At 54.4% G+C, this 57,671-nt stretch carries 51 protein-coding genes (1 of these 51 running past the window's edge); 26 read left to right on the top strand and 25 right to left on the bottom strand.

Going from position 1 to position 57,671, the window contains the following annotated elements; all coding sequences use genetic code 11:
- The first annotated feature begins 55 nt into the window (after positions 1–55).
- Positions 56–1,069: a zinc-binding dehydrogenase gene (locus F5984_RS16810; RefSeq protein ID WP_152125369.1), complete on the top strand. Its 1,014-nt coding sequence runs from the start codon at positions 56–58 to the stop codon at positions 1,067–1,069.
- 244 nt (positions 1,070–1,313) lie between these two features.
- On the opposite strand, the gene uvrB is transcribed toward F5984_RS16810, so the two are convergent.
- The 3 genes from uvrB to F5984_RS16795 all read right to left on the bottom strand — a co-directional run bounded on the left by uvrB (position 1,314) and on the right by F5984_RS16795 (position 6,697).
- Entirely contained in the window at positions 1,314–3,335 is a 2,022-nt protein-coding gene (uvrB, locus tag F5984_RS16805; RefSeq protein WP_152125368.1) for an excinuclease ABC subunit UvrB, read from the bottom strand.
- A 260-nt stretch (positions 3,336–3,595) separates the two neighbouring features.
- Positions 3,596–4,528 (bottom strand): hypothetical protein, encoded by a 933-nt coding sequence (locus F5984_RS16800; protein WP_152125367.1) that lies wholly within the window; start codon positions 4,526–4,528, stop codon positions 3,596–3,598.
- A gap of 171 nt (positions 4,529–4,699) precedes the next feature.
- Complete coding sequence (locus F5984_RS16795) at positions 4,700–6,697, bottom strand: tetratricopeptide repeat protein (RefSeq protein ID WP_152125366.1); 1,998 nt, start codon at positions 6,695–6,697, stop codon at positions 4,700–4,702.
- Between the two features lie 93 nt (positions 6,698–6,790).
- Between F5984_RS16795 and F5984_RS16790 the strand changes: the two genes are divergently transcribed.
- A complete protein-coding gene (locus tag F5984_RS16790) occupies positions 6,791–9,184 on the top strand; it encodes a C1 family peptidase (RefSeq protein ID WP_185155538.1) in 2,394 nt (797 codons plus the stop codon).
- A 3-nt stretch (positions 9,185–9,187) separates the two neighbouring features.
- Here the strand turns inward: F5984_RS16790 and F5984_RS16785 are convergent, their stop codons facing one another.
- Both F5984_RS16785 and F5984_RS16780 read right to left on the bottom strand, forming a co-directional pair.
- Positions 9,188–9,370 carry a hypothetical protein gene (locus F5984_RS16785; protein ID WP_152125364.1) on the bottom strand — a complete coding sequence of 61 codons (183 nt, stop codon included), beginning with the start codon at positions 9,368–9,370 and terminating at the stop codon, positions 9,188–9,190.
- 57 nt (positions 9,371–9,427) lie between these two features.
- On the bottom strand, positions 9,428–10,315 hold the full coding sequence (locus F5984_RS16780; protein ID WP_152125363.1) for a TolB family protein: 888 nt from the start codon (positions 10,313–10,315) through the stop codon (positions 9,428–9,430).
- Positions 10,316–10,727: 412 nt separating this feature from the next.
- Between F5984_RS16780 and F5984_RS16775 the strand changes: the two genes are divergently transcribed.
- Both F5984_RS16775 and F5984_RS16770 read left to right on the top strand, forming a co-directional pair.
- Entirely contained in the window at positions 10,728–12,839 is a 2,112-nt protein-coding gene (locus F5984_RS16775; RefSeq protein ID WP_152125362.1) for a beta strand repeat-containing protein, read from the top strand.
- Entirely contained in the window at positions 12,827–15,460 is a 2,634-nt protein-coding gene (locus F5984_RS16770) for a beta strand repeat-containing protein (protein ID WP_152125361.1), read from the top strand. The genes F5984_RS16775 and F5984_RS16770 overlap by 13 nt, the downstream gene beginning before the upstream one ends.
- A 32-nt stretch (positions 15,461–15,492) precedes the next feature.
- Here F5984_RS16770 and F5984_RS16765 read toward each other — a convergent pair whose 3' ends face one another.
- From F5984_RS16765 to F5984_RS16740, 6 genes are read right to left on the bottom strand one after another with little or no spacing between them, the layout of a single operon-like run.
- On the bottom strand, positions 15,493–16,116 hold the full coding sequence (locus F5984_RS16765; RefSeq protein WP_152125360.1) for an HmuY family protein: 624 nt from the start codon (positions 16,114–16,116) through the stop codon (positions 15,493–15,495).
- Between the two features lie 36 nt (positions 16,117–16,152).
- The gene (locus F5984_RS16760) at positions 16,153–18,282 is read right to left on the bottom strand and encodes a TonB-dependent receptor plug domain-containing protein (RefSeq protein WP_152125359.1); all 2,130 of its coding nucleotides are present in this window, start codon (positions 18,280–18,282) and stop codon (positions 16,153–16,155) included.
- 2 nt (positions 18,283–18,284) lie between these two features.
- Positions 18,285–19,310: a hemin-degrading factor gene (locus tag F5984_RS16755; RefSeq protein WP_185155537.1), complete on the bottom strand. Its 1,026-nt coding sequence runs from the start codon at positions 19,308–19,310 to the stop codon at positions 18,285–18,287.
- A gap of 11 nt (positions 19,311–19,321) precedes the next feature.
- Positions 19,322–20,155 carry a heme ABC transporter ATP-binding protein gene (locus tag F5984_RS16750; RefSeq protein ID WP_152125358.1) on the bottom strand — a complete coding sequence of 278 codons (834 nt, stop codon included), beginning with the start codon at positions 20,153–20,155 and terminating at the stop codon, positions 19,322–19,324.
- Between the two features lie 3 nt (positions 20,156–20,158).
- A complete protein-coding gene (locus F5984_RS16745; protein WP_185155536.1) occupies positions 20,159–21,256 on the bottom strand; it encodes a FecCD family ABC transporter permease in 1,098 nt (365 codons plus the stop codon).
- Positions 21,257–21,268: 12 nt separating this feature from the next.
- A complete protein-coding gene (locus F5984_RS16740; protein ID WP_246169053.1) occupies positions 21,269–22,111 on the bottom strand; it encodes a heme/hemin ABC transporter substrate-binding protein in 843 nt (280 codons plus the stop codon).
- A gap of 190 nt (positions 22,112–22,301) precedes the next feature.
- Here F5984_RS16740 and F5984_RS16735 point away from each other — a divergent pair, with 190 nt between their 5' ends.
- Positions 22,302–23,276 (top strand): helix-turn-helix transcriptional regulator, encoded by a 975-nt coding sequence (locus tag F5984_RS16735; protein WP_152125356.1) that lies wholly within the window; start codon positions 22,302–22,304, stop codon positions 23,274–23,276.
- 19 nt (positions 23,277–23,295) lie between these two features.
- On the opposite strand, the gene F5984_RS16730 is transcribed toward F5984_RS16735, so the two are convergent.
- The 3 genes from F5984_RS16730 to F5984_RS16720 all read right to left on the bottom strand — a co-directional run bounded on the left by F5984_RS16730 (position 23,296) and on the right by F5984_RS16720 (position 28,017).
- Entirely contained in the window at positions 23,296–25,596 is a 2,301-nt protein-coding gene (locus F5984_RS16730) for a S9 family peptidase (RefSeq protein WP_152125355.1), read from the bottom strand.
- Between the two features lie 116 nt (positions 25,597–25,712).
- Positions 25,713–25,910 (bottom strand): DUF4177 domain-containing protein, encoded by a 198-nt coding sequence (locus tag F5984_RS16725; protein ID WP_019988449.1) that lies wholly within the window; start codon positions 25,908–25,910, stop codon positions 25,713–25,715.
- Positions 25,911–26,175: 265 nt separating this feature from the next.
- Positions 26,176–28,017: a glycoside hydrolase family 2 protein gene (locus F5984_RS16720; protein WP_152125354.1), complete on the bottom strand. Its 1,842-nt coding sequence runs from the start codon at positions 28,015–28,017 to the stop codon at positions 26,176–26,178.
- A 209-nt stretch (positions 28,018–28,226) separates the two neighbouring features.
- Between F5984_RS16720 and F5984_RS16715 the strand changes: the two genes are divergently transcribed.
- From F5984_RS16715 to F5984_RS16690, 6 genes are all read left to right on the top strand, one after another.
- Positions 28,227–29,012: an SDR family NAD(P)-dependent oxidoreductase gene (locus F5984_RS16715; protein WP_152125353.1), complete on the top strand. Its 786-nt coding sequence runs from the start codon at positions 28,227–28,229 to the stop codon at positions 29,010–29,012.
- 168 nt (positions 29,013–29,180) lie between these two features.
- On the top strand, positions 29,181–30,167 hold the full coding sequence (locus F5984_RS16710; protein ID WP_152125352.1) for a glycosyltransferase family 9 protein: 987 nt from the start codon (positions 29,181–29,183) through the stop codon (positions 30,165–30,167).
- 117 nt (positions 30,168–30,284) lie between these two features.
- Positions 30,285–31,475, top strand: coding sequence for a pyridoxal phosphate-dependent aminotransferase (locus F5984_RS16705; protein WP_185155535.1), 1,191 nt, complete (start codon positions 30,285–30,287; stop codon positions 31,473–31,475).
- Positions 31,476–31,529: 54 nt separating this feature from the next.
- Positions 31,530–33,116: a flavin monoamine oxidase family protein gene (locus F5984_RS16700; RefSeq protein WP_152125351.1), complete on the top strand. Its 1,587-nt coding sequence runs from the start codon at positions 31,530–31,532 to the stop codon at positions 33,114–33,116.
- Between the two features lie 57 nt (positions 33,117–33,173).
- Positions 33,174–34,178, top strand: coding sequence for a Hint domain-containing protein (locus tag F5984_RS16695; protein WP_152125350.1), 1,005 nt, complete (start codon positions 33,174–33,176; stop codon positions 34,176–34,178).
- A gap of 151 nt (positions 34,179–34,329) precedes the next feature.
- Positions 34,330–35,301, top strand: a complete 972-nt coding sequence (locus F5984_RS16690; RefSeq protein ID WP_152125349.1) for a CPBP family intramembrane glutamic endopeptidase — start codon at positions 34,330–34,332, stop codon at positions 35,299–35,301.
- Here F5984_RS16690 and F5984_RS16685 read toward each other — a convergent pair.
- Complete coding sequence (locus F5984_RS16685) at positions 35,298–35,696, bottom strand: response regulator (protein WP_152125348.1); 399 nt, start codon at positions 35,694–35,696, stop codon at positions 35,298–35,300. The two genes, F5984_RS16690 and F5984_RS16685, sit on opposite strands and share 4 nt — an antisense overlap.
- A gap of 588 nt (positions 35,697–36,284) precedes the next feature.
- On the opposite strand from F5984_RS16685, the gene F5984_RS16680 reads away from it, so the two are divergent.
- From F5984_RS16680 to F5984_RS16665, 4 genes are read left to right on the top strand one after another with little or no spacing between them, the layout of a single operon-like run.
- Positions 36,285–37,370 (top strand): AAA family ATPase, encoded by a 1,086-nt coding sequence (locus F5984_RS16680; RefSeq protein WP_152125347.1) that lies wholly within the window; start codon positions 36,285–36,287, stop codon positions 37,368–37,370.
- Positions 37,367–37,939: a hypothetical protein gene (locus F5984_RS16675; RefSeq protein WP_152125346.1), complete on the top strand. Its 573-nt coding sequence runs from the start codon at positions 37,367–37,369 to the stop codon at positions 37,937–37,939. The genes F5984_RS16680 and F5984_RS16675 overlap by 4 nt, the downstream gene beginning before the upstream one ends.
- Positions 37,940–37,973: 34 nt before the next feature.
- The gene (locus F5984_RS16670; protein ID WP_152125345.1) at positions 37,974–39,350 is read left to right on the top strand and encodes a cystathionine beta-synthase; all 1,377 of its coding nucleotides are present in this window, start codon (positions 37,974–37,976) and stop codon (positions 39,348–39,350) included.
- 39 nt (positions 39,351–39,389) lie between these two features.
- Positions 39,390–39,992: a Uma2 family endonuclease gene (locus tag F5984_RS16665; RefSeq protein WP_152125344.1), complete on the top strand. Its 603-nt coding sequence runs from the start codon at positions 39,390–39,392 to the stop codon at positions 39,990–39,992.
- Here F5984_RS16665 and rsgA read toward each other — a convergent pair.
- Positions 39,989–40,915 (bottom strand): ribosome small subunit-dependent GTPase A, encoded by a 927-nt coding sequence (gene rsgA / locus F5984_RS16660; RefSeq protein ID WP_185155534.1) that lies wholly within the window; start codon positions 40,913–40,915, stop codon positions 39,989–39,991. The genes F5984_RS16665 and rsgA overlap by 4 nt on opposite strands.
- A 72-nt stretch (positions 40,916–40,987) precedes the next feature.
- Positions 40,988–42,265 (bottom strand): 3-deoxy-D-manno-octulosonic acid transferase, encoded by a 1,278-nt coding sequence (locus F5984_RS16655; RefSeq protein WP_152125342.1) that lies wholly within the window; start codon positions 42,263–42,265, stop codon positions 40,988–40,990.
- A 164-nt stretch (positions 42,266–42,429) separates the two neighbouring features.
- Between F5984_RS16655 and ytxJ the strand changes: the two genes are divergently transcribed.
- Entirely contained in the window at positions 42,430–42,759 is a 330-nt protein-coding gene (gene ytxJ / locus F5984_RS16650) for a bacillithiol system redox-active protein YtxJ (RefSeq protein WP_019988464.1), read from the top strand.
- A gap of 102 nt (positions 42,760–42,861) precedes the next feature.
- Here the strand turns inward: ytxJ and folB are convergent, their stop codons facing one another.
- From folB to F5984_RS16635, 3 genes are all read right to left on the bottom strand, one after another.
- On the bottom strand, positions 42,862–43,212 hold the full coding sequence (folB, locus tag F5984_RS16645; protein WP_152125341.1) for a dihydroneopterin aldolase: 351 nt from the start codon (positions 43,210–43,212) through the stop codon (positions 42,862–42,864).
- Positions 43,213–43,230: 18 nt separating this feature from the next.
- Positions 43,231–44,127, bottom strand: coding sequence for a DivIVA domain-containing protein (locus tag F5984_RS16640; protein ID WP_152125340.1), 897 nt, complete (start codon positions 44,125–44,127; stop codon positions 43,231–43,233).
- Between the two features lie 151 nt (positions 44,128–44,278).
- Entirely contained in the window at positions 44,279–45,181 is a 903-nt protein-coding gene (locus tag F5984_RS16635) for a WD40 repeat domain-containing protein (RefSeq protein WP_152125339.1), read from the bottom strand.
- Between the two features lie 126 nt (positions 45,182–45,307).
- On the opposite strand from F5984_RS16635, the gene F5984_RS16630 reads away from it, so the two are divergent.
- Positions 45,308–45,958 carry a 4'-phosphopantetheinyl transferase family protein gene (locus tag F5984_RS16630; RefSeq protein WP_152125338.1) on the top strand — a complete coding sequence of 217 codons (651 nt, stop codon included), beginning with the start codon at positions 45,308–45,310 and terminating at the stop codon, positions 45,956–45,958.
- A gap of 148 nt (positions 45,959–46,106) precedes the next feature.
- Here F5984_RS16630 and F5984_RS16625 read toward each other — a convergent pair whose 3' ends face one another.
- Positions 46,107–46,982 (bottom strand): transglutaminase-like domain-containing protein, encoded by an 876-nt coding sequence (locus tag F5984_RS16625; RefSeq protein ID WP_152125337.1) that lies wholly within the window; start codon positions 46,980–46,982, stop codon positions 46,107–46,109.
- Between the two features lie 140 nt (positions 46,983–47,122).
- On the opposite strand from F5984_RS16625, the gene galE reads away from it, so the two are divergent.
- The 7 genes from galE (at position 47,123) to F5984_RS16590 (ending at position 53,121) form a co-directional block, all read left to right on the top strand.
- Positions 47,123–48,157, top strand: a complete 1,035-nt coding sequence (galE, locus tag F5984_RS16620) for a UDP-glucose 4-epimerase GalE (protein ID WP_185155533.1) — start codon at positions 47,123–47,125, stop codon at positions 48,155–48,157.
- Positions 48,158–48,239: 82 nt separating this feature from the next.
- Positions 48,240–49,304: a dTDP-glucose 4,6-dehydratase gene (rfbB, locus tag F5984_RS16615; RefSeq protein ID WP_152125336.1), complete on the top strand. Its 1,065-nt coding sequence runs from the start codon at positions 48,240–48,242 to the stop codon at positions 49,302–49,304.
- Positions 49,305–49,400: 96 nt separating this feature from the next.
- The gene (rfbA, locus tag F5984_RS16610; RefSeq protein ID WP_152125335.1) at positions 49,401–50,258 is read left to right on the top strand and encodes a glucose-1-phosphate thymidylyltransferase RfbA; all 858 of its coding nucleotides are present in this window, start codon (positions 49,401–49,403) and stop codon (positions 50,256–50,258) included.
- 322 nt (positions 50,259–50,580) lie between these two features.
- On the top strand, positions 50,581–50,940 hold the full coding sequence (locus tag F5984_RS16605) for a hypothetical protein (RefSeq protein ID WP_152125334.1): 360 nt from the start codon (positions 50,581–50,583) through the stop codon (positions 50,938–50,940).
- Positions 50,940–51,635 (top strand): hypothetical protein, encoded by a 696-nt coding sequence (locus tag F5984_RS16600; RefSeq protein ID WP_152125333.1) that lies wholly within the window; start codon positions 50,940–50,942, stop codon positions 51,633–51,635. Before F5984_RS16605 ends, F5984_RS16600 begins: the two co-directional genes overlap by 1 nt.
- A 3-nt stretch (positions 51,636–51,638) precedes the next feature.
- Entirely contained in the window at positions 51,639–52,448 is an 810-nt protein-coding gene (locus F5984_RS16595; RefSeq protein ID WP_152125332.1) for a sensor histidine kinase, read from the top strand.
- Between the two features lie 13 nt (positions 52,449–52,461).
- Entirely contained in the window at positions 52,462–53,121 is a 660-nt protein-coding gene (locus F5984_RS16590) for a response regulator transcription factor (RefSeq protein WP_152125331.1), read from the top strand.
- A gap of 86 nt (positions 53,122–53,207) precedes the next feature.
- On the opposite strand, the gene mce is transcribed toward F5984_RS16590, so the two are convergent.
- A complete protein-coding gene (gene mce, locus F5984_RS16585) occupies positions 53,208–53,612 on the bottom strand; it encodes a methylmalonyl-CoA epimerase (protein ID WP_152125330.1) in 405 nt (134 codons plus the stop codon).
- Between the two features lie 149 nt (positions 53,613–53,761).
- Between mce and F5984_RS16580 the strand changes: the two genes are divergently transcribed.
- Both F5984_RS16580 and F5984_RS16575 read left to right on the top strand, forming a co-directional pair.
- Positions 53,762–54,088 (top strand): HesB/IscA family protein, encoded by a 327-nt coding sequence (locus F5984_RS16580; RefSeq protein WP_019988478.1) that lies wholly within the window; start codon positions 53,762–53,764, stop codon positions 54,086–54,088.
- A gap of 309 nt (positions 54,089–54,397) precedes the next feature.
- A complete protein-coding gene (locus F5984_RS16575; protein WP_152125329.1) occupies positions 54,398–54,976 on the top strand; it encodes an acyl-CoA thioesterase in 579 nt (192 codons plus the stop codon).
- Positions 54,977–55,035: 59 nt separating this feature from the next.
- On the opposite strand, the gene F5984_RS16570 is transcribed toward F5984_RS16575, so the two are convergent.
- The 3 genes from F5984_RS16570 to priA all read right to left on the bottom strand — a co-directional run.
- Complete coding sequence (locus tag F5984_RS16570) at positions 55,036–55,512, bottom strand: YybH family protein (RefSeq protein WP_152125328.1); 477 nt, start codon at positions 55,510–55,512, stop codon at positions 55,036–55,038.
- A gap of 103 nt (positions 55,513–55,615) precedes the next feature.
- Complete coding sequence (locus F5984_RS16565; RefSeq protein ID WP_221412970.1) at positions 55,616–56,233, bottom strand: glycine zipper domain-containing protein; 618 nt, start codon at positions 56,231–56,233, stop codon at positions 55,616–55,618.
- Positions 56,234–56,685: 452 nt separating this feature from the next.
- On the bottom strand, positions 56,686–57,671 hold the final stretch of the coding sequence (gene priA, locus F5984_RS16560; protein WP_152125494.1) for a replication restart helicase PriA. It continues 1,528 nt past the right edge of the window; 986 of the gene's 2,514 nt are visible here — the last part of the coding sequence; its start codon lies beyond the right edge, outside the window — the gene reads right to left on this strand; its stop codon occupies positions 56,686–56,688.

The following is a 57,671-nucleotide window of genomic DNA, read 5'->3' as shown; positions in this document are numbered from 1 at the left end:
AGTTTTTGGTTAGAGAGTTAGCATTCTGTATTCCCCCAACAACAAACTATTCAGCATGAAAGCCATTCGACTGACCGAAGTTCATCAGCCCGCTGTACTAACCGACCTACCCACACCCGAAGCCGGGCCGGGTCAGGTGCTGATTAAGCTTAAAGCGGCTGCTCTTAATCACCGCGACGTGTTTGTGCAACAGGGCCTTTACCCCGGCATGAAACTCCCCGTAACGCCCGGCTCCGACGGGGCGGGTGTGGTTGAAGCCGTGGGCGACGGGGTTGATGCACAACTGGTTGGTCAGGCGGTGGTGATAAACCCCGGCCTCAACTGGGGCAACGACCCCCGTTTTTACAGCCGGGATTTTCGGATTCTGGGTATGCCCGACGACGGTACGTTTGCCGAATACATTGCTGTACCTGCGCAATATGTGTATCCCAAACCCACGCACCTGTCGTTTACCGAAGCGGCTGCGCTCCCCCTTGCTGCCCTTACGGCCTGGCGGGCGCTCATGACGCGGGCCGCCCTACAACCGGGCGAACGCGTTCTGGTAACGGGAATTGGGGGTGGGGCCGCCCTGTATGCTCTTCAGCTGGCGGTAGCCGCCGGTGCTGAAGTGTGGGTCACGTCGGGCTCCGATGAGAAACTGGCCCGGGCAGGAGTGCTGGGAGCTAAGGGTGGTGTTAACTACCACGACGCCAACTGGCACAAAAACCTGATGGAAGCTACCGGCGGAGGAAAAACAGGCTATTTCGATGTAACCATCGACAGTGCCTCAGGCCCCGATTTTGCCAAGCTGCTCGACACGGCTACGCCGGGCGGCCGAATTGCTGTGTTTGGCGGCACAACCGGCAACATCACCAACGTGCCGCCTTCGAAGCTTTTCTTTAAGCAACTGAACATTTTCGGGAGCACCATGGGCAGCGATGCCGAGTTTGCCGCCATGCTTGCGTTTGTCAATCAACACGGGTTGCAACCTACCGTAGATGAGGTGTTTGCCCTGGCCGATGCCGAGCAAGCCCTCCGAAAAATGGAGTCAGGTAAGCAGTTTGGCAAAATTATTCTGGCCGCCGAGTAAGGTTTTGCTCACTTTTTTCGTATGAGTTGTACACATAAATGCCAGTTATCCACAATCAACTTGTGGATAACTGGCATTTTCTATGGAAATACGAGAGATTAAGCACCAAAAATGAAAGCATGGGCACTTATATCTGCAAGTCGAGCCAAAACATATTGCCGTTAAACAGGCTGCTATACAAGACAGCCGCCCGGCTCCTTCACTGAGGAGCCGGGCGGCTGTCGTTTTGAACCCTTGAAGCAACTCAGGCTTTTTCCTTTTTCAACTTGTCGCGTAGCTGAAACAGCTCGTCGCGCAGGCGGGCCGCTTCCATAAAGTCGAGCTCTTTGGCGGCTTTCTCCATGCGGGTTTGCGTCTCCCGGATAAGCTGCTCCAGGTCGCTTTTGCCCATGTACTGCACCACGGGGTCGGCGGCAATCCGAATTTCGTCGGGTTCCACATAAAACTGCTTCGGCTTGGAGTCGGCCACTTTGGTTTGACCCAGAATCGACTCACGAGACTTCAATACCGTGGTTGGCGTAATGCCGTGTTTCTGGTTATACTCCATCTGAATGGCCCGGCGTCGGTTGGTCTCGTCGATAGCCTTCTGCATGGAACCCGTAATCGTATCCGCGTACATAAGCACCTTGCCGTTGGCATTACGAGCGGCCCGGCCAATAGTCTGAATCAACGACCGGATGTCGCGCAGGAACCCTTCTTTGTCAGCATCCATAATGGCCACCAGCGACACCTCCGGCAAGTCGAGGCCCTCGCGCAAGAGGTTTACCCCTACGAGTACATCGAACGCGCCGAGCCGGAGGTCGCGCAGAATTTCGACCCGGTCGAGGGTTTTGACTTCGGAGTGAATGTATCGGGTTTTGATACCCACGCGCTCCAGGTACTTGCTCAACTCCTCGGCCATGCGCTTGGTGAGCGTGGTTACGAGCACCCGTTCCTGCTTTTTGATGCGCGCGTCAATTTCTTCGAGCAGATCATCAATCTGGTTGAGGCTCGGGCGTACCTGAATTTCGGGATCGAGCAGGCCCGTGGGTCGAATGAGCTGCTCAACTACCACACCTTCGCTTTTGCGGAGTTCGTAGTCCGACGGCGTTGCCGACACGTAAATGGTTTGCCCGGCCAAATCTTCAAATTCCTGAAACGTAAGCGGCCGGTTGTCCATGGCACTCGGCAACCGGAAACCATAGTCGACCAGGGCGGTTTTGCGGGAGCGGTCGCCCCCCCACATAGCCCGAATCTGCGGGATGGTCACGTGGCTCTCATCCACCACGAGCAGAAAATCGTCGGGGAAATAATCGAGCAGGCAGAACGGGCGTTGGCCAGGTTTACGCCGGTCGAAATAACGCGAATAGTTTTCGATACCGGAGCAGTACCCCAACTCGCGCATCATTTCGAGGTCGAACTCGGTGCGCTCTTTGATGCGCTCGGCCTCCTGCTCGCGAAACTCGCTTTCAAAATACCGAATCTGTGCCACCAGATCGTCCTGAATTTCATGAATAGCCCCATTGAGCGTGTCGCGGCCGGTCACAAACAGGTTAGCCGGGAAGATGGTCACCAGCCGCTCTTCGGAGATCCTTTTACCCGATGCTGGGTCGATGCGCTGAATGGTCTCGATTTCGTCGCCGAAGAAGATAATGCGGTAGGCAAAATCGGCATAAGCCACAAATACATCGACGGTATCGCCTTTAACCCGGAAGTTACCCCGGCTAAATTCGCCCTCGGTACGGCTGTACAGAATCTCAACAAGCTTATGCAGAAACTGGTTTCGGCTCATGGTCTCACCTACCCCAATCCGCACCACGTTGTTCTTGAACTCTTCGGGGTTGCCCATACCGTAAATGCACGACACGGACGCCACTACCACCACATCGCGCCGACCGCTCATCAGGGCCGACGTAGCCGCCAGCCGCAGCTTATCAATCTCCTCGTTGATGGCCAGGTCTTTCTCGATGTACGTGTTGGTTGTCGCGATGTACGCTTCGGGCTGGTAGTAGTCGTAGTACGAGATAAAGTACTCAACGGCATTGTTGGGAAAAAACTGCTTGAACTCGCCATAGAGCTGGGCCGCCAGAGTTTTGTTGTGGCTCAAGACCAGCGTAGGTCGATTTAGCTGGGCAATGACGTTGGCTATGGAAAACGTTTTGCCCGATCCCGTCACCCCCAGCAATACCTGAGCGGGTTCGCCTTCCCGAATCCCTTTGAGCAGTTCGCCAATGGCTTTGGGCTGATCGCCGGTAGGTTGAAATTCAGAAGTTAGTTCAAAGTTCATCAGCGTTGGTTGTCATTCAACCCCGCTTTCCGTTGGCGGGGAGAATCTGGCTAATTTACGAAAAAACCCCTTTTTTGCCAAAGGGGTTTTCGAAATAGGCGCACCGTACCGAGTGGTTCCAACCTCAGCCGCCTTGACCGGTTTGCCCATTCAAACGCCCAGAGAAAGCTAGTTGCTGCCAACGCCTTCTGGGCTATGGTATTACTCAGATTAGAACCAACAGGCAAGCAGTATGCTGGCCCGCATCGGCACTATCTGTTCTACAGCTTCACTGTCTGGTCGGCCCATGAAGCAGAACCTGAATAAATAGATACGCTGGTATTCAAGTGCTTCAAAATCGTAATCGTGCAGATTATCGTGATGACATTGAACGTGGGAATGATAAAAATGACCGGAATAACGGAATAGCCGAGCAGCGCCATAGCGACTACCTTAGCCGTTAAGGCAGTCATTAAGATGGATAGAAAGACAAAATATACCGGACAAAGCAGATAGCCCAACTGTTTTTTTCGGATAAACAAAACAGCCGTAATGAATCCAGCCGGCAGCAGGAGTCCCAAGTCGAAACCCTGTACAATCAGGGTTGTATAGTGTTCAACCTGCACCGGAACAATGGTGCCGTTGAGCAAAGGCGGAAGTACAACGCTTAACCATAGCAAACCAATAGCCACTGAATTAAGGATCAGAAAGCCGCCTGTTGCTTTCAGGGGTGTCGATGGGCTAAAGGCCGTTGGCAACTGGTGAACCTCAAAGGAAAGGAGAGTGATCAGGAAAGCATAGAAGGAAAGTCCCAGCAAAATCACATACCCGATAAATAGGCTGTTGTACATGCCCATGGCGGTGTAAAAGAGGTAGGTAACCAGAAAGTAGCCTAACGTTCCTGCCAGCAGATAGCGTCCCCGAAGCGAGCCTTTTCGGGCCAGCAGGAGCGAGAAGAGCAAAAGTGGAACCGCCAGAAATAGGGTGATATAGTCCTGCGCAATGCCCTGCGGTGCTACTTCGGCCGACATGTCCTTGTATAGCCCTTTCCCGTAGATAGTAACTACATTCCCTCTGATTGATGTGTAGGGATAAGGGCCGCCCCCTTCATCCGAAAATATACCAGCGGATGTGGCAATTATTGCCATCAGAGCGACCAGAATAACCAGTGCGGTTAACGTTTTTTGGTAGGGCAGGTTATGATTGGGCAGCATAATTGGTGAAGCAGTGTCTCGGTAACGGTGATCGTTACCAGACAGACAAAGCTACCCGCAAGGCAGGCTTCAAGTGTTGACTTCAATCATTCGGGAAGATGATCTGCGGCCGCTTATTCTATGGTTGTCAGAGGGTATCTCAAACAGCTTATCGCTCACAAAGGCTGTTTTCTATGCGGGCAGTCGCACCACAAACTGCGTTCCCTCACCCTCCACACTCTCCACCTCCATGGTGCCACCGTGCCCTTTGGTCACAATATCATAGCTCAGGCTCAGGCCCAACCCCGTGCCCTCGCCCGTGGGCTTGGTGGTGAAAAAAGGCTGGAAGATTTTGGCCCGAATGGGTTCGGGGATGCCCATGCCGTTGTCGCGTACACAGACCACTACCCGATCCGTCTCTCGACGGGTGCTTACCCAGACGGTGGGCTGATAGTGCTCCCCAGCTTGTTCGCTCCGTTGCTCAACGGCATAGAACGCATTGTTGTAGAGGTTCAACAACACCCGGCCGATGTCCTGGGCAACCACTTGCACGGGTGGCAGGTCGGGGTCAAAATCGGTCACAATCTGACAGGTAAACCGGGGCCGGTCGGGGTCTCCGGCTTTGTCTTTCGCGCGCTGTCCGTGGTAGGCTAGTTTGATATATTCGTCGGCCAGGGCGTTAAGATTGGTGGGGGTTTTCTCGCCCGTACTGGCCCGGCTGTGCTCCAGCATACCCCGCACAATAGATCCCGCCCGCTTACCATGATGGGTAATTTTGCCCAGGTTTTGCCGGAGGTCGTCGGCTAAGGCCAGCACATCGTCGGTATGCCCGGCCTGCGCTTCTTCCTTCAGTTCATCGAGCAGTTCGGTACTTACCTCCGAGAAATTATTGACAAAGTTGAGCGGGTTCTGAATTTCGTGGGCAATACCGGCCGTGAGTTCGCCCAGACTGGCCAGTTTTTCTTTCTGGATAAGCTGGGCCTGGGTGGCTTTCAGGTCGACAAGGGCTGTTTCGGCTTTTTGCCGTTGCGCGCTGATCTCGTCACGTTGTTTCTGGAGCAACCCATTCGCTTTTTGTTTGTGTCGATTGTTCCGGTACAGAATCAGGGCAATCAGCACCAGCACCACAATGCCGCCCACCAGGGCATACATGGTGATACGGGTCCGGTAAGCCTCTTCGAGCCGTTGTGCATCTTCCTGACGCATCCGTTCGTTGAACTCTATGTTCTGGAAGTTCTTTACCTTTTCTTCGTTTACGAGGCTGTCTTTGGTGGCAGAAGCCAGCTTTAAATAGGCCAACGCCTGGCGGGGATCGGTTGGCTCGTACAGTTCGGACAGAAAGGCGTACGCATTGGTTACTTTCCGCAGAATAGCGCTGGATTTAGCAACCTCCAGCGATTTCCGGGCGTAATGCAGCGCCGAGTCGGGCCGGTTGGTTTTCTGAAATACCTCGGCTAATTCGTAATACATCTGACTGAGCAACCGGTTGTCGCCAAAGGCGATACACGCCGGAATACTCTGCCGGTAGTAGCTCAGTGCCTGCGGGTAGCGGCCCATTTGTTTGTACACATTGGCCAGGTTCGATAGCTCAATGTAGATGTCTTTACTGTTCCGTTTTACACCCAGTGCATACGCAAGCTGGTCGTATTTGAGGGCCGAGTCGAGTTTGGTCTGGTTGGCGTAATTATAGCCCATATTGAGCGTTGCCATCTGCCGCAGTTCGTCGTTGTCCAACCTGTCGGCAAAAACCCGGGCTTTGTTGAAGTATTCAATTGATCTGGCCCAATTCGCCTGTTCTACGTAGAGATTACCCAGGTTATTATTGGTTCGGGCTAACACGTCCAGGTCGTTTTCGGCTTCGGCCACGCTGATGGCCGCCAAATGAGCCTGTAGCGACCGGTCATAGTTTCCCGTGATCCGAAAAATAGTCCCCATCCGGTTCAAAATCCGCGCTTCGCCCCGGCCGTAACCGATGTTTTGAGCCAGGCGCAGCCCCTCCTGAATATACTGCATGGCCACAACCGGTTGCGAGTACATGAGCGTCCGGCCCAGCTGTTCCAACATCAAGACGCGGGTAGTGTCGGGCAGGGGTTCGCTCAGGCGTTTCTGGAGACTATCGGACAGGCTTTGCTGGGCCATAACTGGTATCAGCCCAATACATAAACAAACCAGCAGTAGATATAAGCGCATAGGCGGAATGGGTAGCACAACCAAATATAAACCATGAATATACTCAGGCTGACGAACGCGACTATATTTGTTTCATTATCAGCCATATCCCATATGAAACGGCTCCTCATCCTGGCTATATGCGGCCTGCTTGCCCATGCAGTTACAGCCCAGAAACTCCATGTCATCTATGTGCTGGAACAGGACAGCCTCCAGGTGGGTCTGGTAAACCTGCGTAACGAAGAGCTGGTGAACGACATAGTCGGGGCCATTCATCGGGGATTGCGCTCGAATCTCCCCCTACAAATCAGTCGACTGGCCCGGCAGACCTTCACCGCAAAGGACCTACAGGATACCCTGGCCCGGCTTAAAACCACTTCCCGCGACATTATTCTGCTTTACTTCAGCGGTTACGGCCTGAAACCCACAAACCCGGCCAGTCGGTTTGCGAACTGGAAACTGGGCGATATGCCCCGTCAGGGACTGCCTATCGAGACTGTTGAGGAATGGGTTGACGCCCGAAATGTACGTCTGGGGCTGATTATCGCCGATTACAGCACAACATTTATCAAAGACCAAACCATACTTAGATCTATGAATACCACGCTGGATTTGACACAGGAGGTTATTCATCAGTTATTTATCCGTCAGTGTGGGTTGGTTAAGCTGGGGAGCGCACTCCCCTCCCGCCCATCCTACGTCAAAACTGGCAACCTGCCCAACGAGCTGTTTCCGGACCCACCCGAAAGGATCTTCGGTTCGGCGTTTACGTACTCGCTCAACGAAGCTTTTCAACAGATATTGACCACTACCTCGCCTGACGAGCTACCCGGCTTATCGTTTGAGTCGTTGAAAAATAGTACCCAGCAATACATCAGGCAGCACATACGCAGCTATAGGCAAGAACCCGTTCTGGACAGTAAGCCATGTCGGGCCATGCCAGTTGCCGCCAAACCGGGACCCGCTCAACAGACTGGCCAAATCCAACGGGTTAATCTAACAGCCGCCCAACCACCCAAATCATCCATACCGGCACCGGCCCGTTACCAACGACTGCGGGTTGACGAAGACGCCTACGACGCACTTCCCCAAAAAATGCTGACGACTACGCGTAAAAACACATCAGGGGCCCGGGATTTGTCGATGTACGCTCCCCCCGTCATCAACCAGGGCTCCAAAAACACCTGCGTGGCCATTGCCATCGGCTATTACATGCGCACTATTCTGGAAGCCCGCCGACGCAACACCACCGACAAAACCCGCAAACTCGCCCTGAGCTATTCGCCGTTTTACCTCTACAATCAGGTCAAAGACCCGAACGATGAGAATTGTCTGTTCGGCGTTGATGCTGGCAGAACACTCGACTACCTAAAGAATGAGGGGCTACCGTTGTTCGCCAATAAGCCGGGTTCAGGGGCTACGCAATACAAAAACCCCTCACTCTGCCTCAACAGTGGGGCCGATACGCGGGACGCGAACCAGTCGGCCCGTATTCTGGATTACGTGAAACTATTCCGAACGACCGAAGCCGGAGCGGCCAAAGTACAGGCTACCAAGAGCGCGCTGGACGAGTTTTCGCCGGTAGTCGTTGGGGTTCAAACGACCCGCTCCCTGGAAAATCTGACGTTCAGCCGGACCTTCTTCAGTAAAATGGGTAAACGGGTGGTAGAGCTGGTGTCGCAGGAAGAGCGTGAGGGTACTACCTGGCGGCCGCAGGATGCCAACACCTTGTCTTTTGGCCATGCCATGTGTGTGGTAGGCTACGACGACAACGCGCAGGGCAAAGGCAAAGGGGCCTTTAAACTAGTGAATAGCTGGGGAACCTGGTGGGGCGACGACGGTTATTTCTGGATTTCGTACGAGAACTTTGGCAAGTTTGCCAAGTACGGGTATCAGGCCTATTTGCGGCCAGACAATACACTGGATAGAAGCAACTTAGAAGTCGATCTAACGTTTTTTCGGGGCATTTACGAGTACCGAACGCTACCCGTTCAGGCTCAGAGGCTCCCAAACGGCTACCCCATGTACAGGCTTACCAGCCCAATGCGGCCGCAGGACAAGTTTAAGTTCAGCGTTCAGGTGAACCGCCCCACTTATTTGTACATGATTACGGCCAGTTCGGCCGAAGATACAGTTAAACGATTGCTACCAGCCACCGGCAGAAAGCTCATTATCAGCCCCAACCTCAAAACGATTTACCCACAAAATGAATTTCTACAGCTCGAAGGCAAACCCGGCCAAGAGTACTCGCTGTTTCTGTTTGCATCGTCCGAACTACCCGCCGATGTCCTGGAAGAGTACCGAATGAATCTCCAACGATTAGCAAAAAGCCTATTTCCTGCCCGCTTCAATGAGGTTTCAAACGTGCGGTTTGTCTCCCCTCGCCGAATCGACTATAAGCAGAAGAAAATAGGCTTTTTTGTTGCTAACCAGTATATCAACCTCCTGGCTCGTACCGACGCCCGATGGGTTGTACCGCTTTTGGTGACGATAGATCACCGCCAGTAGCGGTTACTTCTTACGCCCCCAAACAAGGTACCCAATCAGCAGGCCTACAACCAGGCCAATCAGGACCGAAAAAAGGTCTATGTTACTCCCCAGACTTCCGCCATCGCGGCCGCCGGCCTGATCGGGACCAAACGCCAATACAGGCACTGAAACAGAGCAGAGTGTAGCGGTAATGATTTTTTTCATGGTCTTAAAGCGAAAAAGGTTTAGGAATACTAAAGGTAGAAAACTTAAGTAAAAATGCTACTCATCGACCACCAAAGCCAGCAGGCCCCCTTTTACGGCCATGCGCGACACCTTCCGGTGCGGCAGGCTATCGGGAAGTTGCACCTCGCGCCATTGTTTGGTTTTGGTATCGAACGCCCACAGATCGGTGCCCCGGCTTTCGAGCAGCGTGCCGTTGGGGGTCCAGGCATTGTAGTGTTCACAATCGGGGTCGCTCTCGGTCAGGTCGCGCACCTGTCGGCGGGTCGGGTCGTAGAGCCGGATAAGCCATTTGGAACCCACCTGCTGCACAAAGCTCAGGGCTTTCCGGCCCGGCACCAGGTGCAGCGAACGGCCAATCTGGGTAGCCAGGGTGGTATCGAGCCCGGTTCTTAGATTTTTGTACCGGAGCGAGTTTAGCTCGCCCGGCCGTGGGGTCGCGAGCACAAACACGGCTACCTCGGTCGGGCTCAACCAGGCCTGATACCCAATTTTACCCGTTTGCTGCGACGCCAGCATGAGGGTTGTTTTAGTCGGGTCAGCGAGAGCATACCGCACCAAATCCTGATCGCCGTTGGCTTTGCGCTGCACAATGCACGACAGGTACGCGCCCCCTGGCACTACCGTGGGCGAATACTCCAGATCGGGCGTGCGGGTAATCTGGGTACGGGTGTTTTTGAGCACATCGTACGCCCAAATGTCGGTTTGCCCATCGGGCATCATCGAGGTGTAGTACAACCGGGGCTGCGTCGGGTGGAAAAACGGCTGATTATCGTAACCGGGCTTCGCCGATATGTTGCGCGGGTTTGAGAGGGTAACCCGACCCGCCTGCTCAGTGAGGTCGAGCAGGTAGATTTCGGTGCCGGGCTGGGCCAAAGCGGCTATCGTGAGTAAGCAAAGAAGAGAGGAGAATATCAGTTTAGGCATAGGACGGTGGTACGTTTAACCAGTTCTAAACGGGAGTAGCTCGTGCCATTTTCCCGGTTGTTGCCAAGTTAAACGCTCCTCCGTAGAAACCCAAAAAGGCGTCTGCTATAGCCTTTCCCTGATCGGCACCCAACGGTTTAAGCATCTTTCCACTAACCAGCTGCGGCCCGGTCGTCTCCAACTGGCCCGTTCACACTGAGCCTATTATCCGCGGTTGGTACCCGTACCGGCAGGTATGCTGACGGTCTTCGCTGGTGGCAGTAAGCGTAACAGCGAGCTTACGCACCACCCAGGCTTACCGTCACGTAAAAAGTGGCCTTTGTCCATGCGTTTGTCCATTCCCTAAACTTGACAATTGGGCGCAGAAAGGAGTCATTGGCGGTTCGTATCCTACGCTGATAAACGCCTTCCCATGAAACACCTTTTACACGTTTCGTCCCTTCCGCACTCAAGCTCTTGCCAATCCCGCCGACCGGCGCAACTACGCCTGTGGTTAACGCTCCTGCTGCTTGTAGGTAGCCTATCGGCCAGTCTGGCCCAGACCGTCAACTGGACCGGTGCGACCAGTTCCAACTGGAATATCGCCAGCAACTGGAATCCAGCCACGGTACCCACGGCGACAAATGATGTGGTAATTTCCTCAACTGCCACTACCCAGCCCACCCTGAGTACTACAGCCGTAGCTAAATCGGTGGAGGTACGAAGTGGAGCTTCTCTTAGTATCAGTAGCGCAGGGAGTTTAACGGTCAATGGTAATAAAGTTGTGTTAAGTGGCCCTACTACCGCTTTCTACAACGGAGGGACCGTAGTAAACGAAGGGTCGTTGGTACTGGGCAGTACAGGGGCAGTAGGGTTGCATGGCCTTTGGAACGTATCGTCGTTCAGTAATGTGGCGGGGGGTAGCATCCGAATTGACCGGAGCACAATTACAGGCCTGAATAATCAAGGCAACTTTGTCAACTCGGCCAGTATCACCATCGGGGCGTCGGCCACGGTAGGTACGTATGGGCTCACAAACAACAATGGGTCGTTTAGTAATGTAACAGGAGGCAGCATCCAAATTGACCGAAGCAGTCTCTACAGCCTGTTAAATACCGGCCTCAACGGCAGCAATGCCAGTTTCATCAATTCGGCCAGTATCACTATTGGAGCATCGGCCACGGTGGGCGAAACGGCCCTTTATAATGAGGTAGCATTTACCAATACCGCAACCGGAAGCATCTCACTTGACCAGGGGAGTATTTACTGCTTCAGGAATAATTCGGGTTCCTTTATCAATTCGGGGAGCCTTGCCATTGGAACGTTGACAAGTGGGGGAATCATTGGATTGTGGAATCGAGTGCTATTCACTAACACAGTGGGGGCGCGCATTTTTATTGATCGAGCCACAGGCACCGGACTATTCAATGACCCAGGGAGTAGTATTTCTTTTGTCAATGCAGCAACCATCACCATTGGTACGGGGGTAACAGGCACTGCCATCAATAATCAGGCTACCTTTAATAACCAGGGTTGCCCGGCTCTGATCCAAAGCCTGGGTAACGGGGTGATCACCAACTCGGCTTCATTCTCCAACACAGGCACCATTATCGAGAACGCCAGCGGCAACAGCAACATCAGCTTCAACGGCGGGCTGGTTCAGAACCTCAACGGCGGTAGCTTCACAGTAGCCTCGGGCCCCGCTCCGGTGACAGGTGCGGGGCTGTACTGGCGGGGCTGCACAAGCACGAACTGGAACACGGCCGCCAACTGGTATCCGGCCACGGTACCCACCCCCACCGACAACGTGATTATCCTGCTCGGCGCGGCCAACATGCCCACCCTCAGCACCACAGCGGTGGCCAACTCGGTAGAGGTGCAAAGCGGGGCCTCCCTATCCATCGGTGGCGGAGGAAGCCTGACTATTAATGGGAATAAAACTGTGTCTGGTAACACCACGGGATTCTACAACGGAGGGACCGTAGTAAACGCAGGAGCGCTGATACTGGGCAATTCAGGGTCGGTGGGCCAGCGCGGACTTTGGAATGTATCCTCGTTCAGTAACATGACGGGCGGCAATATCACTATTGACCGGGCCTCGAACCGAGCCTTGCTAAATGACTTAAACGGGAGCTTTGTCAACTCGGCCAGCATCACCATCGGGGCGTCGAATACCGTTACGGCATCGGTTGGATTGGAAAACTCTTCGTCGTTCACTAACCAGACTGGGGGCAGCATCACCATTGACCGGGCCACTTTTGCGGGCTTGAATAATCTATCTGGCAGTAGCTTTATCAATTCGGGTATCCTCAACATTGGCGCAACAGCCAATGTAGGTTTAGTTGGGCTAGGAAATTCCGCGTTGTTCCGAAACGCGTCGGGGGGCAGCATCACCATTAGTCGGGCCAGTGGCGCGGTTCTGAACAATCAAACAGGTGGCATATTTGTCAATTTGGCCTCACTCACCATCGGGGCTGGGGGCTCGCCATCGACAATAGGTCTACGTTCGACAATCAAGGGTGTGCGGCATTTTTGCAGAGCTTAGGAGGTACCATCACCAACACCGCGCCCGGCTCGTTTTCCAACACGGGCACGATTATCGAAAACAGCGGGGGGAATAGTAGTATCAGCTTTAACGGCGGATTGATCCAGAACAACAACGGCGGCTCTTTTACCGTAACCCAGGGCTCACTCCCACTGAGTGTATCGGCCACCAGCGCTACATCTTGCTCAGCGCCCAACGGCTCCATTACCCTGACGGGTCTACAGCCCAATACTGCCTACACCCTTAGTTATACCCTCAACGGGACACCCACTACGCTCAACCCCACCAGCAACGGGACCGGGCAGGTGGTCGTCTCCGGCTTATCCGGGGGAAACTATGCCCTCATCCTGAGCGGAGCCTGTGTGGCGCAACCGCTGCCCCTTGTAACAACTATTATCGGTACGCCTTCAGCTCTCACCATCACCTCCCAACCCGCTACGGGATCGGCCGTGTGCGCGGGGGGTAGCTTATCGCTGAGCGTAGCTGTCTCGGGGGCAGCCACAACCTACCAGTGGTACAAGGGGGGTACTCTCGTAAGCGGTCAGACAACGGCCACCCTTTCGCTGACCAACGTGCAAACTACCGACGCAGGCAGCTACTCATTGGTAGTAACAGGGGGCTGCAACAGTGTCACCTCAACAGCTTTTAACCTGACAGTCAATACAGGCTGCCCCTTAGTGTGGACCGGCGCAACCAACACAAACTGGAATACCGCCACCAACTGGAGCCTGAACCGCGTACCTACTTCCACCGACAATGTGATTATCTCACCTGGCCCGTCTAACATGCCTACACTCAGCACCACAGCGGTAGCCAACTCGGTAGAGGTACAAGCGGGGGCTTCGTTCTCTATCAGCAGCGCGGGGCGTTTGACAATCAATGGCAGTAAAGCACCGGTAGGTGTTATTACTACAGCTTTCTACAACGGGGGCATAGTGGTCAATGGGGGCTCGTTGGTGCTGGGCAATACAGGAAACGTGGGGCAGCATGGCTTGTGGAACAACTCTGCGTCGTTTAGCAACGTAGCGGGGGGCAGTATCCAAATTGACCGGAGCAATGAGAGGGGCTTACTGAATGAAGGTCTCAACGGCAGCTTTGTCAACTCGGGTAGTATTACCATCGGGGCCAATGCCAGCGTCGGGCAGACAGGGCTATGGAATACGTCGTCGTTCAGTAATCTAACGGGGGGCAGTATTCAGGTTGACCGAAGCACTCTTTATGGCTTGGGGAATAACGGCAGCAACGCCAGCTTTGTCAACTCGGCCAGTATCATCATCGGAGCGTTAGCCACACCAGGGCAGTTCGGACTGGGCAATGGGGCCCCGTTTAGCAATGCAGCGGGGGGCAGCATCCGTATCGACCGGAGTAGTATCGCTGATCTGTTAAATCAAGGCAGCATCGCCAGCTTTGTCAACTCGGCCACTCTTACCCTGAGTACCAGTCTGAATACCGCTATCAGCAACCGGGTCGATGCCATCTTCAACAACCAGGGATGCGCGGCCCTGATCCAGAGCCTGGGTAATGCAGTGATCTCCAATTCGGCTTCATTCTCCAATACGGGTACCATCATCGAGAACGCCAGCGGTAACAGCAACATCAGCTTCAACGGCGGACTGGTGCAGAACCTCAACGGTGGTAGTTTCACCGTGACCTCGGGCAGTGCCCCCCTGAGCGTATCGGGCACCAGCCCCACCACGTGCAACCCCGCCAACGGGAGTTTTACGCTCGCTGGTCTGCAACCCAACACCACCTATACGCTGAGCTACTCCGCATCGGCTGGTGGCAACACCACCCGCACCATCACCGCCGATCCGACCGGGCGAGCAACGGTCTCTGAGCTGACTGGCGGCAACTACACCCTCTTGTTGGGTGGGGCTTGTGTAGCCCAGGCATTACCCCTGTCGGTGAGCCTCAACTCGGCGGGTTCGCCCGTAGCCTTTACCCAACAGCCGGGCAGTGGCACGGCCGTCTGCGCAGGCAGCAGCATCTCGGTGCCGGTGGGCGTAACCGGCCCGGTGACCGCTTACCAATGGTACAAAGACGGGCAGGTGCTGACGGGGATAGCCTCGGCAACTACGGCCACGCTCTCGCTGGGCAACGTACAGGCCGCGAATGGAGGCAACTACGTGGTGGTAGCCACAGGAATCTGCAACAGTCTCACCAGCACGGCCTACAGCCTGACGGTAAATGCCCCAAACCTGAGTATCACGGCCAGCCCTTCGCTCACAATCACCCCCGGGCAAACCGTGACACTCACCGCCACAGGCGCTGTCTCGTACACCTGGACGGGCGGCTCCACTGGTAACCGTTTCACGGTCTCGCCAGCCACCACCAGCACGTATTCGGTGACCGGTGTGAGTGCGGCAGGCTGCTCCAGCAGCACCTCGGTAACGATTGTAACGGGCGGTTGCTCCAGTATGGTCACGGTGCAGAACGGGCCGTGGAATGCACCTGCTACCTGGTCATGTGGCCGTATACCCCAAACAGGCGATGTACTGCGGTTGCGCCATGCCGTAACGCTCCCAGCGGGCTTCACAGGCTTTGGTAGTCAGCTTATCTACGAAGCGGGCGGGCAGTTGATAACCGGGTCGGGTAGTAAGCTTCGGTTAGGGACGTTCTAAACCACTGAACTTACCGTTCCTAACCCAATCAGCTAGTTCAGATTCTGCGAACCATCCGGCTGGTACACGTACCGGAAGGTGTAATAACGGCCTTCGCTCGTAGCGGTGGGCGTGGCGGGGGCGTCTTTGTAATAGCTCAGGATTTCGACCTTGGCATAGTTGCCATCGCCCGTCCGAATCAGAAGCACCCTGCCGGGAATAGGCGTAATAAGGGTATTGGCGTAATTGTACCAGCCTTTTCCCGACCCGGTCGGAATGGCTAGTTGGGCAGGGCTCTCGTCGGTGGCGAAGGTGGTACCTGCCGGAATGGTTTTCAGCTCATCGAACGTACCGGTATGGATAAAAGCGCCCCCTCTGCCCGACCGGATGCTCCCCCCGTTGATAATAAGGGTGGTAGCCCGAAAGCCAATATCCCATTTGTTCGTTGCCGAGTCGCTATTGGCTACGGTTACGCCATCTTTCAGACTGAACAGGGTAAACTTGTTTGTAGCGCCGACAGGTTGCCCGGTTTGCGGGTTAATCTGGGCCGGGTCGGCCGCGAGGTTCCGAATAGTAGTGGCCTTCACTGGCGCTACAGAGGTGGGTTCTTCCTGGTTACAACCGAATACAGAAAGTAGCGTCAATGTGGTCAGGAAGGCGATTTTTACAGGTTGCATAAACGTAGAATTGAATTTGTGAATGAATTGGCCCGCTCAGGAGCCTTTGGTGTTGGGTAGCAGTGTCCAGCGCAGCGACGCATACCACAAGCGCCCCGGCAGATTGGGAATGTATTGCGGGTCGGTATGCCCGGCCAGATTGTCGATACCCGCCTGAAGCGTAAAGGCTTTCAGCGTCTTACTGACCGCTACATTCCAGAGCATATAGCCATTGACATACTCATTGTCGGCATCCAGAATGACATTAGCGTTCCGGTCGGCAAAGCCGTAGCGACCGCGATAAATACCCCGTACACTGGCCGAAATGCCCCGACGCGGCTGTTCGTAAAACAGTTTGAGGTTGGCCATGTGCCGGGAGCGGTTGTACAGGCCACCGTACTCATTGGCTTTGACACGCGCTGTCAACAATGTTTCGGGTGGTCCGTCGATGCGGTCACGGCGAAAAATCTTGCCCTGCCGCAACTGTTCCACGACAGCCTTGTCTTTGGCTACCAGGTACTGATACCCCCCGCCAATGGTTAGTCGGCCCGTGCCTACGGGTAGCCGGTAGCTACCGTCCAGCTCTGCCCCCTGCGTAAACACGCGGTTCAGGTTGATGTAGCTGAATACACTCTGCCCGTTGGTTTTCAGGGCCACGGCCTGGGTTTCAATCAGGTCGCGGATGTCGTTGCGGAACAGGTTCAGACTGGCCGTAATAGGCAGGTTATACTGCCGACCCAAATCCGCTGCCACACCCAGATTGACCGCTACCGAGCTTTCGGCCCGGATGTTGCCAAAGGCGGCCGGGTCAGTCAGTACCTCGGCCAATTGCCCCTGTCGACGGAGTCGCTCCAGACTGGCGGCCAGTTCGTGCGTACCGAACACACTGTAGCCCACCACCGAATTGTCGAAGTTGAGGTAAAGTTGCCGGAAGTCCGGGGCTTTGAAACCAACACCCGCGCTACCCCGCAGGGCAAACGTCTGGTTCAGTTCGTAGCGGGCCGACACCTTCGGGCTGAACTGCGTGGCATACTGCGAATGCGCATCGTAACGCCCACCCAGAATAAGGTTCCAGCGGCTCGTCGGCAGCCACTCGTACTGAAAAAAGGCGTATTTGTTCGTGAACCGTTGCCGCTCGGTGTAGCGGGTTGCCTCCACGCTTTCGGCCATGAAGCCCGCGCCCAGGGTCAGCATGTGCTTCTGGTTCAGGTAATGATCCACCTGCACTTCCGGCCGGTCGAACGTCTGCCGAAAATAGCTTTGGTCATACGGTTGCCGGTTATCTATATACGTAAGGTTCGTTTGTGTCCGATACAGCGTGCTGTAATACCGGTACGTCACCTTCCAGGCTTCCGACAGCCGATAGGTCAGTACCGGGTTCATATTCCGGTCGGTGACGCGGCCCAAACCGGCAACCGCCCGGCCGGGACTTATCTCCAGAAGGTTATCCTGCCGCTCCGAAAAATACCGCCCCGAAACGCTCAGCTTTAGCTTGTCGGTAAAATCAGCTGTCAGGCGTCCGCTCAAGGTATGGTTCAGAAACGGCGACACGGTGCGGCCCGTCGTTTCGGGAGTGAGGTCATATCCCGCCGACCCATACCGATTACCAAATGCGTACAACCCAATCTTACCGAACCGCAGGCCCACATCGCCGGTCAGGTCGCTGGTGCGGTTGGCCCCGTAACGGGCCGAAACCGACGCCCGCGTGCGGGTGGGGGTTTCGGTAATGATATTGACCACCCCCGCCAGGGCTTCTGACCCGTACAGGCTCGATGATGGCCCCTTCACGATTTCAATTTGCTTGATGTTGCCCACCGCCAGTCGGTTCAGTTCGAGCGTGCCCGCAGTGCGCCCCACCAACGGCTCCCCATCGATCAGAATAAGCGTGTAGTCCGGCCCGAAGCCCTGCACCTGAAGCCCCTGCCCGTGGTCGGTGACAATAGCGAGGCCGGTTTGTTCCTGCAACACATCATTGAGCCGCAGGGCACCCATCTGCCGGATTTGCTCCCGCCCAATTACCGTCACGGGCATGGGTAGTGCGCCCATAGGCCGCTCTGTCCGGGTTGCCGTAACGACCACCTCATTCAGGGCGCGGCTTTTCAGGCTGTCGGCCCGGCCAACCGTGGCCCGGCCCGTGGAGTCGGGGCCTTGCCCCATCAGGGCTATGGCTATCACAAACAGCAGCATACTTATTCGGCGAGTTCGGCCACAACGTCGCGCCAGGCTTGTTGCTCCGGAATGCCCGGTTTACGTTTCCCAAAAATCAGGGCGATCTGATTGCCAGCCACGTCGAACAGTTCCAGACTCGTCACCACCCCGTCGACCGTCGGCTTTTTCACCACCCAGGCTGTGGCTACGTGGTCTTCGCGCAGGTGCAGATTAAACGTTGGGTCGAGTACGTTGAACCACGGCCCCATAGGCACCAGTTTGCGCACCTCACCCGTATGAATCTGAATACAGCCCCGGTTTCCCACGAAGACCATGAGGGGCAGGCCCGTTTGGGCTACCCGGCTGAAAACCTGCTTCACCTTGTCGAAAGGGGTCTGAATAGCAAAGCCTTCGGGGGCCAGATACATAGCCTGTAACCGGGTCACCTTGTATTTCCGAAGCAAGCCAAAAAAGTCGTGCGTATCCTGCAAGTCGCGCCAGGCCTGCTGAAATTTCGCGACGGCAATGTCGCTGTCGGGCGTTTCGGCGGCAGGCTCGGGTTTAGGGGCTATGGGCAGATGGGCAGACTGACTGGCGGCCCGGAACTGCTCTACGAGCGTGTGATAAGCGGCTTCGTTGCTTTGGTCGGTCAGGTAAATTTTATGAACAGCCTCGCCATCGCCCGCAAAGAATTGTAGGCTCCGGCGTCCGTTTTCATTGACCGCAAAGGCATGTTTCCAGTGCGTCATGAACAGCCGGAGGTCGATATCATCGCCCAGTACCAGACCAACATGGCCATTAAACGACACATTTTGGTACTCGCCTTTGCGCTCATGAACGACGCTGTCGTTACGGGTCAGGGCCATAACGTAGCCCAACGACGGCACCCCTTTCAGCAGTTCGCCGAAATCGCCATCGAGCCGGATAGCCGTTTCGCCCACGCCCGTGGCCACCAGTTCGGCTTCGCTCACGCCCAGTTGGCTTGCCGCGTCGCGGATACGGGTTTTAGGGTTTTCGGCCCGAAAAGTGGCGTACAGTGTCTTGAGACTTAGTAGTTCAGTGGTCATTGGAGGAATGTTTAAGCCGTTCTTGAAAATGCGTGTAGTTGTTGAGTTGGCACAATGAAAGGGCAAGCCATACCCGATTGGCAAATGATATCTACCGACAGCCCAAACGCGTCCCGAATAGCCGCCGGGCTCAAAACGTTTGTCGGCTTACCCGATACCAGCGCCCGGCCATCTTTCAGCAGGAGTACCCGATCGGCATATTGCATCACCAGATTAAGGTCGTGCAGAATGGCCACCACCCCGTAGCCCCGGTATGTCATGGCGCGGGCAATATCGAGCAGGGCGTGCTGATAATAGAGATCAAGACCGGTGGTGGGCTCGTCGAGGAGCAGGTATTTGGGTTGTTGAATCAGGCCGCGCGGCTGAGCAATTTCGTCGGCGGTCATCAGTTGCGCCAGCACCTTGGCCAGATGCACGCGTTGCTGCTCCCCACCCGACAGCGTTGGTACGGCCCGCTGGGCCATATGGGTGATGCCGGTCAGATCCAGAACGTAATCCACCACAGCCAGGTCGTCGGCACCGGGCCGCCCATCGAAGTGCGGGTAGCGGCCCATCATAACCAGTTCGTAAACGCTGAACGGAAAGGCCAGCGGATTTTGCTGCGCCAGCACCGCCCGCCTACGGGCCAGATGAGCGGCACTAAACTGAAAAACAGAGCGGTTGTCAAGAGACACATACCCTTTGGTCGGGTTTATTTCCCGGCTCAGGGTTTTCAGCAGGGTTGATTTACCGGCCCCATTCGCCCCGGCTATGGCGACCAACTCGCCGGGTTTGGCCACCAGCGACACGTCGTCCAGCAACTTCCTCCGGCCAATCTGATGGGTTATTTGATTCGCTTCCAGCATGGTTCAGGTAGTAATGGTTGATTTCTTTTGGAGGAGCATATACAGAAAAACAGGGGTGCCAATCAAAGCCGTCAGGATACCAATGGGCAATTCGGCGGGGGCCACGATGGTACGGGCCAGCAAATCGGCCCCGGTCAGGACAATGGCTCCCAACAGGGCCGAACCGGGCAATACCAGCCGATGATCGGCCCCGGCCACGAGCCGAATCAGGTGTGGAATTACCAGCCCTACAAACCCAATGGCTCCGGCTACGGCCACCGATACACCCACGCCCAAGGTAGCCAGTACAATCACAGCCTGTTTTAAGCGCCCAACGTGGATACCCAGGTGCTCGGCCCCACTTTCGCCCAGGGCAAAGGCATTCAGCGATTTAGACAACCGGGGCAGGAGCAGAAGCGGCAAGGCCACCAACGGCGCAATAACCCCGAGCATATCCCAGTTAGCTCCACCCAGACTTCCCAACCCCCAAAACGTTATCGTCCGAAGTTGTGCATCATCGGCTACGTACGTCAGCAGACCGGTTAGTGCCCCACACAAAGCGTTGACGGCTACCCCCGCCAGCAGCATGGTGCTCACCTGCACAGTACGGCCCTGCCGCGATAGTTGATACACCAGCCCCGTGGTAACAACAGCCCCCACGAAGGCCGCTATCGACAGCATGTACAGACCGGCCTGCCCGGTAAGCCCAGGCAGCAGTTTCACCTGAAAGACAATGGTCAGGACGGCAAACAGCGAGGCCCCCGACGAAATCCCGATCAGGCCCGGATCGGCCAGTGGATTCCGAAAAAGCCCCTGCATAGCCGCCCCCGACATGCCCAGCACGGCCCCTACCAGCACCCCCAGCAACACCCGTGGCAACCGGATTACCAGCAGAACAGCCTCCTGCTGTGGTTCAACGGACGCGCCAGCCCAGCCCAACTGTTTCAGCAGAATAGCCAGCACGTTCGGAATCGGGATAGAAACCGCCCCAACCCCCACCGACCAGACAACTACCAACCCCAGCAGCAGGCTTAGTGTGCCGGTTAGCCACCAACCGCGCGAACGGCTGCGGAAGGTCGTTGTGGTCATGGTGCGGGCAATGGGCGGTACGTTGGTGAGCATAGTGCGGATAGGTTATTTGTTAAGGGTCAGGTCTTGCGATAATTTCTGATTCAACTCCTGCACCGCCAGCCCAAGCCGGGGCCCGAACCCCGTGAGTAGCTGCCCGTCCATTTCAATCACATGGCGATTTCGACCCGCCATGGTTTGGGCTACGCCCGGCACTTTCAGCAGGCCGTTGATGCCCCCCATGCTGTTCAGACCGCTCGTAAACAGCAGCAGCACATCCGGATTGGCCGCAATGAGAGCCTCGGCGGTCAGCGGTTTGAAGTTGTCGAAGTCGGTTACCGCATTGACGCCCCCCGCCAGTTGAATGACCTTCTCCACGGGCGTATTCCGGCCGGCCACCATCATATTGCCACTCCCCCGAGCATAAATGAACAGGATTTTCTGCGGTCGCGACGGCTTGCGGAGGTTGGCCAGATCAGCGTCAATTTTACGAATCAGCGCCGGGGCTTTGGCCGATTGCCCAAAAGCTGCGGCCACCTCCCCGATCAGCTTTTTAGCCCCGTCGGCCGAGTGGGTCTGGTTAAAAAAGAGGGTCTTTACACCGGCCTGCCCAAACTGCGCAATTACCTCCGGCTTCACATCCATGCCACCGTGCGTTTGGGTGCCAACCACAACCGTGGGTTGCAAAGCCAGTACGGCCTCTGCACCAATATTTCGGTTGTGGCCCACTTTCGGCAGTTTCGCCATGGCGGCCGGATAGGTGCTCGTCACGTCGGTGCCGACAATCTGGGCTTGTAGTCCAAGGGCACAAAGAATCTCGGTGACGGTGCCGTTTAACGACACAATGCGGGGCGACTTCGGTGCCGATTGCGCCGTTGCCATTGGCGATGCCCAAAACAAGCTGTTCAAGATCAGACAGTAGCGTATCAGCACAGTCCAAGAGCGAAATACCTGCATCACTATTGTTATTTAGATTAATTTCAAATAATGTTGCAAAGAAAACGCCTTCTCACCCGTTCAGACTTACGCGATCGGGATAATCACTTACGCAATCGGGATAATTGACAGCCCGGTGCAGTACCACAACCAACGTTATACCATGAAGCTTGCCGTCCTGATTTCCGATACAAACCAGGTTCTGACCGAGTTACCCCCCAGCCGGTTCAATGGTTGTTATGACCCCGAAAGTGGCCCGCTCGTTCTGCCGCTGCCACAAGGGGGCGAGGTTAGCGTACAGGCGGTTACGCTCCGGCCGGGTGTATTGCTCATGTGGGGGAGTTATGCCGTTCGGCAACCGACACAGCTACGAATCAGCGGGGAACAGGCCACCATTGGGCTGCATTTTGTGCAGACAGGCGCGCTTGCGTTGCGTGGGCAGAACACACCTGCTCCGCTCCGGGTAGCGGCCAACCAACATGTGGTGTGGTTTGATAATACCCCGGAAATAGGGTTTGACCTCAGCCCCACCGAACCCTCCCGAACAGTTTCGGTGTATATGCTGCCCGCCATTTTCAGCCAATTGACCGGCCGTCGGCCCAGTGCCACCGAAACAGGGCAGCTCAGGGCGGGCCAACTCATTACAGCCACCATGCACACCGTCTTGGAGCAGATCACCGATTGCGCGATGTCGGGGGCTGTCAGACGGCTATTTCTGGAGGCAAAAGCAATGGAACTGTTGGCTTTACAGCTACGGTCGTACGACGGCTCGGACCCACAACCCGCCCCTACAGAAGCCCCACATCCCGACACCCCAAAGTTGCACGAGGTACTGGCGTTGCTTCAGGATCAATACACCAGCCCACCCACATTGGGCGAGTTAAGCCGGGCGGTAGGCCTCAACGAGTACAAACTGAAAAAAGGATTCAAGCAGCTATTCAACGACTCGATCTACGGATGGGTCTTAAACTACCGGCTCGAACGGGCGTATGAACTACTCAAAACAGGCCAACATTCGGTCAGTGAAGTGGCCTACACGGTGGGGTATCAGCACCCGGCCCATTTCACAACCGCGTTTCGGAAGAAATACGGTATGCCCCCACGCGAAGTAGGTGGGGCTGGTGCGCTACCCGAATAGGCAGTAGGCAGGTAGCCCCTCAACGGCCACTCGACTGCCCATTCGTGCTCATCAGCTGGGCCGACCAGGCGGGCGGTTCCACACCCAGTAAATGCCGCACGAAGAAATCCCGACGTTTGCGCTCGCCGTAGTCACCACCCATCGAATGACCCATGTTGGGCACCATCAGAAAATCAAAATCTTTGTTTGCTTTGATGAGCGCATTGATAAGCTGCATGGTCGAGGCTGGGTCTACGTTGTCGTCAACCTCGCCCAGAATCAGCAACAGTTTACCCTGAAGTTTCCCGGCATGGGTCACGTTCGACGACTCGGCGTAGTGCGGCCCAATGGGGTAGCCCATCCACTGTTCGTTCCACCAGATTTTGTCCATCCGGTTGTCGTGGCACCCGCTCGACGACACACCCACTTTGTAAAACTCCGGGTGGAACAGCAACCCACCCACCGTACTCTGCCCGCCGGCCGAGTTGCCGTAAATGCCTACGCGGCTTAGGTCCATCGACGGGTCTTTGCGGGCCGCGGCCTGCATCCACAGAATCCGGTCGGGGAAACCGGCATCTTTCAGGTTTTGCCAGCAAACGTCATGAAAGGCTTTGGAACGGTGCGAGGTGCCCATACCGTCGAGTTGCACCACAATGAAGCCCAGCTCGGCCAGTTCGAACATACCCCGGGCACGTTCGCCGGTGATAAATGACTTGGGGGCAAAGGCACTATGCGGCCCGGCATAGATGTATTCAATAACCGGGTACTTCTTCTTGGGGTTGAAATTCGTGGGCCGGACAATGACGCCCCAAATATCGGTTTTGCCGTCACGGGCTTTTGCCGTAAACACCTCCGGGGCCCGCCAGCCAGCCTGCGTGTAGGCCGAGAGATCGGCATTTTCGAGCGGCATCACAACCGAGCCGTCACGCGTTGAGCGCAGCACGGTAACCGGGGCCATATCCACCCGCGAATACGTGTCGATAAAGTACCGGTGGTCGGGCGAAAAGAAGGCCCGGTGATTGGCATTTTCGGGCGTCAGGGCAGTCAGGCCGGTGCCGTCGAAATTAATGCGGTAATACTGCACAAAGTACGGGTCCAGCTTCGGGTCGACGCCCCCGGCCGCAAACAGAATCGTTCGGGCTTGCTCATCTACCCGAATCACGTTGCGCACCACCCATTCGCCTTTGGTAATCTGGTTTTTAACCGTACCGGTCAGCCCATCGTACAGGTACAGGTGGTTCCAGCCGTCGCGCTCTGACATCCAGACTACCTCGCGCCCATCGGCCAGATCTTGCCGAAACCGCTTGCCATCATTACCCACCGGCATGTAATAGAAAAACGTTTGGGGTTGTTCGTCGACAACCGCCCGAACCTTGCCGGTTACAGCATCAACTTCCAGCACCCGGTACACCTGATGCCCCCGTTGGTTGTACTCAAACGTAAACGCCCGGCTATCCTGCCGCCATTCGGGGCGGGTTAGCTCGTATTGGTTCTGAAACAAAGCATTGTCTACGACCAGGTGCTTCCGTTCGGCAATCAGAAAGAGGTGCGGTGTACGCACGGGCAGGGCATCGCCCGGTTTCAGGTAGTCCCGGCTTTCGAGCTTAGGCTGAAGCTGATCGTCGGGCGACGAACGGACAAAATAAATCTGTCGTTTCTGCCCCGGCCGTACTTTGTTCGTAACCAGCTTTTTCGAGTCGGGCGACCACTGCATGTAGCCCGAATAGTACTCGCCCTCGGCTCCATCGAACGTTAATGGAACCTCCTCCCTGGTTTTTACCGACCGGAGGTAGAGGTTATGATTTTTGATGAATGCCTGCCAAGTGCCATCCGGCGACGTCACTGGCCGGTCGGTTTGGTCGTTACCTCGTTCACCCCAATAACGCTCCCGGAGAGCGGCCACCGGGTCGGTTTGGGTGAGAGTATTGGTACTCAGATCAAACGACCAGTTATAATCGAACGCCCGAAACCGGATACTGCGGTCGCCGGGCCCGTACACGAACGTCGAGAAAGGCAGTTGATACGGCTCCACCGGCTTTTGGGCTACCTGAGCGAGTTGGCGGGCCAATTGTTCCTGATCGAACGCTCTCGTTTTGGTCTTCTGCACCGGGTTGACTGCCATAAACTCCGAGCCTCGCGGGGTTTGCATCAGATACCAGGCCAGCTGCCCACTTTCCGACCAGGTCACCGTTGCGGGGGCGTAATAGAGCTTGTCCATGGCGGCTTTGAGCCGGTTGGCCCGCGCGTAGTCTTCCAGCCGACCTTGTGCGTGCGCAATGGAAACAACCCATAAACAGAGTAAGCCCGTGTACAGAAAGGGCCTGGTAAACAAACGTGTCATAACCAGAACAAGGCAGAGTTGCGTAACGTCTGGCAAAGTAAGAATTTACCCGGTTCCGTCCGCCTTGTCCCGTTCATTATCGGGCAACCGGCCGTCCCCAACGACCGACGTCCTCCTTACTCCAGCTCCCGCTTGAGCATCAGCAGCAAACCGCGCGACCCACCCCCGTAAATTTCAGTATCAACGGTCGATACTAATTCCCAGCCCTCGCGGCCCAGTTCATTAAGTTTGTTCGTCAAGGCCTGTTCATCAACCCGACCACCCCAAAAGCCACCGGCTTTTACATCCAGAATTCGGTATTCAAACTTTTTCATTGCGTATGGTTTTGAACACCCAATGTAACAATGGATAATGGACAATGGATAATGAGTAATGAGGCATTTGCCTGATTATCCATTATCCATTATCCATTAAACTAACTTGAATTATGCATAATGGCTGACGCAAGGGCCTTCGACAGGCTCAGACTGACTATAAACTTGAGAGCCGCCAGTCAGCCTGAGCCTGTCGAAGGCCCTTGCGTCAGCCATCATTTGTTGAACAGCTAATTGTAATACAAATTATCCATTACTCATTAAACTACCGAGGGCGCGAGCGCAGTAATCCCTCAGGTACGCTTAGTTCGCCCGTGTATGGGTCAATCAGGCCGTTGCGTTCATCTTCGATATTGGTAGCCTGCGTGTACACATCGCCCGCAATTGACCGCGCCCGGAGTTCTTCTTTAAACTGCCGGATTCGGTCGGTACGGTCGTCCGCATCGGTAGGGCCACCGTAATCGGCAAAGCCAAAACCACCCCACTCGCTCACAATCAGAGGTACCTGTTTCCGAAAGAAAAACGGGTCGCCTACTACGAGCGGATGCACGGCCACGCCCTCGTTGTCGCCCCGTTCGAGCCGGTCGAGGAGGGTACGCCAATGCGCCAGCTCGGGCGTGTAAAGGTGCGCCGTGAGCAAGTCCGATTTCAGCCGTCCTTCAAGCGAAATATGCTTCCAGCCATCATTATCGACCACCAGAAACTGCGGGTGGTTAATGTGCATGTAGTGGTAGGTATCAATAATGTACCGCTGGGTATCGGGGTTGGTGGCAATGTCTTCGGCACCCCAGTCTTCGTTGTACAGGCTCCAGATAACCACCGAGGGGTGCGTTTCGATCAGAGACAGCATTCGGTCGAGTTCAGCCCGGTGATTCTGGCGGCTCTGCGGATTGGAGCGGTGCGGGCTCGGTACCTCTACCCACAACAGCAGCCCCAGCTCATCGGCCAGGTTATAAATCCGGGGATCGATACCGGCAATGTGCACCCGCACCATGTTGCAGCCGAGCTTTTGCATGGCGTAAAAATGCCGTTCGATTTCCTCAAACGTAGAGGTGCCGGGCTGGTACAAGATTCCGTCCAGATACACCGATTTATCGTTGAGGTACACGCAACAGCCCCGAGCCTCTACCTTGCGCAGACCAAAATGGGCTTCGATCTGCGATACGTGCCCCGTTTCGTCGATCAGTTGCGCCACCAGCCGGTACAGGTGCGGGTCGTCGGGCGACCAAAGCCGGGCCTTGGGCAGCTCCACCACCACGCGCTGGTTTTTCTGGCCTGCTTCGAGCCGCAACGGAAAGTCTTCGGTGGCCAGTGGAGTGTCGGTATCGAGGCCATTTTTTTCAAATACCCGCAGCCGTAAGGTGTACAAACCGGGGTCGTGGATCCGGGTGGTCAGGTTGAACCGCACCAGCTCGTCTTCCACAATACTGACCACCCCCACCCGCGACCGCAATCGGTTTCGCTCCACGGTTTCGAGCCACACCGACCGCACCGCCCCCGTGTAGGTCTGGTACCAGATGCCCCCGCGCTTATACACCAGCGACTCCTGCTTGCCGCGCGGAATGTCGGCGTCCATCGTATCGGCAATGCGCACGGTCAGGCGATTGTTCGTACGCAGAAAGTTATCGCCCAGCTCGTACGAAAACGAGGTGTACTCCCCGTAGTGGATGTCTTCATTTTCAACCGTTCGCAAGAGCTGCCCGTTGAGCCACACCCGGGTTTCGTAGCCACAAGCCCCGAAGGTGATCTGAAACAGGGTCTGGGCCAGGCCTGTTCCGTTCTGGTCGCGCTCAGGCAGGGTAAAGTCTCGCTCGTACCAGACTACCACTTTATCGTGCCAGGAGGTTGTCTGCACCTGTTCGTGTGCCTCCCGGATGTGCTCTTCCACCGAGCCGGGCCAATGGGCCATGTGCGCGTACGTGTGCCCAAGGTGCCAGTTTTCGCGCAGCCCCCGGTCGTCAATATCCAGTGCAAACCGCCACTCGCCATCGAGCAGCATGTACGTGTTGGGGCGCAGCACCGCCCGGGGCAGCGGGTTGATGGGTTGCGCCCGATGGGCATCGGTATGGCTTTCGGTGAGGTTGAAATTACGATACGTCGGGTGCATACGTCCAGTTGGTTGAGCAGTATGCTTCGTTTAACGCCCTATCGGGGCCTCAGTTTTTCAATTATCCAAAAACTGATTAACTGTACTTTTCTCTCTGTCGGCAAATCTTTTCGGGGCCCGTAGCCGATAAGAACGGTATCGTTTTTAGTTTTGGTGAACGAGTGGCGTGTCTACGGGCCTGCCACCCAACCACTACCCTATTTTCCCATATGAATTGGCTTACTGACAAACGAATTGTAATCATTGGTGGCACCACCGGCATGGGCCTTTCGGCCGCTCAGGCTTTTGTGCGCGAAGGGGCCCGCGTGGTGGTGGTTGGGCGCAACCCCGAAAGCTGTACGGCCGCCGAAGCCCAACTGGATGGCAACGGACTGGCGATGTCGGGCGATGCCGCCGACCCCAAAACCGCCGTTACGGCCATCGACCTCTGCCAGAATATTTTTGGTGGCTTCGATGGACTGTACCACGTGGCTGGTGGTAGCGGTCGGCGCTTCGGCGACGGCCCCCTGCACGAGCTGACCCTGGAGGGCTGGAACGCCACCATCCAATTGAACATTACGTCGCTCATGCTGTCGAACCAGGCCGCTGTACGGGCATTCCGGGAGCAGGGTCAGGGAGGGTCCATTCTGAACATGGGCTCCGTGCTGGGTCACTCACCTTCGCCCAAGCACTTCGTAACCCACGCCTACGCAGCCGCCAAATCAGCCGTTATTGGCTTCACCCGGTCTATAGCGGCTTACTATGCCGCCGACAATATTCGGGTCAACGCCCTGCTGCCTGCCCTGGTCGAAACGCCCATGTCGCAGCGGGCCACCACCGACGAAGCCATCATGTCTTTTGTGAAAACCAAGCAGCCGCTCGAAGGCGGGCGCATTGGCCAACCCAACGACCTCGACGGGGCTGCCGTGTATTTTCTCTCCGATCAATCTCGGTTTACCACGGGGCAGATTCTGGCAATCGACGGCGGCTGGGACCTCAGCGAGGGTCAATATTAACGCCCGCCCAACGTCTGTTGACCGAAACCGGCCCGTTGTTCGTTGTTTATTTGAGGCAACAGGATGACGGATCGCCCCAATTCGCGTATAACTAATGACGCATCGCCAATCACTCCACCCAAAAGAACCGACAACCTCAGCAAGAAACGATCGGGCATAAACTATCGAATGACACGTATCCTGGTAATTCAGACCGCTTTTATTGGTGATGTAATTCTGGCCACCGCTTTGTTGGAACAAATCAGGCAGCAACGGCCCGAAGCGCAAATTGATATGCTGGTGCGCAAAGGCAACGAAAGCCTGTTGGCAAATCACCCGTTTTTGCACTCGATTCTGATCTGGGATAAAAAAGGAGGCAAGTACAAAAGCCTCTGGAAACTACTGGGGCAAATTCGCCAGAGCGAGTACGATGTGGTGATTAACCTGCAACGGTTTGGCGCAACGGGTCTGCTTACGGCCCTCTCGGGAGCTCGCCAAACCATTGGGTACGACAAAAATCCGTTCAGCCGGTTTTTCAAATACCGCATCGAACACCGCATTGAGCCGGGTATTCACGAGGTCGACCGGAATGCCGCCCTGCTCAGTCCGCTGGGTATCGGTACATGTAAGGCCCCTCGGCCCCGTTTGTACCCCAGCCCGGCCGACCAACAAGCCGTTGCCTCTTACCAGACAAAGCCTTACCTCTGCATTGCCCCCACCTCGGTCTGGTTCACCAAACAGTACCCGGCCGAAAAATGGGTTGAATTTATCCGGCAAAACCCGGCCAACACCACTATTTACCTCCTCGGTGCCCCCACCGATACCGACGCCTGTGCCAATATTCGGCAACAGGTGCTTGCCACCCACCCAAACGTACAGAATCTGGCGGGCAAGCTATCGTTTTTGCAGTCGGCCGCGCTCATGCAGGGGGCCATCATGAACTACGTGAACGATTCGGCCCCAATGCACCTTTGCTCGGCGGTCAATGCCCCCACCACGGCTATTTTCTGCTCCACGGTTCCGGCCTTTGGCTTTGGGCCGCTCGCCGACAACGCCCAGGTTGTTCAAACCCCCGAACCCCTCGACTGCCGGCCGTGTGGCCTGCACGGGTACCGGGCCTGCCCACTGGGTCATTTCCGGTGTGCCACTACTATCGAAATAGCCTCTAACCGATAGAGAATAGAATTGATCTAACAATTTTACCGTTTATACAAGCGGATAAAAACGTTGTGGCGTAAAATTTTATACTTTGTATGAGACTTTTGACCATACATAGTACCAGTATTATTCGCCATGACAAAACTATCTTCTATCAGTCGGCGCGACTGGTTACGCGCCAGTAGCCTACTGGCAGCCGGTCTGACCAGCTTCGGCAGGCCCCCACTCAGCATGGCCGCCCCTCTCGCGGGCAGTCAACAGGCCTTCGCCCGGGAGTTTTACCTGACGGCCCCGCCCGAAACCATGCCGAAGCTGAAGGCCCGGCTTATGGCCAATGAAAACCCCTACGGTATATCGCCCAAAGCCCGCGAGGCTCTGGTAAAAGCCGTAGACCTGAGCAACCGCTACGCCTGGATGGAGTTTGGCGAATTGGCCAACCGCATTGGTGAGCAGGAAGGAGTTGCGCGCAAGCATATCCTGTTCAGCCCCGGCTCGTCGGATATTCTGATGGCAGCAGCTGCGTACTACACCCAAAACGGCGACCCATCGAAACCAAGAACCATTCTGACCTGCCGCCCTACGTACGACGACCTACTGGAACGGTCCGAAGCCTTCGGGGCCAAAATTGAAGCGGTTCCGCTCACCCCGCAATACGAGTACGACCTCGACGCCATGAAGGCTCGCATCGGGCCCAATACCAAAATGGTGTACATCGTGAACCCCAACAACCCGACCGGCACCATTGTAAATCCGCAGAAACTCGAAGCGTTTGTACGGGAGGTAGCCCCCAAAGTGCCTGTTTTTCTCGACGAAGCGTACATTGATTTTCTGGCCCCGGCCGAACGCCCGAACACCGGCAAGCTGGTTGCCGAGGGGCTGAACGTAATTGTGGCCCGGACGTTCTCAAAGATTCATGCCTTTGCGGGTTTGCGGCTGGGGTACGGCCTTGCCCAACCTGATACACTCAAGGCCCTGCGCCAGTACACCAACAACAATTTCGGGGTTAGCATAACCACCCTCATGGCCGGGATTGCCGCCTACGAAGACCGTGAATGGCAGACCTACTGCCGCACCGAAAACGCCAAAGTGCGCGACTACACAACCAAGGCCCTCAAAGGGATGGGGTACGAGGTGATTCCGTCATTTGCCAACTTTCTGCTGTTCCCGATCCGAATGAAGCCCAAAACGTTTGAGAACCAGATGTGGGCAAACGGCATCGGAATTCAAACCCGCGAATTTGGCGGGCAACCCTGGTGCCGGGTAAGCATAGGCACACAAGCCGAGATGGAGGCTTTTCTGGCAGAATTTAAGAAAGTAGTAGGTTAAACCCGGCCCGACGCGAGCCCGAATGGTTCGCGTCGGGGCCCCTCCCCCTTTTTTATGACCCGACGCGACTTTATCAATCGGACCAGTGCGGCCTACGCCGGCCTGTCGGCCTGGGGCTTGTTGCAACCCGCACCTGCTCAGGCATTTGACCTGCCCCCTCTCGACTCCGCACAGGGGCGCAAAGTGCTTATTCTGGGAGCCGGTCTGGCGGGCTTATCAGCCGCTTACGAACTCGGCAAACTCGGCTACGACTGCACCGTACTCGAAGCGCGCGCCCGCTCTGGCGGCCGGGTCTGGACGGTACGGGGCGGCACCACCGAAACCGAACAGGGTGGCCCTACCCAAACCAGTCAGTTTGCGGGCGGGCTGTATTTCAACGGAGGTGCGGCCCGCATTCCGCACAACCATCAGCTCACGCTCCAGTACTGCCGGGAGCTGGGGGTGCCGCTTGAGGTATTTGTTGGGGCCAACGAAGCCGCTTACCTGTTCAACGAAAAAGCGCAGGGCCCGCTCAACAACCGCCGGATGCGTATTCGGGATTATCACAACGATATGCGCGGCTACACGTCCGAGCTGCTGGCCAAAGCCCTTGACCAGTCGGCGCTGGACGAAAAGCTGACCAAAGAAGACGTTGAAAAGCTGATCGATTTTCTAAAAAACGAGGGCGACCTTAACACGGCACATCTGTACAAAGGCACCAACCGGCGCGGCTATAAAATAGACGCCAGCCGCCCCGTTTATGCCGACGGAGGCCCCGGTGCCGGTGCTAACCCCGGCACCCTGACCGACCCCTACGGCCTCACCGACCTGCTCCGGTCGGGCTTTATGCAGCCGGTGTTTTACAACGTGGGCGAGTACACCTACGAGCAGCAAACTACACTGCTGCAACCCGTGGGCGGGATGGATGCTATAGCCAAAGCCCTCGAAAAGAAACTGGCGGGCAAACTGGTGTTCAATGCGCCGGTGAAGCAGTTGCGCAAAACCGAAACCGGCGTTCGGGTCGTGTACGAGCGCGACGGCAAACCCACCGAACTAGCGGCCGAGTTCTGCGTGTGTACTATTCCACTACCCGTCCTGAAAAACATCGACTCCGACTTATCGGGACCGGTAAAGCGAGCCGCTGATTTTGTGCCGTACATCAAAACCGGCAAAATTGGGCTTCAGTTTAAACGCCGATTCTGGGAAGAAGATGATGGTATTTACGGTGGTATCTCGCGCACCGACATGGACATCAACCAGATTTGGTATCCATCGTTCGGGTTTATGGGCAATAAAGGTGTACTCATCGGGTACTACAACTTTTACAGCCGGGCCGAAGCCGTAGCCAGTCTGTCTATTGCCGAGCGGCAAAAAATAGCACTGGAACAGGGTGCCAAAATCCACCCACAGTACGCTGCCGAGTTTGAAAACAGCTTTTCGCTGGCCTGGCACCGGATTCCGTACAGCGAAGGAGGCTGGGCCTTGTACGACGATGCGTCGCGCCGGAAATTTTACCCCGCCCTATTGGAGCCCGACGGCAACATTTACTTTGCCGGTGAGCACACCACATACCTTACAGCCTGGATGGCAGGGGCCTTTACCTCAGCCCGGCGGGTTGTCGACGCTATTCACAGCCGGGTGGGGCAGTACACCCAAAAGTAGGCCTATGCTCCGGCTACTTCTGTCATTTTACGTCCAATCATGCAAACCTGAATTACTATGAATCGTCATTTCCTCTCTTTTCTGTTTGTGCTGGTTTCGGCCATAGCCACCAACTTTTTTGCACAGCGCGTATGGGCGCAGGCCCCGGCCACCGGTGTCATGACCGCGAACGACGTTACTACCATCAAATCCATCAAGATTGGCAACCTCGACAAAGACACCTACTTCAAGTCGGGCAATTTTATTCTGGATCGGTACGAGGAACGCCCGCCCTACGTATTCAATTACAGCGACGGTATCAGTCGGAAAATATACCTCTACAAGGTGTATGCCGCTGCCGACACGAAAGAACTGGGCCTGCTCGCTATTTACCAGAACAGCAAAACAGGCGACCTGAAACCCTTTGTGATTCCGGGTGCCAATGCCGACCGTAAAGCCTGGGATTTGTACATCGATGACCTGAAGTACGTAGGCGAAAAAGAGCCCGGCCTAATGTCGGCACTGGGGTTTGTACTCTCGCGCGAGATGGCTACGCTACTGGCTGGCGGGGCCGGTGCCAAAACCGACGACGGTAAGAAGAAAGAGGAGTATAACTTCTGCTTTGCGCCCGAAGCCCCCGTGACACTACTAAACGGCACTACCAAACCCATTGCCAAGCTGAACGTAGGGGATGTGATTTTGGGTTACGATGCCACTACGCATACCCTCGTACCTACCCGCATTACGGGCGTACAAGCCCATGCACCCGTAGCACCGGATACCCAAATAGGCCTGAGCGGAGTATGGCTCACCCCGGCCGAAGGGCTCACAGCCGCCCGTACCTTGCCCGAACCAATGCTCTTTGAAGCTACGCCCAACCACCCGGTCCTGACAGCTACCGGCCGTAAACCGTTGGGCGACGTACAAACCGGCGAAACTCTCTACCGCTACGAATCGGGCACACTGGTTCCTTACCACGTGGCACGGCCGAGCGAAACAACCCGGTCTGTCAACGTTGTTTATACGCTCACCACCGACCGGGGTGCTTTTTTGGTCGACGATATGCTGGTGCTCGATAAATAGCGCCCGACTCCTCCGCGCTGAATATTCCCAAATCCTTATTTCAGGCCCCGTGTACGAAGTTGTACATTGGGGCCTTTTTAGTAGTCGGCTTATTTGCACAACCTGTAGTTTAGGCTATTCTCTCTACAGCACGGCCCTTTACCCGAATTCCATGAAGTTACTGATTCAGAACCTGCGGGAGTACCTCCGCGCGGATTTTCACCCCCGTTTGTATCTGGCAACGGCAGCCTGGCTTGGGCTTCTGATTACCCTCAATTATACATTTGATCTGGAAGATGTGTACATCGACTCGTTGCGGGGTAGCTGGAAACGACCGGTCCTGTATATACTTCTGTACACAACGGTCTATTATGTAGCTATGGGGCTGTGGACGTACTACCATCACCGGCCCGACCTCTGGCGCAACCGCCGATTTTGGCTCCACACGGGCGTCGGGTGGGTGGCTTATGGGTTTTATGCGGGGTTTTACGGGTACAACCGCTGGAGCGAGCAACTTCTCGACGGCCAAATTTACCTGTTCGCTTACTACTGCCTCAGCAACCTGCATTCACTAGTGACACTGGTACTGCCCTTGTACCTGTACTACCGATTCTTTGATAATGGGGCCGAACATTTTTATGGTCTGAAACCCAAGCGCGACGGGCTGACGGTTTATGCCCTACTGCTATTGATTATGGTGCCTTTGATTGCCTTTGCGTCGTTTCAGCCCCATTTTCTCGACTTCTATCCGACCTACAAAGATACCACGGCTAATGAGTTTCTGGGTGTGCCGGAATGGGTCACGGCCCTGGTTTACGAACTTTGCTATGGCTGGGACTTTGTACCGACGGAGCTGCTATTTCGCGGATTTATGGTGATTGGACTTAGCCGAATTACGGCCGTTGATAAGAACCAATCGGGCGTGATTTTGCCGATGGTCGTAGCCTATGCGAGCATTCACTTTGGCAAGCCTCTGGGCGAAACCCTCTCGTCGGTATTGGGCGGCTATCTGCTGGGGGTACTGGCCCTTTCCACGCAAAGTATATGGGGCGGTCTGCTAATCCATTTGAGCATCGCCTGGCTCATGGATGGGGCCGCTTTCGTACAACAGTGGGCACAGCAACCGGCCGGATTAACGCCTTAGTGCGCCCATCGTTGTAACATATTGCGCACCAGCTCCACCATTTCTTTGAAATCGCTGGGTTTTACGTAAAACTCATTGGCGCCCATAATCTCAGAGCGGAACCGGTCGTCGGGGTTAAACGACGTAGTGAGAACCACAATTTTGAGTTCTCGCTGCGGGAAATGCTGTCGGATTTCCCGTAGGGCCTGCATACCACTGAGCCGATCCATATTAAGATCTAAGACAACAAAATTCGGACGCTCGGGACTAGTATTGAGTCGATCAACTAATTCTTCGCCATCGTGCATCGTTTCCAGACGAACCGACGCATCGACTCGTTGAAAGGCGGATTCCAGCAGTATCAGATCATCGTCATCGTCATCGACTAACCATACAGTGGTTTTTGGGGCTGTCATTCAGGTAAAACGTCTATCAAACAATAAGGTTTGGGTGGCCTTTAAACTATACTATAACGCGCCATATGGGTTAAGACGACTTTATAGCGAAAGGTGACAAGCTTACTACAAATTCGGCACATTTCAACTATAGTTACAAGCCTTTTTGGGCACAAAAGTTATTTAATAGACCGGTACCACTATCCCACTTTAGAACGTAGGCACTGTATTTTACGGGGCTAAATATCGTATTGAATAGACTTCTTATTTATTAAAATCTGAAATAATTTACATGCCAAAAATAACAAAACACTGTATTTCAGCAAATTACAAAACAAGTCTCTAAACTATCCGTTGGTGTTAGGTATAAAATAACTCCTTCATCGCTATAGACATGGTTTCAGTCAGGTAGTCCGTTGGCAACAATTACTCAAACGACCGTTACATAGCGACTAAATCACTTTTTAATAATTGGCTAAATCCGACGCGGCCTTCTGGTTGGTTCATACCGTTCGTTTTCCGAAGTCCGTTTACCCAGTACCCCAGGTCTCATTAGCCGTACTCAGACAAAAATCCGTAGTATTGCGCCATTACCGACTGCCAACAGCCATGCTCAAGCGCGTTTCGATTCAGAATTTTAAGAGCCTTAAGAACGTCACCCTCGATCTTCAGAAGGTGAACCTGCTCATTGGCCCAAACAACTCCGGTAAAACGAATTTTTTGAAGGCGCTGGAGTTGATACGAGAAGGTAAGAATCAACCAAATTACTATCCGAACGAAATAGCATTTGGAAAACGCCTTTCAAAAGAAATTAGCGTCAATCTGATCTGGCCCTCTGACAGAGAGGAATATGACTGGCGGATATTCAAACTCTATTATGATTTGAATACCCTAACAAGTACTACCGGATACTTCAAAAATGATTCACCAGACGAAATAATCACGGGACAAGTCTCAATACCTGAGTTTCAACGTTATCAATATAGTTCTCTAAAAATTTATAAACTTGACCCGAACAAACTCACTCAACCCGGTCCGGTTGGAACAGGCGATGAGAATGTAAAAGCTGATGCTTCTAACCTAGTTGGTTTTTTAGATTTGATGCTCGGAAAGTATCGGAAAGCTGTCTTCAATCGTACAGAAAATGACTTACACACTTGTGTTCCTGAATTTGACGAGATTAATCTTGACGACGCTCCAGCCACCGAAGAACTCAAAAAGCAATACGGCGACAAATCCTTCAAACGTCTCGGCTTAACAAACAGCAAACAGGGAATCACGTATTGGGCTGACGAACTCTCCGAGGGTACGCTTTATTTCCTAGCTCTGCTCTGTATTATCAACCAGCCTAACCCGCCTAAGTTGCTATTGCTGGAAGAACCCGAAAAGGGGATTCATCCGCGCCGGTTATTTGAGGTAATGCAGTTTATCCTAACGCTGGTTGAAGAGAAAGATGTGCAGGTCATTATGACCACACACAGCCCCGCAATCGTTGATATGTTTAAAGACATGCCGGAATCGGTCTTTATCTTCGATAAGGATGAAGAAGGCGCAACGCACGTCAAAAATTTATTACATGATGTAATCGAACCGGAAACAGAGAGAAGTAAAGAGTTAGGCATTGAACCACCGCACTACACCGACTCTCTTGGCGATGCCTGGACGGTTGGCTTTCTAGGGGGAGTACCAAAATGAGCCAGATTGTTACCTACGCTTTTTTCGGAGAAGACGACGCTCAACGCAACTTTCTAGAAAAATACCTGCACCAGGAATTCCCCGACACGTTCATTGAGGACGAAAATGAGCGTTGGCGTTTCAAAGCAACGAACGATAAGCAGGTAGATAAACTTCTACCAGAAGCATTACGGCAAATCAGGTTGCTCGAGCTGGATGTTCTGTTTATTAGTCGGGACATTGACACCGATCAAACGCCCAAAATTTTAGAAAAACAGGCAGACTTTTCCAAAACTTGTCAGGGACACCCTGCTATTGTAATGCTACCCGTTCAGTGTATTGAGTACTGGCTCTGGTATATCAAGCGACACCACGAGGAACCGGGGAAAAATACACCTTTGGAATCGCAAACTCGAGCAACTGCCAAACGGGCCGTTTACGACAACACAAAAGTGGTAGCTAAACAAATAGCGTTAGCGAATGACATTTTGCTACATCTGGATGTTAACTGGCTAACTACCCGCTCTCCTAGTTTCAACCATTTTCATAAACAAGTACAAGCGTTTCTGAGTGAGTACGCAAAAACGTGAGTGATGTAAAACCAATCCTTCATCAACCATCCCAATGAAATACTACAATTCCATCGTCGACACGATCGGCAACACGCCTTTAGTTAAGCTCAACAAAGTGACTAAAGGTATCCGGGGCACCGTACTGGCCAAAGTAGAGTACTTCAACCCAGGCAACTCGGTGAAAGACCGTATCGCCGTGAGTATGATTGAAGACGCCGAACGGCGGGGTATTCTTAAGCCCGGCGGCACCATTATCGAAGGTACGAGCGGTAACACGGGCATGGGCCTGGCGCTGGCGGCCATCGGCAAAGGCTACAAGTGCATTTTCACAATGGCCGACAAGCAGTCGAAAGAGAAAATGGACATTTTGCGGGCCGTGGGCGCAGAGGTGATTGTGTGCCCAACCAACGTAGCCCCCGACGACCCCCGCTCCTACTACTCGGTGGCCAAACGGCTCAACCAGGAGATTCCGAATTCGCTCTACCCCAATCAGTACGATAATCTGGCCAATACCGAAGCGCATTACGTAAGCACCGGCCCCGAAATCTGGCGCGATACCGACGGCCGCATCACGCATTTTGCGGCCTCGGTCGGTACGGGTGGTACCATCAGTGGCACATCGCGGTTTCTGAAAGAGCAAAACCCACAACTGTTTACACTTGGCCTGGATACCTACGGCTCAGTATTCAAAAAATACAAGGAAACAGGCGTTTTTGATACGGGTGAAATTTATCCCTACCTGACCGAGGGTATCGGCGAGGATATCCTGCCCCAAAACGTCGATTTTGACGTGATCGATCAGTTTATCAAAGTCACCGACAAGGATGCCGCAATCATGGCCCGGCGGCTGTCGCGGGAGGAAGGTCTTTTTGTGGGCTGGTCGTGCGGGACAGCCGTGCATGGCGCGCTCGAATGGGCCCGCGAACACCTCACCGACGACGATGTGCTGGTCATTCTGCTGCCCGACCACGGAACCCGTTACCTCGCCAAAATTTATAATGACACCTGGATGAACGACCACGGTTTTCTGGAAAATCGCCAGTTTAAAACCGCCCGCGACATTATCACGAGCAAAAACGGCTCCGGCGTACTGACCACCCTCGGCCGCGACGTTACGGTTTCGCAGGCCATTCAGGTGCTCAACCGGCAGGGCATTTCGCAGATTCCGGTAACCGACCCCGAGGGCCACATTGTAGGTAGCCTGACCGACTCGACCATCCTGAACCGGCTCATCGACGACCCGGCCGTGAAAGATAAAGCCGTGAGCGAGGTAATGGATAAACCGTTCAAGTTTGTAGGGCTCGACAACACGGTCGACGTACTTTCGTCGCTTATTGACCGCGAAAACAAGGCGCTGCTCGTGCGCGACGAAACCCAGCAGGTGCACATTATTACGCAGGCCGATTTGCTGGCAGCCATGACCAACTGACCCGAATAATTTCGTATCTTGTCTGAAAATAAACCGGTTATGAGCATCCAAACGCAAGCGCTCGACATACCGACTGAGTCGATACCGTCTTACCTGATTTACGAAACACTCAACGGCCGCCCTCTATATCGGAAGGGCTATAAGGATGTATTAGCCAAGCGAAAAACCGCCAGCGAGATTATGGGGTGCAGCGACCTTCAGGCCATTATTGTCTCGGCCTTACACCTGTATTTGGCATCAAACGCCGACCGAAAAGCCTATTGGGTTGTGACGAATGAGCCGGGCTTACACCTGAAACTGGGCGATAATCTGGCCAACGACATTGCCTTCTATGAGAAAGAGAAGGTAACCATCCGGGGTAAGTTTTTCGATGTGGCTCCCAAGGTTGTTGTTGAGGTCGATATCAAAGTAGACCCGGAGGCTTACCCCGGTAAAGAGCGGGAGTACATCTACGAAAAAACCGAGGCTATGCTGGCCTTTGGCACCGAACGCGTTATCTGGATTACTACACAAACCCGCAAAGTACTGGTAGCTACCCCCAACGAGCCGTGGCTCACGTTCAATTGGGATGCTACCGTACCGGTCATGGACGGCCTCACGCTGAACGTACTGTCGTTACTAACCGAAGAAGGAATACTTTAACGCCGGTTGTCTCCGCCATCGAGCATACTGAGGTAGCTCATGTAGCGCGATTCGGCAATGTTGCCCTCGCCAACCGCTTCTTTCACCGCGCAACCCGGCTCATTCACGTGCAGGCAATTATTAAAGCGGCACTGATTGAGCCGGTCGCGCATTTCGGGGAAGTAATGACTTATTTCTTCCTTCGCCATATCAACCAGCCCCAGTTCTTTAATGCCCGGCGTATCGATAATAAACGTTTCGGGAGCCAGCTCAAACATCTCGGCAAAGGTGGTTGTGTGCACCCCCTTGTTGGCAAACGTCGACACCTCGTTGGTGCGTAAGTTCAAACCCGGTGCCACGGCATTCACCAGCGATGACTTCCCCACCCCCGAATGCCCCGACAGAAGCGTGATTTTGTGGTCGAGCAATTGCCGAAAAGCCTCTACGCCATCGCCCTCGGTGGCCGAGGTAGCCAGGCAGCTATACCCAATCGACTCGTACATATCCATGATTTCCTGCTGGTAACCCAGGCCCTCATCGTTCAGGATGTCAGTCTTGTTGAACACCACCGTCGTCGGAATCCGAAAGGCCTCGGCCGTGACCAGAAACCGGTCGATGAACCCGAGCGAGGTACGGGGCAGGGTAAGCGTAGCCAGCATAACAGCCTGATCAATATTGGCTGCCAGAATATGCCCGTGGGCGGTTTTATGCACCGATTGCCGGATAATGTAGTTTTCGCGCGGGTCGATGTCCAGAATAACAGCCGTATTCTCGGTCACATCTTCAACCTCAAACTGCACGCGGTCGCCCACAGCGATAGGGTTGGTCACTTTAAGACCTTTAATTTTGAACTTCCCTTTCAGCCGCCCCTGATACACATGTCCATCCTCATTGCGGATGTCATACCACGAGCCCGTTGAGCGAATTACTAATCCTTTTTGCAAGATTCAGAGAGTGAAAACGTGAAATTGAGTCGGTGAAACGAAGTAAAAGCGTGAACGGATAGCCTGTGCGTGTTACTCGTTCGCTTGTTTGCGCATCAAGGTAGCGACCACCTCCATAACCTTTGCTGTTGCGCCAATGTTCCGCTCCACGTAGGCCCGGCTGATTTGAGCCGCCTGCGCGGGGTTGGGATATTGGCGGGCAAACGCGTCGGCAAGGGAGACTGTGTCGGCCACAGTAAAGGCGCCCCCCTCGGCTACCAGATCCACGGCTTCCTGAAACTTGCGGTAATTAGGCCCAAAAAAGACGGGCACGCCAAAGGTGGCAGCTTCCAGAATATTATGCAGTCCCTTTCCAAAAGCTCCGCCGATGTAGGCAAATTCGCCGTATTGATACAGCGACGAGAGCAAACCGATATTATCGATGAAAAGCGTTTGCACGGCGCTGTCGGCGGCATCGGCTGTTTGGTTGAGCAACGCTGAGTACCGCACCGATGGCCGCTTGAGCTGTGCCCGCCACCGCTCAATTTCGTCGTTGTGGATTTCGTGCGGGGCCACAATCACCTTCAGCGGCTGTTCAAACGCGTTCAGAAACGGAATCAGCACCTGCATATCGGCCTGCCATGCGCTTCCCACCACCAACAGCGGCTGACCAGCCTTAAACGTAGCCGCCAACGGAATTACTTTACGGGCGGCCGCGACCTGCGCTACCCGGTCGAAACGGGTGTCGCCCGCCCGTGTAACGTCCGTAATGTCGATTTGCCGGAGCAGCCGCACCGACTCTTCATTCTGCACCAGAATATGGGCGAAACAGGTCAGGATTTCGCGATAAAACCGCTGCACCGGCTTCACACCCCACGACCTAAAGAAAAGCTGCCCCGGCCGAAAAATGGCTGAAAAGGATAGCGTAGGCACGCCAGCCGCCCGTAGCTCGTGCAGGTAATTGGCCCAGAACTCGTATTTGATAAAAAACGCCAGTTGCGGCCTCACGAGCCGCACAAAATCACGGGCGTTGGCGGGCGTATCGGCAGGCAAATACAGGATATAGTCGGCCCCGGCGTAGTTTTTACGCACTTCGTAGCCAGAAGGCGAGAAAAACGTGAGCAAAATCTTGTAGGCCGGGTACTGCGCCCGAAAGGCTTCGATTACAGGGCGCCCCTGCTCAAACTCACCCAGCGAAGCGGCATGAAACCACACCAGCGGGGCCGTGTTGCCGGCCAGTTTTTGCGCGAGCTGGGTTCGCCAGTCCTGCCGACCCACCACCCACTGCCGGGCCTTGGGGTTGAACGGGGCCAACAGCCTCAGCAAACCGGCATACAGCCGAATCGACGTGTTATAAAGAGGAGAAAACAAGCCTCAAATCCGATTGGTTAATGAAGCGACAAAGGTACACCAATCAGACTCCCCGACAGTACGCCCGCCAACGAAACCGGTAACAGACGGTTGGCCCGGTTGCGCAAAGGTCGAACTTTTCAGGCCCGAAAACCTTTTTTAGTGCAAATAAGCATCACGTTCGCATGAACTGGAATAAACTGACCGACGAAAGTCAATTAGCCATTATCAAAGAAGAATCGGCTCAGCAGCCGGTGCTGATTTTCAAGCACAGCACAACCTGCTCCATCAGTGCTATGGCCTACAGCCGGCTCGAACGCAACTGGAACGATGCCGCCGGAATTAAGCCATATTATCTGGATTTGCTCCAGTACCGGGCCATCTCCAACAAGATTGCGGGTGAGTTTGGAGTTGAGCACGAGTCGCCCCAGGCGCTGCTGATTCACAACGGCGAATGCGTGTACGATGCCTCGCACATGGCTATCTCGTTCCAGGCTCTGCAACAGGCGGTATAGTATTTAAGCGGACAAGGGAGGAAAGGAAAAAGGGAGAAAAGGTTTGCAATGCAACGTTCCTTTTTCTCTCTTTTTCCTTTCCTCCCTTGTCTTTTTTCCCCTTTACCCCCTCAATGTGATTCGGGCTCGGTGACAAACTCCCCCAACCGGCGGATTGAATTTAGAAACACTCACCTCCACATCGGCCACGGTTGGGTACACGTGCCGAATCTCGGTAATGATACTGTGGGCAATATGCTCCAGCAAACGGGCCGGGCGCTGCATCACCCGGGTTGTAATCCGATATAACTCCTCGTAGTTGACGGTTGCACTAAGCCGGTCTTGCCGGGCTGCTTCCGAAAAATCGACCGTCACAACAATGTCGACGGAGTATTTATTACCAATCTTCTGCTCCTCGTCGTAAAATCCGTGGTAGGCAAAAAATTCAAGTCCTTCTAACGCGATGGTTCCCATGCGGGTGGCCTAAAGGCCTTAAATCTGGTCAAAAAATGAGCCGCCCTGTTTGGGTTCGGCGGGTTGTGATTCAGGTTGCGGAGTGGGTTCAGGCATTACTTCGGCAGTGGTAATCTGCACGGCCTCATCTACCTGCTGCACCAGTTCGGCTGAGGGGTCCACCTCCGGCCCGCGCGACGTTGGCGGCTCTACTAACTCGTCGCCAGTAGGCATATCGGCCACTTCGGCAATGGCATCCCGCCCGGTTTCGGGGGTAGCGGTGGGCGTACCGGTTTCGGCAGCAAGCCCGGCAGCGGCCAGTTGAGGTTGGGCAGCCTGTGCCTGTTTCTCAGCCTCGCGCTGTTCTTCCTTGATCTGCGTAGCTACCTCGTCAATTTTCCCCTTAAACGATTGCTTGGCAAACTTCTTCTCGAACCGATCTACGCTATCCATAGCATTGGCCGACAGCGTTTTGATCTGCGCCACCAGCGTATCCTTGTAGCGCTCCATGGCTTTGAAGTCGTGCTCCATCGCCTTAAGGTCGTTCAGAATATTGTCTTTCAGATACCGGGCCTGATTTTGCGCGTCCTGAATCATCATGGATGATTTTTTCTTCGCATCGGCCAGCATATCGTCGGCTTTACGGCGGGCCTCGGCCAGGTGTTGTTCAGCGGCTTTGGTAGCCTGATCGGTAATCTGACTGCTGGTATCTTCGGCGGTTTTGAGCGTCTTGAACAGAGTCAGCTCTACCTCTTTTAACTTATTGAGCTCTTTTTCAGCCAGTTCAAGCTGCATTTTCAGCATCTTCTGCTCGCCAACTACCCGCTCCCACTCCTGCGAGAGCGACGACAGGAAAGCGTCTACCTCGTCGGTACGGTAGCCGCGTAAACCCTTTTCAAAGGTGTGTTGCCGAATCTCTATGGGCGTGATTTTCATACGATGCGCCTAATTGATGTAGGGTCGAAAGCAATTGTGTCAGCGTGAAAGTAAAGTTCTTTACGCGTAATTGAAAAGTATTAGGCATAAAATGTGCCAAAGGAACACGCACGCCCACAAGACTGCCGGTCGGCCTGAAATTCGGATTGCCTTACTTTCCAACCTGCCAGACCGAAATAGTCCGGTCGTCGCTGGCCGAGAGGAGCATGTTTTGGTAGGCACTCCACAACAGTCGATTCACCGAGGTACCGTGACCAGCGTGCCGTGCCCGGTCTACCACTTTCAGCAACCGAAGGGTCTGCGCATCCCAAATCTTGATCGATTTATCCATACTGGCCGTGGCCATCAGCTGACCGTCGGGACTGAAGGTCACGTGATTGATGGCAAACATATGGGCCACCACTTCCTGCCGAAGGGCGTACCCCTGTTCGGCGTCCCAGCTTTTGAGCCGGGCATCGCGGCTACCTGTAATAAGCGTTTGAAAGTCGGGGGTGTAGGCCACCGTAAACACCGAGTTGACGTGCGCCGACAGCGTGTGCTTGAGCGCCAGCGTGTTCAGGTCGAAAATACGCACCTGATGGTCGCTGTAGCCCACGGCTAACTCGCGCTCGACTGGGTTAATAGCTATACAGCGGGCACTTTGATCCGAGGCTTTCAGATGCCGACGCACCGCCAACTGTTGCGCGTCGAGCACCACCACAACGCCATCCGACAAAGCCACAAAAACCGTATCGGCATACTGCTTTATATCGAAAATGGCCGCGTTGGTCAACTTCAACGACCCTACCTCCACGCGGTTTGCGGGGTCAATCAGGTGCAGGCCCTCGTAGTTTTGCCCCACCCAAAGCCGGTTACGATCCTGCTCGTAATGCAGAGCGTACACCGACGCGGGCACCTGCGCTACCAGGCTACCCAGATCGGGCCGGTCGAGCTGCCAGCGTACCACCATGCCGTCTCCGCCCGCCGAAAAAAAACTGTCGGCTGTTGGGCCCGCTTCGAGGGCATACACCCCGTCGCGGTGGCCGCCAAATGTATCAAGTTTCTGAACGTTCATGGGTAATTTGCGCGATGCGGTCGCTCTGAGCCTTCTCTCCTTTTTCTGCTACCGTTCCCGAACGACTTACCCGACAAAGGTCGGCAAACCTTTCTTTTTCCCATACAGACTTCCGACTTTTGCCCCATGCCCCTCCACACAACGTTTGCCCTCAACCCCGACTGCCGGGTGGTACTCTGGCGCATTGAGGAAGATGAGCCCACGTTACGTGCTCGTCTGGTACTCACGGCCCCCGAACAGGCCGATCTGGACGGCATCACGCACCCCAATCAGCGGGTCGAGTGGCTCGCCTGCCGGGTGGCGGTTCAGACACTCGCTCAGGCACACCAGTATCCGTATCGGGGTCTGGTCAAAGATGAATACGGTAAGCCGCACCTTCTCCAGCCCGAACCGGCCGGTAGCCCGGCGCATATTTCCATCTCTCATACGGGAGGCTGGGCGGCTGCTGTATGGCACCAAAACCGCCCCGTGGGAATTGACATAGAGCCTATCCGGGCGCAGTTTACGCGGGTAGTACCACGAGTCCTGTCGGAAGCCGAAATTGAACACGCATCCGGCCGTGCCGACCGGCTGGCGGTATACTGGTGCGCCAAGGAGTGCCTGTATAAACTCTACGGGAAACGGCAGCTTACTTTCCGTGAGCATCTTCACATTGAGCCCTTTGCCGATGGAGCCGAGCGCCTGACGGGACATGTGCGCCTGCCCGACCATGAAGAAACCTTACAGATTCACTGCTGGGCTATTGGGCCGGGCCTGCTGGCTGTGGCCTGTCCGTAAAGCAACGCACGGACCTCAGTGATGTGCAACGAATCGTGTAAAGTGCATAATAAAAGTCCGATTATCAATAGATAACCCAATTCTCAATCATGCATTTTACATTGTACATTCACGTAGGCCCGTGCGGTCAAAGTTGTACAACGAACGTTTACCGCTGCGAATAGTCAGACAGGGGCATACCGTCGCCCTCATCCTGCACGGCATCCAGAATGGCTTCGACCTCTTTGACCCGGTCCGAATCGCCTTTTTTCTCAAACGCCAGCATGAGGTTACGGAGCGTCCGGCGAACAATGTCGATGTTGGAGCAGGGCTGATAAAAAATATCGTTTGGTTTCAGGTTCAGCTGACCGATGTAGTGGTCGATGTCGTTTTTCGAGAACACCAGCCCCCGTGTAAACACGTTGATGTAAAACTGCACCCCGTTGGGCTGTTTGTAGGTCAGTACAAACAAGTTGGGCAGGTTTACGCCGTAGATGGGCATGCCAATTTTACGGGCCATCAGCATATAAATCACGCACAACGAGATGGGGTTTCCCCGGCGCGACTCCAGCACTTGATTGATCATCGAGTTGGCCGGCGAATGAAAATGCTTCGAGTTGGGCGCAAAGCCCAGCGTATTAAAAAAAGCATTGTTCAGGGCTTTTACCTGATCCACGGGGTGCATATCCGTACCCACATCGAGCCATACTTTGTAATACAGTTGGTTGAGGTCTTGCCGCAATTTTTCAAGCGAGAGATCGGGGTACTGGTAAGTAGCCACAATCCAGAGCCCTTCGAGTAGGTCCATACCGCCCCCGTTGCGCCAGTCGCGGATGCGTTCCAGCACCGATTGGTACTGAAGGTCATGTATCAGCTCTTCAATCTTTTTTTGAAAATGCGGGTTAAAGCTGCCCTCCCATTCCGATTCCAGATACGGAATTAACTGACCGCCCAACTCCCGAATTCGCTGCTCCACATGATCGGCCACTTCACGGTCTTCGTCGTCCAGAAGGGATATAAGAGCTTTAATCTCGCTGTCGTTCATACACGTTTGGTACTCAGTCTGTCTGACACAGGATAAATACTCCTTTCAGAAAGAAACTGAATTTTATAGTTTTGTCCGATTTTTGGGTCGCTCTGCTGTACGCTACCCTAAAATAAGAACAAAATTTTACAAAAAACGATTTGACTCCCGCAGACAATACAGTGTCGAAAATTGTGGTGACAGGCGGTGCCGGCTTTATCGGTTCGCACACAGCTGTCTCCCTGGTTGCAGCCGGTTTTGAACCAATTATCGTTGATAATTTCTCGAACTCCGAGAAGAACATACTCAACGGCCTGGAACAAATTTTGGGGCGCCGACTTACCTGTTACGAAGCCGACTGCAACGACGCCGATGCGATGGAGACGATCTTCGCCAGCGAGCGCCCCATCGGCATTATTCACTTTGCGGCATCCAAGGCCGTGGGTGAGTCGGTACAGAAACCCCTGCTCTACTACCGGAATAACCTCAACTCGCTGATGGTTATGCTGGAACTGATGCCCAAGTATCAGGTGCACAATCTGGTGTTCTCGTCGTCGTGCACGGTGTATGGCCAACCTGAGCGGCTCCCCGTAACCGAGGCTACGCCCCGGCTGCCAGCCTCGTCGCCCTACGGCAACACCAAAGCCATGTGCGAAGATATTATCCGCGACTGCGTGGCAGCCGTGATGCCCGTTAAGGCTATCTCGCTGCGGTACTTCAACCCGATTGGTGCGCACCCCTCGGCCCTCATCGGGGAGCTGCCCAGAGGTGTACCGGCCAACCTGGTGCCTTACCTGTTGCAAGTAGCAGCCGGGCAGCGCGAAAGCCTCACCATTCACGGGAACGATTACAACACGCCCGACGGTACGGCCATCCGTGACTATATTCACGTGATGGACCTGGCCGACGCCCACGTGAGCGCCTTGCAGTTGCTCAACCAGAAAAATACCGACTCGTTCTACGACATTTTCAACATTGGTACAGGACGGGGTGCCTCAGTATTGGAGTTGATCAACACGTTTGAGGAAATTAACGGCATTAAGTTACCGTACACGCTGGGGCCTCGCCGGCCGGGTGATATTGAGCAGATATATGCGGACGTCAGCAAAGCCACCGAAGGCCTGCGCTGGACCGCCAAGCGATCATTAGCCGATGCCTTGCAGGACGCCTGGCGCTGGCAGCAGACTTTGAGTTAGTTTATGGTTCATTCTTTGTGGTTTCTGGCACCCTATGCCCGATACACTACAAACGATAAACTATAAACCACAAACTACTACCATGAAAACAATTGTAATTACCGGCGGTGCCGGCTTTATCGGCTCCCATGTAGTCCGGCTTTTTGTGACCAAATACCCTGAGTACCGCATTGTCAATCTCGACAAGCTGACCTACGCGGGTAATCTGGCCAACCTCACCGACATTGAGCACGCGCCCAATTATACGTTCGTCAAAGGCGATATTACAGATGCTGCGTTCCTCGACGCTATGTTCGCTGAAATTCAGCCGGATGGGGTAATTCACCTCGCGGCCGAGTCGCACGTAGACCGGTCTATTACCGACCCTATGTCGTTTGTAATGACCAACGTAGTAGGCACCGTAAACCTGCTCAACGCGGCCAAAAACTGCTGGAAAGACAGCCCGACCGGCTTTGAAGGCAAGCGTTTCTACCACGTTTCGACCGATGAGGTGTACGGCTCGCTGCACAACCCCGAGGAGTTTTTCCTCGAGACAACGTCTTACGACCCCCAATCGCCTTACTCGGCTTCTAAGGCTGCGTCGGACCACTTTGTGCGGGCCTACGGCAACACGTACAAAATGCCCGTGGTACTGAGCAACTGCTCGAACAACTACGGCCCCAATCACTTCCCCGAGAAGCTGATTCCGCTCATGATTCACAACATCCAGACGAACAAACCCCTGCCGGTATATGGCAAGGGCGAGAACGTGCGCGACTGGCTGTACGTGGTCGATCATGCCCGGGCTATCGACACTATTTTCCACAACGGCACGCTGGGCGAAACCTACAACATTGGCGGCTTTAACGAGTGGAAAAACATTGATCTGGTTCACCTGCTTTGCTCGATCATGGACCGCAAGCTGGGCCGTGAAGAGGGCACATCGGCCAAACTGATCACCTACGTAACCGACCGGGCCGGGCACGACCTGCGCTACGCCATCGACGCCAGCAAGATCATGAACGAACTGGGCTGGAAACCGTCGCTTCAGTTTGAAGAGGGCCTCGAAAAAACAGTAGATTGGTTCCTGGCCAACCAGGAGTGGCTCGACAACGTCACGTCGGGTAACTACCAGAAGTATTACGAAGACATGTACGCTAACCGGTAATTGGCGAATGAGTGATTGAGCGAATGAGTGAATAGTTTCCAAGTCGGCCTTGTACAATCACTCTATCACCCAATCACTCAATCACTCAATAAAAACATGAAAGGAATCATCCTGGCCGGAGGCTCCGGCACCCGCCTTCACCCCCTGACGCTTGCCGTTTCGAAACAGCTGATGCCTGTTTACGACAAGCCCATGATTTACTACCCGCTTTCGATTCTGATGCTGGCGGGCATTCGCGAAATCCTGATCATTTCGACCCCGCATGATCTGCCGCACTTCGAGAAGCTGCTGGGCGATGGCTCGCGGATTGGGTGCTCGTTCAGCTATGCCGAACAACCCAGCCCCGACGGTCTGGCACAAGCGTTTATCATCGGTGAGGAGTTTATCGGCAACGATAAGGTAGCACTGGTTCTGGGCGATAACATTTTCTACGGCTCCGGCCTATCGAAGTTGTTGCAGGCTAACAACGACCCCGACGGGGGCGTGGTGTACGCCTATCAGGTGCACGATCCCGAACGCTACGGTGTGGTGGAGTTCGATGAGCAGTTTAACGTACTCTCGATCGAAGAGAAGCCAACCGAGCCCAAATCGAATTACGCCGTGCCCGGTCTGTATTTCTACGACAACGACGTGGTCGAGATCGCCAAGAATATTAAGCCCTCGCCCCGCGGTGAGCTGGAAATTACCGACATAAACCGGGTGTACCTGGAGCGCGGTAAGCTAAAAGTAGGTGTACTCGACCGGGGTACTGCCTGGCTCGACACCGGCACGTTTGCCTCTCTGATGCAGGCAGGGCAGTTTGTGCAGGTGATTGAAGAACGGCAGGGCCTCAAAATCGGCTGTATCGAAGAGATTGCCTACCGCATGAAGTTTATTGACAAGGAGCAGCTTTGCGAAATTGCCAAGCCCCTGGTGAAAAGCGGGTACGGTCAGTACCTGCTGTCGATTGCCTAAGAGCAACCACTCACCACTCTTCGTGAAAACAAGAAAAGCCGGGGCAATGCTCCGGCTTTTTCATACCTAACCTATGAGATGAGAAAAACGTAATGTCGTGCTGTTAGGCATTGACCTCGCAAAGGTCTGCAAGGTAAGCCAGTGTTAATAGCGCATAATTACGCGATTGCAAAAATGGGGGATTGTTGCGGATTCCAATAGCGTAAAACTACGTATTCTTCCCCGTAGATGCCCCCATTTTGGGCGTCTGACGGGCTTCGACCATTCGGCTTAGCCCATAAAAGGGCTATCTTGCCTACTGCGAACCTTCCTCTTTTTGTTCATGAAAAAACCGTTTCCGTTTGAGAAGTGTGGCCGTGAAATGAACCACGACGAAGCCAGAGGATGGGTTAATGCTTACCGTAAACAGTGCGAGATGCAGGCAAAGCCCGTTCATGCCGAAGCCTTCAGCAAAGAATTGCTGCTGAAAATATTAGCTGACGACGACTGTACCGGTATTCGAATCTACCACGGGCATTGCGAGGGTGAACCCCGACTCCTGCTGGTAGGCATGAACAAACAGGGTAATGACAGACACCGGGCTCCCAAAGGACTGAAAGACGACATGCCCGAAAACGGTGCCCAAACGGGAATCTACGGCGATGGTGCCCGTTGCCCCGATCAATGTGACCAATCGAATTAATGGTGAGTTTTATTGAGGCTCTTTTACGACATACCCTGAAGTTTCCGCTGACAGTAACAACGGAGTTATCTATTCTACTCCCTCTGCTGTTTGTTGGTGGCTACAAAGACAAACCGCCCTACTTACGCTGGGTGGTCATTTTTATCGGCTGGACTACGTTTCGTAACCTGACCAGCATTGTAACCTCCAGTTACCGCATCAATAACCTGATGCTGTTCAATGCAGACCTGCTCGTGCGGGCGTTGTTGCTACTGGCTATGTTTTACCATACGTTTCCGTACACGTATGAGAAAAAGGCAATTGTTGTGGTTGGGGTGCTGTTCACCCTATTTTTCGGCTTTGACTTTGTCTGGTCGAACCCCAACCTGAGCGACTGGCAAAATCACCGGCTCAACCGGTATTCGTACGTGGTCGAGAATGTGCTGATGCTAACGCTGGTGTTGCGTTTTTTTCTATATCTGGTTCGTGAGTTACCGGTCGATAACCTACTGGAATATCCTATGTTCTGGATTTGTTGCGGCTTGCTGATTGCCCATGCCGGGAGTGTTTTTCTGAGCCCATTTATACACTACACGTTTGTGTGGAATGGCACGTTCAAGCTTCCGGTTATGGTTATTATTGAGCAATGCGTAGAAATTACCCGAAATATTGGTTTAGCCATTGCGCTGTCTCATGCTCGACGCCTAACGCTTTAACAGATGGAAACGCCCCCGGATAGTCTGCTGATTGCGACAATAGCTATGCTGATTATGGCTATCTTCATTGTCATTTTCGTGGCTTACTATCAACATCGGCAGTCGCACCATCAGCTTACCGTGAAGGAAATGTTGGAGCGGCACCGGCAAGAGCTGATGGCCGCCATGTTTCGGGGACAGGAGGCCGAACGCCGACGGCTGGCACAGGATCTGCACGACGACATCGGCACGATGCTCTCGGTAGCCAAGATGACCCTTAACCAACTCGAACGCAGCCTCGACCGGTATTCGCCCGAACGCGCGCAGGCCTACAAAACCCGCCAACTACTCGACGATACGCTCAAGAATGTCCGGCGCATTAGCCGCGATCTGGTCCCTACTACCCTCGAGCGCTTTGGGCTTTTGGCCGCGCTGGAAGAACTGGTAGGCAATGCTACCAATGATCAGGTAAGGGTACAACTGGAAGGGCACGACAGCTTCGAGTTTGTGGCTCCATCGCTGGAGGTGATGCTGTACCGGATTGTGCAGGAGTTAGTCACCAACGCCGTTCGGCATTCGGGGGCCAGTCAGATTGTCATTCAGTTTTTCCGGCATGAAGACGAACTACGCGTTGCAGTACTCGACAATGGCCGTGGTTTCGATATCGACGAGGTGCAGCAAAACCGGCAACGGGGTCTGGGACTACGTAGCATCGAAAGTCGGCTCAGCGTGGTTGAGGGGCACGTTACGTTCGATGTGGCACCCGGCCGGGGCTCCCGTGTGATTGTACAGGTTCCGCTCGAAAATCCTAAATTGGCCTCCCTTCTTATTTAACGACCCTTGACTAATGCGTAAGATCAAACTGGCGCTCTGCGACGACCATAACCTGTTTCGAGTGGGTATGGCTTCTATTCTGACGCAAATCCCCGACTTCGACCTGATTCTGGAAGCCGCCAATGGGCAAGAGCTCATCGACAAGATTGCGCGCCGTATGCCCGACGTCGTTCTGCTCGACCTGCAAATGCCTGTTCTCGACGGTACAGCCACCGCCGATTATCTGCGCGAACACCACCCACTGGTTAAGATTGTGGTGCTTACCATGCACGACGAAGACCGGATGGTGCTCCACCTGCTCGAAAAGGGTGTTAGCGGTTACCTGCTGAAAGACTCCGACCCCGAAGAGGTAGAGAAGGCCGTTCGGAAGGTGATCGACGAGGGGGTATACCTGAACGAGTTTGTGTCGCGGGCGATGCTCCGTAAAATGACCAACGCAGCGGCTGCCGTCAAACCAGCCTCTACGCTGTACAATAGTAAAATCCTCCTTTCTGAACGCGAAAAAGAGGTGCTCAAGCTCATCTGCGAAGGTTTATCGACCGCCGAAATCAGCGAAAAAATATTCCTGAGCCCCCGTACCGTAGAGGGGCACCGGCTCCGCATTCTGGAAAAAACCGGCACCAAAAACACCGCTGGCATGGTTGCCTACGCGTTCAAGAATAATTTGGTATAAAGGACAGGGGGAAGATGGAGCCCCAACAGTTATTAACGTGTCAGCTCCCTCCTCCTTTCCTCCCTTCCTCCTTTTCCTCCCCCTTCTCACCCCCTATCCTGACACAGTTCAATCAACACCCCATTGGTCCCTTTGGGGTGCAGAAAACAAACCAGCTTATTATCGGCACCGAGTTTGGGATTCTCATTGAGCAGTGTAAAACCCTCGTTCCGAAGCCGCTCCATCTCGGCCAGAATATCATCGACCTCAAACGCGATGTGGTGAATTCCCTCGCCTTTCTTCTCAATGAACTTGGCAATAGGACTGCTAGGGTCGGTGGCTTCGAGCAGTTCAATCTTGGTCTGGTTGACCCGGAAAAATGAAGTCGTTACGTTTTCCGACTCCACTGCTTCTGCTTTGTAGGGGGCTACATTGAGTAACTTCTGGAAGAGTTCGTTAGACTGGGTCAGACTCCGAACAGCAATGCCAATATGTTCGACGTTGGTTAGCATGTTTCGTTTTCGAAAAATAGATAAAACCGGACTGTGCGTTCGGTAATGAACTTTACAAGCCGGGCAAAAGTTAGTATTTTGAGATTGGATAACGAATTCCAACAGGAGCATTGTCCCGTCTACACGTTTCATAATTCATTGACACAGCGATGGTAACTGTATCAGAAAGCGCTAAGAATAAGATTGTTGAACTCCGTCAGAAAGACGGGTTGACCGACGAACACGCTATCCGGGTAGGTGTACAGGGCGGAGGTTGCTCGGGCCTTATGTACGATCTTCAGTTCGACGCTACGCAACAGCCATCCGACCATCTGGTGGAGGATAAGGGCATCAAAATTCTGGTAGATCGGAAAAGCCTGTTGTATCTGGCAGGTACCGAACTCGACTTTTCGGACGGCCTCAACGGCAAAGGGTTTCAGTTTAAAAACCCGAATGCCTCGCGTACCTGCGGCTGTGGCGAAAGCTTCTCGGTGTAGGCTACTTTGGACTCATACAAGCCCGGTTTCGGGTGTAAAAGACCGCGTGAGTGCGGTCTTTTTTTATGCCTTTGCCGCTCATAACACGCTGGATTTTGTAATTAACGTGAATTATGCATAATGGCTGACGCGAGGGCCTTCGACAGGCTCAGGCTGACTGGCAGCTCACAAATTTGCGGTCAGCCTGAGCCTGTCGAAGGCCCTCGCGTCAGCAACTACTTGTAGAACAGGGATTTTGCAGTGCGTATTATGCATAATTCACGTTAATTATGTACCCTGACGATATCCTGTTATAATCTGTCCCCATCTATGTCTGCATCACCTGCCAAACCCGTGAGCTATTCACAAACTACCCTCACCGAGCTTATGATTCCGGCTTACGCCAACTTTGGCGGTAAAATCCACGGCGGCACCCTGCTATCACTAATGGACAAAGTAGCCTACGCCTGTGCCGCCAAACACGCGGGCGAGTACTGCGTGACGGTTTCGGTTGATGGGGTCAATTTTCGGCAACCGGTTGAGGTAGGCGAGCTGGTTTCGCTCATGGCGTCGGTCAATTATGTGGGCCGCACCTCACTCGTCGTGGGTATTAAGGTAGTAGCCGAAAACGTAAAAACGGGCGTTAGCAAACACACTAACACCTCGTATTTTACCATGGTGGCCAAAGACGACACGGGCAAGCCGACCGAGGTGCCCCCGCTCCTGCTCGAAACGGCCGAAGACGCCCGCCGGTTTCTGGAAGCCCTGAAACGACGCGAAATGCGAACCGACTACGCCGAACATTTCGACAATGCCCGCAATCGGATGCTGCTCCCGGAAAATATACAGGCGCTTACAACTGAACGCTGCCAGCTATCGCCCGATTTGGAGCAGCTACTGCACCTTTAACAAACAAAAGGTCGGCCTTACCGAAGTAAGACCGACCCCGAACCTGTTATCAGGTCTGTTTATCGTTTGGCAACTACCGGCAAGCCTTCGAGTTGCGCGTAGCTCAGCTTCCAGGTATTATCGGCGGCTTTTTTCCAGAGCAGGATAAAATTCCCCTTGCCCACGCCACCCGGCTCCTGCGGGGTATCGGGCAGCACATCAACCGAATACGTACCGGCTTCGTAAGCCGTTTGGGCGTCTACGGCCGAGGTCACTGCGTAGGTTTTCAGATCGCTCAGGGTCGGGAGGGTTTCGCGAACCCACTTCTGCGACACTTCGGCTTTACCCGTGAAGTGGGTGTTGCCCTGCAAAAAGTGCACATCGTCGGCGAGGAAACTCGTGATTTTTTCACTGTCTTTACTATTCCAAGCCTCAATAAACTGCCGGTTCAGGTCTTTTACATCAACGGCGTCGCCTGATTTTGTACAGGCCGACAACAGGGCTACCATCACCCAGATCGGCAAAAATGCCTTTATAAATTTAAGATTCCGTATCATGATTTCAGTGTGTTTTGCAGCCCGGCCCGAAGCTGTATCGGGCCGAGCCTTGTGAACATAATTGGGATTAGCGACTGACAGCCTCAAACGGCCGTGAGGGTGCTTACCAGCTCTTCCGACGAACTTCGGAGTCGGGGTAGGCCGACGTTGGGTCGCCAAACGTCGGGTTGAGCAAGTAGCCCATATTGGTCATATACGTCGGCTGAGCCGGTGCCAATGTAGCGGGCGTTGTGCCGTTGGCCGCATAAGCTGCTCCGGCTACCGCAGCGCCAGCCCCTACCCCAGCCGCTGTTGCGAGTGCGGGTGCTTTTTTACCCCGTGCGAGCAATACACGGTTCGCTTGCCCGTACGATTCGTTGTCGGCCCGACGGGCGGCAGCAATCCGCTCTTCTTCGGCCCGGCGAGCCGCGAGGGCAGCAGCCGCTTTACGCTTATTATCAATTCGCTTACCGATGGCATACCCGGCACCGGCACCTACGGCACCACCTACAACCCCACCCACTACACGGTTACGCTTGTGGATGATAGCACCGGCTGCGGCACCAGCGGCACCGCCAATCACGGCGCCTTTAGCCTGTGGACTCCACTGACGGGGGCTCCGTAGCGGTTGAATGACCTGGGCTTCGGCAAATGAAGAGAAAAGAACGATGGCTAATAAGGCCAGTATCGAGATCGTCCGGAACGTCGTTCCGGTATCGATTTTTTGTTGCTTGTTATTCATGGCTCTAGTGTTCATGTCCAATTGAGTACTGCGTTACTGTTTGGCTCTTTGACAGGTAATCAGACCAATGGTTTATTTAATCACCCGAGAAAGTCAATTAATCTGAACACGGCAATAACGAATTTGTTTGGGTGTGAATTGCCCGCACTCAGGCAATCTGAGCGTGCGATTTCGGCCCAAAACGGCCCTATTCACCCATTTCAGGCCTGATATGTCGAAATGAGAAACCCCGTCGAAAACGAGCCAATGGGCCGATCTCGACGGGGCAAAAAAATAATAATCTACCTTAAAAATTATTCGTTCTCTGGATTATGTTTCCCGGAATAATCTAAAAACCGGCTCAATGTTAGCTCCGTTTTTTTGAGCATCGTGAAGCTGACAAGTATGCCCACACAAGGCGAGTTTGTTTGTGAACCTACGCGAGCCGGAGAAGTTATCTACCGGCCCAGGTTTTATAGGCAGTCAACATCGACCACGATAGATACCTGCCGGAGTCCTTTGTCGGTCAGAACATCGTTGATCCGGTCGCGGATAAACTCCTTCACCGCTTTCATGTTGACCGGGCCGCGCTCAATCTTAATCAGAATATCGTAGAGAAACTGATTACGGATCCGCTCAACCAATGGCTGTTCGGGGCCAAGCACGCGACTACTGCCGAGGGTATCGGTCAGTTCGGCCGCCAGCCGTTCGGCCGCCTGCTTACTGATATGTTGCTCCGGGTGCCGAACCGTCAGTTTAATCAGCCGTGAGAAAGGCGGATAGTTAAAATCTTGCCGTTCCCGAATCTCTTCGTCGTACAGGCCCCGGTAGTCGTTGGTAATGATTTTCTGGAGAATAAGCTGTTGCGGGTTGCTGGTCTGGATAAGCACCCGCCCCTGCCGACCACCCCGCCGGCCCGCGCGCCCGCTTACCTGAGTCAGCATCTGAAACGCCCGCTCGGTTGCCCTGAACTCCGGGAAATGAATGATCCGGTCGGCATCAAAAATGCCCACCAGGCTCACCTTATCGAAATCGAGGCCCTTGGTAATCATTTGCGTACCCACAAGCATATCGACATTCCCCTGTTCGAACTCTTCAATAATTTGTTGGTACGCATTTTTGGCCCGGGTGGTATCGAGGTCCATGCGCAGAATCCGGGCTTCTGGAAACAGGATCTGGAGTTGATCTTCGAGCTTTTCAGTCCCGAAACCAATGGTTTTCACTTTAGTGGAGCCGCAAACGGGGCAAGTACGGGGTACTTCTTCTTTGTAGCCGCAGTAGTGGCAGCGCAATTCGCCCACCTTCATGTGGTAGGTCAGGCTTACGTCGCAGTTAGGACATTCGGCCGTCCAGTCGCAGTCTTCGCACTGCATGTAGGGCGAGTAGCCACGCCGGTTCTGAAACAGGATGCTCTGCTCTTTTCGCTCCAGATTATCACCTAAGGCCGTCAGCAAAGCCG

Source organism: Rudanella paleaurantiibacter (genome assembly GCF_009184635.1).
GTDB classification, from domain to species: domain Bacteria; phylum Bacteroidota; class Bacteroidia; order Cytophagales; family Spirosomataceae; genus Rudanella; species Rudanella paleaurantiibacter.
Note: the sequence above shows the minus strand (reverse complement) of the source record. Positions and strands in the feature narration are given on the sequence as shown.

What these genes read in the sequence shown, in the direction of transcription:
- F5984_RS16795 (WP_152125366.1), bottom strand. Translation starts at nt 6,697, where the DNA reads ATGCGCTTATATCTACTGCTGGTTTGTTTATGTATTGGGCTGATACCA.
- F5984_RS16695 (WP_152125350.1), top strand. Translation starts at nt 33,174, where the DNA reads ATGAATCGTCATTTCCTCTCTTTTCTGTTTGTGCTGGTTTCGGCCATA.
- F5984_RS16685 (WP_152125348.1), bottom strand. Translation starts at nt 35,696, where the DNA reads ATGACAGCCCCAAAAACCACTGTATGGTTAGTCGATGACGATGACGAT.
- F5984_RS16670 (WP_152125345.1), top strand. Translation starts at nt 37,974, where the DNA reads ATGAAATACTACAATTCCATCGTCGACACGATCGGCAACACGCCTTTA.
- F5984_RS16575 (WP_152125329.1), top strand. Translation starts at nt 54,398, where the DNA reads ATGTCTGCATCACCTGCCAAACCCGTGAGCTATTCACAAACTACCCTC.
- F5984_RS16600 (WP_152125333.1), top strand. Translation starts at nt 50,940, where the DNA reads ATGGTGAGTTTTATTGAGGCTCTTTTACGACATACCCTGAAGTTTCCG.
- uvrB (WP_152125368.1), bottom strand. Translation starts at nt 3,335, where the DNA reads ATGAACTTTGAACTAACTTCTGAATTTCAACCTACCGGCGATCAGCCC.
- F5984_RS16800 (WP_152125367.1), bottom strand. Translation starts at nt 4,528, where the DNA reads ATGCTGCCCAATCATAACCTGCCCTACCAAAAAACGTTAACCGCACTG.
- F5984_RS16605 (WP_152125334.1), top strand. Translation starts at nt 50,581, where the DNA reads ATGAAAAAACCGTTTCCGTTTGAGAAGTGTGGCCGTGAAATGAACCAC.
- F5984_RS16690 (WP_152125349.1), top strand. Translation starts at nt 34,330, where the DNA reads ATGAAGTTACTGATTCAGAACCTGCGGGAGTACCTCCGCGCGGATTTT.
- F5984_RS16570 (WP_152125328.1), bottom strand. Translation starts at nt 55,512, where the DNA reads ATGATACGGAATCTTAAATTTATAAAGGCATTTTTGCCGATCTGGGTG.
- F5984_RS16640 (WP_152125340.1), bottom strand. Translation starts at nt 44,127, where the DNA reads ATGAAAATCACGCCCATAGAGATTCGGCAACACACCTTTGAAAAGGGT.
- F5984_RS16790 (WP_185155538.1), top strand. Translation starts at nt 6,791, where the DNA reads ATGAAACGGCTCCTCATCCTGGCTATATGCGGCCTGCTTGCCCATGCA.
- F5984_RS16595 (WP_152125332.1), top strand. Translation starts at nt 51,639, where the DNA reads ATGGAAACGCCCCCGGATAGTCTGCTGATTGCGACAATAGCTATGCTG.
- mce (WP_152125330.1), bottom strand. Translation starts at nt 53,612, where the DNA reads ATGCTAACCAACGTCGAACATATTGGCATTGCTGTTCGGAGTCTGACC.
- F5984_RS16745 (WP_185155536.1), bottom strand. Translation starts at nt 21,256, where the DNA reads ATGCTCACCAACGTACCGCCCATTGCCCGCACCATGACCACAACGACC.
- F5984_RS16750 (WP_152125358.1), bottom strand. Translation starts at nt 20,155, where the DNA reads ATGCTGGAAGCGAATCAAATAACCCATCAGATTGGCCGGAGGAAGTTG.
- F5984_RS16725 (WP_019988449.1), bottom strand. Translation starts at nt 25,910, where the DNA reads ATGAAAAAGTTTGAATACCGAATTCTGGATGTAAAAGCCGGTGGCTTT.
- F5984_RS16680 (WP_152125347.1), top strand. Translation starts at nt 36,285, where the DNA reads ATGCTCAAGCGCGTTTCGATTCAGAATTTTAAGAGCCTTAAGAACGTC.
- F5984_RS16780 (WP_152125363.1), bottom strand. Translation starts at nt 10,315, where the DNA reads ATGCCTAAACTGATATTCTCCTCTCTTCTTTGCTTACTCACGATAGCC.
- F5984_RS16590 (WP_152125331.1), top strand. Translation starts at nt 52,462, where the DNA reads ATGCGTAAGATCAAACTGGCGCTCTGCGACGACCATAACCTGTTTCGA.
- F5984_RS16565 (WP_221412970.1), bottom strand. Translation starts at nt 56,233, where the DNA reads ATGAATAACAAGCAACAAAAAATCGATACCGGAACGACGTTCCGGACG.
- ytxJ (WP_019988464.1), top strand. Translation starts at nt 42,430, where the DNA reads ATGAACTGGAATAAACTGACCGACGAAAGTCAATTAGCCATTATCAAA.
- F5984_RS16675 (WP_152125346.1), top strand. Translation starts at nt 37,367, where the DNA reads ATGAGCCAGATTGTTACCTACGCTTTTTTCGGAGAAGACGACGCTCAA.
- F5984_RS16765 (WP_152125360.1), bottom strand. Translation starts at nt 16,116, where the DNA reads ATGCAACCTGTAAAAATCGCCTTCCTGACCACATTGACGCTACTTTCT.
- F5984_RS16700 (WP_152125351.1), top strand. Translation starts at nt 31,530, where the DNA reads ATGACCCGACGCGACTTTATCAATCGGACCAGTGCGGCCTACGCCGGC.
- folB (WP_152125341.1), bottom strand. Translation starts at nt 43,212, where the DNA reads ATGGGAACCATCGCGTTAGAAGGACTTGAATTTTTTGCCTACCACGGA.
- F5984_RS16635 (WP_152125339.1), bottom strand. Translation starts at nt 45,181, where the DNA reads ATGAACGTTCAGAAACTTGATACATTTGGCGGCCACCGCGACGGGGTG.
- rfbA (WP_152125335.1), top strand. Translation starts at nt 49,401, where the DNA reads ATGAAAGGAATCATCCTGGCCGGAGGCTCCGGCACCCGCCTTCACCCC.
- F5984_RS16710 (WP_152125352.1), top strand. Translation starts at nt 29,181, where the DNA reads ATGACACGTATCCTGGTAATTCAGACCGCTTTTATTGGTGATGTAATT.
- F5984_RS16665 (WP_152125344.1), top strand. Translation starts at nt 39,390, where the DNA reads ATGAGCATCCAAACGCAAGCGCTCGACATACCGACTGAGTCGATACCG.
- F5984_RS16625 (WP_152125337.1), bottom strand. Translation starts at nt 46,982, where the DNA reads ATGAACGACAGCGAGATTAAAGCTCTTATATCCCTTCTGGACGACGAA.
- F5984_RS16810 (WP_152125369.1), top strand. Translation starts at nt 56, where the DNA reads ATGAAAGCCATTCGACTGACCGAAGTTCATCAGCCCGCTGTACTAACC.
- F5984_RS16715 (WP_152125353.1), top strand. Translation starts at nt 28,227, where the DNA reads ATGAATTGGCTTACTGACAAACGAATTGTAATCATTGGTGGCACCACC.
- rfbB (WP_152125336.1), top strand. Translation starts at nt 48,240, where the DNA reads ATGAAAACAATTGTAATTACCGGCGGTGCCGGCTTTATCGGCTCCCAT.
- F5984_RS16705 (WP_185155535.1), top strand. Translation starts at nt 30,285, where the DNA reads ATGACAAAACTATCTTCTATCAGTCGGCGCGACTGGTTACGCGCCAGT.
- F5984_RS16720 (WP_152125354.1), bottom strand. Translation starts at nt 28,017, where the DNA reads ATGCACCCGACGTATCGTAATTTCAACCTCACCGAAAGCCATACCGAT.
- F5984_RS16580 (WP_019988478.1), top strand. Translation starts at nt 53,762, where the DNA reads ATGGTAACTGTATCAGAAAGCGCTAAGAATAAGATTGTTGAACTCCGT.
- F5984_RS16775 (WP_152125362.1), top strand. Translation starts at nt 10,728, where the DNA reads ATGAAACACCTTTTACACGTTTCGTCCCTTCCGCACTCAAGCTCTTGC.
- F5984_RS16755 (WP_185155537.1), bottom strand. Translation starts at nt 19,310, where the DNA reads ATGACCACTGAACTACTAAGTCTCAAGACACTGTACGCCACTTTTCGG.
- F5984_RS16735 (WP_152125356.1), top strand. Translation starts at nt 22,302, where the DNA reads ATGAAGCTTGCCGTCCTGATTTCCGATACAAACCAGGTTCTGACCGAG.
- F5984_RS16760 (WP_152125359.1), bottom strand. Translation starts at nt 18,282, where the DNA reads ATGCTGCTGTTTGTGATAGCCATAGCCCTGATGGGGCAAGGCCCCGAC.
- F5984_RS16785 (WP_152125364.1), bottom strand. Translation starts at nt 9,370, where the DNA reads ATGAAAAAAATCATTACCGCTACACTCTGCTCTGTTTCAGTGCCTGTA.
- F5984_RS16730 (WP_152125355.1), bottom strand. Translation starts at nt 25,596, where the DNA reads ATGACACGTTTGTTTACCAGGCCCTTTCTGTACACGGGCTTACTCTGT.
- F5984_RS16630 (WP_152125338.1), top strand. Translation starts at nt 45,308, where the DNA reads ATGCCCCTCCACACAACGTTTGCCCTCAACCCCGACTGCCGGGTGGTA.